Here is a 54,911-nt window from a genome sequence, read left to right on the forward strand (position 1 = left end):
CGAGCGCGACATCAGGATGCCGATGGGCAGCCCGACCGCGATGGCGAGCAGCGTCGAGGTCAGGATCATCGAGATGGTCTTCATCGTGTCATCCCACATCCCGAAGGCGCCGATCAGGCAAAGCGTCAGGATGCAGGCGACAACGATCCTGGCGCTGCGGCTGGCGCCCCAGGCGATGGCCGCGATGGCGATCAGGATAATCGGCCAGGGCGTGCTCGTCAGCAGGTTTTCCGACCAGACCAGAAAATGGCGCAGGGGCTCGAACAGGCTTTCGATGGCGTCGCCATAACTGCGGGTAAAGCTGCGGAAGCCGTCGTCGATGACCTTCTTCAGGTCACGAAGGAATCCGTCGTTCAGCTGCGGGAACTTGTCGAACCAAGTCATGGCGACCTCATGGAGCGGGTGGGCTACGACAGGCAGGGGGCGGGCCTTGGCCGGCCCCCCGGCGATCTTACAGGGCAGCCTTGATGGCCTCGGCCGCCTCGGGGCTGACCCATTGGGTCCAGATCTCGGGGTGGGTCTTCAAGAACTCGCGCGCGCCGTCCTCGCCCGTGGCCTGGTTCTCGGTCATCCAGGCCATCAGCGCGTTGACCGTGTCGTTCGACCAGCTGCGTTTTTTCAGATAGTCGATGACGGCCGGATCGGTCGTTTCGGCGAACTCCTTGGCCACCAGGGTCAGGACTTCGTCGGTGGGCCAGCTGTTCGGCTTGGGGTCGGCGCAATCGGCCACCGAGGTGCAGCGTTTCCATTCCGCCATGTCCAGCGGCACGCCGAAGTCCAGCTTGACCATCTCGTATTTGCCCAGAAGCGCGGTCGGGGCCCAGTAATACCCGACCCAGCCCTCGTGGCGTTCATAGGCCCGGGCGACCGCGCCGTCGTGCCCCGCGGCCGAGCCCGGGTCGACCAGGGTAAAGCCGTGATCCTCGGCCCCGAAGGCGTGGGCCAGCTGCGTGGTGATGACATTGCCGCCCCAGCCTTGCGGGCCGGTAAAGATCGCGCCCTTGGACGGGTCCTCGGGTGCGGGAAACAGTTCGGGATGCTTCAGCACGTCCGCGACGGTGCGGATCTCGGGGTGTTCGTCCTGGATGAACTTGGGCATGAACCAGCCCTGCACACCGCCGTCCGACAGCGCCTTGCCGACCGAGACGATCTTGCCCTCGGCCAGGCCCTTTTCGAACAGTTCGGGCATCAGCCCGACCCAGCCCTCGGGAACGATTTCGGGCGAGCCCTTTTCCACCAGCGAGGTGATGGCCGGGACGGTGTCGCCCACCGTGACCTCGGCGTCGCAGCCATAGCCTTCGTTCAGGATGAACTGGTCCAGGCTGGCCAGCACCTCGGCGCTTTGCCAGTTCATGCTGGCGATGGTCAGCGACCCGCATTCGGCCCGTGCCGCGGTCGAGAAGGCGAGCGCCGGCACGGCGGCTGCAAAGGCGAGGGCGAGTTTCTGCATCTTGTGTTTCCTGTGCGGCTGTTCCCTTGGCGCCGTACGAGCCGCCGCATGGCTTGCCGCGCCTGATTGTCCCCTTGGCCCGGTGCGGTGGAACCCGGTGTGCGCACGCAGCGGCCCGAATGGCCGCGCTGCCTCCTCCGTGGCAAATCCTCCGCCCCAAGGCGTCTCCCGTCATATTCGCTACAGAATGGTCGGCGTTCTTGCAACAAAATGTTCATGACTGTCGGATCAAAGTTCATAATAGAGCATTTGCTATGCAGGTAAGAACGTGATGGCGACCTTGTTGCACAGTTGTACGATTGCGGGACCCGTCCTTGACGAAGGCTGATTCGTCTTGCGGCGCGCCCAGGATGCTGCGGTTTCGTCCCGATAAATGTTCATTTTTGGGCGTTAACCGTTCACAGATGATTTTTTAATTGACATGAATGAACAGTTTCAGGATTGCTGAAGGGCAGAGTATCCACCCATCCAGGCAGAGCCATGTCGAACGATCCCCTTTTGCAGCCCTATCAGCTGAAGCACCTGACACTTCGCAACCGGATCATGATCACCAGCCACGAGCCTGCCTATCCTGAGGATGGCATGCCCAAGGACCGCTATCGTGCCTATCATGTCGAACGCGCCAAGGCGGGGGTGGCGCTGACCATGACGGCGGGCTCGGCCTCGGTGTCGCGCGACAGCCCGCCGGTCTTCAACAACATCCTGGCCTGGAAGGACGAGGTCGTCGGCTGGATGAAGAAGCTGACCGACGAATGCCACGACCACGGCTGCGCGGTGATGATCCAGCTGACCCACCTTGGCCGGCGCACGCGTTGGGACAAGGCGGACTGGCTGCCGGTCGTCTCGCCCAGCCACGAACGCGAGGCGGCGCACCGTTCGTTCCCCAAGAAGATGGAGGATTGGGACATCAGCCGCATCATCGGCGACTATGTCGATGCCGCCGAACGGATGAAGGCCGCGGGCCTGGACGGGCTGGAACTGCAGGCCTATGGCCACCTGATGGACCAGTTCTGGTCGCCCCTGACCAACGACCTGGACGGCCCCTATGGCGGCAGCCTGGACAACCGGCTGCGCTTTACCTTCGACATCCTCAAGGGCATCCGCGAACGCTGCGGCGAGGATTTCATCCTGGGCGTGCGCTATACCGGGGATGAGGATCTGCCCGGCGGCATCACCGCCGAGGACGGCATTGCCATTTCGCAAAAGCTCAAGGACAGCGGGCTGGTCGACTTCCTGAACGTGGTCAAGGGCCATATCGACACCGACGCCGGCCTGACGGACGTGATCCCGGTGCAGGGCATGCGCAACGCCCCGCACCTGGAATTCGCCGGGGCGATCCGCAAGGCCACCAATTTCCCGACCTTCCACGCCGCCAAGATCCCCGACGTGCCGACCGCGCGCCACGCCATCGCCGCCGGGCTGCTGGACATGGTCGGCATGACCCGCGCCCACATGGCCGACCCGCATCTGGTCCGCAAGGTGATCGAGGGGCGCGAGGACGACATCCGCCCCTGCGTCGGCGCGAACTATTGCCTGGACCGCATCTATCAGGGCGGGCTGGCCTTCTGCCTGCACAACGCCGCGACGGGGCGCGAGGAAACGATGCCCCACACCATCCCTGCCGCGCCCGCGAAAAAGCGCGTCACCATCGTCGGGGCAGGTCCCGCCGGGATGGAGGCCGCCCGCGTCGCGGCCGAGCGCGGCCATGCGGTCACGGTCTTCGAGGCCGCCGACCAGCCCGGCGGCCAGATCCGCCTGACCGCGCTGCAGGAACGGCGGCGCGAGATGATCTCGATCATCGCCTGGCGGCAGGCTATGTGCGACAAGCACGGCGTCACCTTCAACTTCAACACCTTCGCCGAGGCCGACGACGTGCTGGCGACCGACCCGGACGAGGTCATCGTCGCCACCGGCGGCCTGCCCCATACCGAGGTGCTGACGCAGGGCAACGATCTGGTGGTGTCCGCCTGGGACATTCTTTCCGGCGACGTGAAGCCGGGCCAGAACGTGCTGGTCTATGACGACGCGGGCGACCATGCCGCGCTGCAGGCCGCCGACCTGATCGCCGCGACCGGCGCCAAGGTGGAAATCGTGACGCCGGACCGCAGCTTCTCGCCCGAGGTGATGGCGATGAACCTGGTCCCCTACATGCGCAGCCTGCAAAAGCTGGACACGACCTTCACCGTGACCTGGCGGCTGATGCAGGTCGCGCGCGACGGCAACCAGCTGCGCGCGACACTGGGCAGCGATTACGGCGGCGTCACGCGCGAGCGGCTGGTCGATCAGGTGGTGGTCAACCACGGCACGCGCCCGCTGGACGAGTTGTATTTCGACCTGAAGCCCCTCTCTTCGAACTTGGGCGAGGTCGATTACGAGGCGCTGACCACCGGCGGGTTTCAGAATGTCCGCAAGAACCCCGAGGGCAAGTTCCGCCTGTTCCGCATCGGCGATGCGGTGGCCGCCCGCAACACCCATGCCGCGATCTACGACGCGCTGCGGCTGGTCAAGGATCTGTAATGCTTTGGCGCGCCGATGGGATCGGCGCGCCCTGATATCCAGGAGAGTCATGTCGCGAACCGAAGCCCTGCAGAATGCCTGCCTGACCGCCTCCGGGACGTGCGGCCCCGATCAGCGGGGCAGGGCGGCTATTGGTTTCGGCTGCGTCTTCTTGCCGCCTGCGCGGTCCGTGCCATGCGCCTGGATGAACCGCCGCTCGCCCTCCGGGGCGCGGCGCGTGTGACGGATGACACCAACGACAGGATTTGTGATGAAGATCCTCACCCCCATCAAGCGGGTTATTGACTACAACGTGAAGGCTCGGGTTCGGTCTAACGGGTCTGGGGTTGACCTTGCGAATGTGAAGATGTCGATGAACCCGTTCGACGAGATCGCGGTCGAGGAGGCGATCCGGCTGAAGGAAGCCGGCAAGGCCGAGGAAGTCATCGCCGTCAGCATCGGCGTGAAGCAGGCCCAGGAAACGCTGCGCACGGCGCTGGCGATGGGCGCGGACCGGGCGATCCTGGTGGTCGCGGCCGATGACGTGCACCAGGACATCGAGCCTTTGGCGGTGGCCAAGATCCTGGCCGCGGTGGCCAGGGCCGAGGGCGCCGGGCTGGTCATCGCGGGCAAGCAGGCCATCGACAACGACATGAACGCGACCGGGCAGATGCTGGCGGCGCTTCTGGGCTGGGGCCAGGCGACCTTCGCCTCGAAGCTCGAGCTCGAAGGGGCCAAGGCCAAGGTGACGCGCGAGGTCGACGGCGGCCTGCAGACCATCGAGGTCGGCCTGCCCGCGGTTGTCACCGCCGACCTGCGGCTGAACGAGCCGCGCTATGCGTCGCTGCCGAACATCATGAAGGCCAAGAAGAAGCCCCTGGAGGAGAAGACCCCGGCCGATTACGGGGTCGAGGTCGCGCCGCGGCTCGAGGTGGTCTCGGTGCGCGAGCCCGAGGGCCGCAAGGCCGGCATCAAGGTGGGATCGGTCGACGAACTGGTCGGCAAGCTGAAAGAAGCGGGGGTGATCTGATGGCTGTTCTGATCCTGGGGGAAGTCACCGACGGCGCGCTGAACCTGGACGCGACCGCGAAGGCGGTGGGCGCGGTCCGGGCTTTGGGCGAGGTGACGGTTCTGGTGGCGGGCGCGCAGGCCCGCGCCGCCGCCGCCGAGGCGGCCAAGATCGCCGGCGTGGCGAAGGTGCTGGTGGCCGAAAGCCCGCTTTACGGCCACCGCCTGGCCGAGCCGACGGCGGCGCTGATCGTGTCGCTGGCGGGCGACTACAGCCACATCGCGGCGCCGGCGACGACGGATGCCAAGAACGTGCTGCCGCGCGTCGCGGCGCTTCTGGACGTGATGGTCCTGTCGGAGGTCTCGAAGGTGATCGACGAGGGCACGTTCGAGCGCCCGATCTATGCCGGCAACGCGATCCAGACGGTGCGCTCGAAGGATGCGACCAAGGTCTTCACGCTGCGCACGGCAAGCTTCGAGGCGGCGCCCGGCGGCGGCTCGGCCGCGATCGCCGAGGCGGCGGCCGCGGCCGATCCGGGGCTGTCGTCCTGGGTCGCCGACGAGGTGGCCGAGAGCGACCGTCCCGAACTGACAAGCGCGAAACGCGTGGTCTCGGGCGGCCGGGCGCTGGGGTCGAAGGAGAGCTTCGCGATCATCGAGCAGCTCGCCGACAAGCTGGGCGCGGCGGTCGGCGCGTCGCGCGCGGCGGTCGACAGTGGCTATGCGCCGAACGACTGGCAGGTCGGGCAGACCGGCAAGGTGGTGGCGCCCGAGCTTTACCTGGCCGTGGGCATCTCGGGCGCGATCCAGCACCTGGCGGGGATGAAGGATTCGAAGGTGATCGTCGCCATCAACAAGGACGAGGAGGCCCCCATCTTCCAGGTCGCCGACTACGGCCTCGTCGGTGACCTCTTCACCGTGGTGCCGGAACTCACAGGAAAGCTCTGAGCGCTTCACCGTTTGCGCAAATACCCCGGGGGGCGCGTCCCCGAGGCCCCGTCGAGGGGCCACGGGGACGCGGGGGGCAGAGCCCCCCGGCCACCCCACGCAACGCGCCGGCCCAGCCCCGGACCGAAACCGCCCCCGCAAAAGGGGCGGTTTTGCATTGAATGATCCCCGGGCTTGCGCCATCGTCCCCTGCGAAGTTCAAAGGGGTGAAAACATGGCGATTCAATCGGTAGGCATCGTCGGCGCGGGCCAGATGGGCAATGGGATCGCGCATGTCTTTGCGCTGGCCGGCTATGACGTGCTGATGACCGATATCTCGCGCGAGGCGCTGGACAAGGCAGTTGCGCTGGTCGACCGGAACCTGTCGCGCCAGGCCAGCCGGGGCAAGATCTCGGACCAGGACAGGGACGCGGCGCTTGGCCGCATCAGGACCACGCTGCAACTCTCCGACCTCGGCCAGTGCGATCTGATCATCGAGGCCGCGACCGAACGCGAGACCGTCAAGCAGGCGATCTTCGAGGACCTGCTGCCGCATCTGAAACCCGAGACGATCCTGGCCTCGAACACCTCCTCGATCTCGATCACGCGGCTTGCCAGCCGCACCGACCGGCCGGAACGCTTCATCGGTGTGCACTTCATGAACCCGGTGCCGGTCATGCAACTGGTCGAGCTGATCCGCGGCATCGCCACCGACGAGGCGACCTACAAGCAGCTGCTGGAGGTGGTCGAGAGGATCGGCAAGACCGCCGCCAGCGCCGAGGATTTTCCCGCCTTCATCGTCAACCGCGTGCTGATCCCGATGATCAACGAGGCGGTCTATGTGCTGTACGAAGGCGTGGGCAGCGTCCGGTCCATCGACGAATCGATGAAGCTCGGGGCAAACCACCCGATGGGGCCGCTGGAACTGGCCGATTTCATCGGGCTGGACACCTGCCTTGCGATCATGAACGTGCTGCACGACGGGCTGGCCGACACCAAGTATCGCCCCTGCCCGCTGCTGGTCAAATATGTCGAGGCGGGCTGGCTGGGCCGCAAGACCGGCCGCGGCTTCTATGACTATTCGGGCGAGACGCCGGTTCCCACGCGCTAGACCAGGACGGGGGCGGCCGGGGCTCTGCCCCGGACCCCGGGGTATTTCGGAAACGGTGAATTCAGCCCTTGCGGCCGATGCGCGGCTCGGTCCCGGCCAGGATGCGGCCGATGTTGGCGTGATGGCGGATGAAGATCAGCACCGCCATGAAGCCTGTCACCACCGCCATGCGCGGACCGTCGAGCCACCAGGCAAAGGCCGGCGTCAGCGCCGCCGCCACCAGCGCCGACAGCGACGAGATGCGCCCCGCCGCCGCCGTCAGCAGCCACAGGCCGCAGGCAATCAGCCCCAGCCGCCAGTCGAGCGCGAGCACCGTCCCCAGGAAGGTCGCGACGCCCTTGCCGCCCTTGAAGCCCAGCCAGACCGGGAACAGGTGGCCCAGGAAGGCCGCCGCCCCCGCCACCAGCGCCGCGTCGGGGCCCGCCAGCCAGCGCGCCAGCAGCACCGCGATGGCGCCCTTGCCCGAATCCAGCAGCAGCGTCGCCAGGGCCGCGGGCTTGTTGCCGGTGCGCAGCACATTGGTCGCGCCGATATTGCCCGAGCCGATCTGGCGCAGGTCGCCCAGTCCCAGCGCCCGGGTGATGACGATGCCGAAGGGGATCGAGCCCAGCAGGTAGCCCAGCACGGCCCAGAGAATCAGGGTCATGCGGCATCTCCGTAGACAGGGTGGCCGGCCACCCAGGTTCCCAGCACCCGGCCCTGCATCCGCGCGCCGTCAAAGGGGGTGTTCTTGGATTTCGACAGAAGCGCGAAGCGGTCCAGCACGAAGGGCGCGTCGGGATCGAACAGGACCAGGTCGGCGGGCGCCCCCGGGACCAGCCGCCCGGCCTCCAGACCCAGCCGCCTGGCCGGGTTCAGCGCCAGCGCCCGCCACAGCTGCGGCAGGCTCAGCCCGCCCGCATGGTAAAGCCGCATCGCGGCCGGCAGCAGGGTCTGCAACCCGACCGCGCCGGGCGCCGCCTCGGCAAAGGGCAGGCGCTTGCTTTCCTCGTCCTGCGGGGTGTGGAAGCTGGCGATCACGTCGATGGTGCCGTCGGCCACCGCTTCGACCATGGCCTGACGGTCGTCCTCGGACCGCAGGGGGGGCGTGAAGCGGAAGAAGGTGCGATAGCCGCCGACATCCAACTCGTTCAGCGTCAGGTGGTGGATCGAGGTCCCCGCGGTCACGTCGAGCCCCGCCTGTCGCGCGCGGCGCAGCGCCGGCAGGCTGGCCGCGACGGTGATCTGGTCGGCATGATAGCGCGCGCCCGTCATCGCCACCAGCGACAGGTCGCGGTCCAGCCCCATCACCTCGGCCATCGGCGACACAGCCGGCAGGCCGTAAAGCGAGGCGAACTTTCCGCTTGTCGCCGCCGCCCCCCTGGACAGGCCCGGTTCCTGCGGGTGGCCGACGATCAGCGCGCCCAGCCCACGGGCATAGGTCATGCAGCGCGACAGCAGCCGGGTGTCCGACACGACCCGGACCCCATCGGTAAAGGCGACCGCGCCTGCATCCTGCAGGAACGACATCTCGACCATCTCGCGGCCCTCGCGCGCCTTGGTCAGGGCCGCCATGTGGCGGATGTTGACCAGGGCATCCGCGGCCCGCCGGGTCGCGAATTCCAGCGATTCCGGCGCGTCGATCGGCGGCTGCGTGTCGGGCCGCGCGACGATCGTGGTCACGCCCCCCGCCGCCGCCGCAAGGCCGGCGCTGCGAAAGCTTTCCTTGTGCCGCTCGCCCGGCTCGCCGATCTTGACGCCCCAGTCGACGATGCCGGGGGCAAGGCAGCGGTCGCCGCAATCGACCAGTTCGGCCCCCTCGGGGGCGTCGCCGCCCACCGCCTCGATGCGGCCGTCGCGGATGGTCAGGGTCGACGGCTCGACCGCCTGGGCCTCGGGGTCGACCAGGCGCGCGTTCTGGAAGTGCAGGATCATGCCATCATCTCCGAGGCCTTGGCGCCGCGTTCCGCGCGCAGGTTCCGCGCCAGCAGGTCCATCGCGGCCATGCGCACGGCGACGCCCATCTCGACCTGGTCCTGGATCACGGAACGGTTGATGTCGTCGGCGATGGTGCCGTCGATCTCGACGCCCCGGTTCATCGGGCCCGGGTGCATGACGATGGCGTCGGGCGCGGCCAGCGCCAGCTTCTCGGCATCCAGCCCCCAGCGGTGGTAATATTCCCGCTCGGACGGGATGAAGCCGCCGTCCATCCGTTCCTTTTGCAGCCGCAGCATCATCACCACATCGGCGCCCTTCAGCCCCTCGCGCATGTCCTCATAGACCTCGCAGCCCCAGTCGGCCGCGCCCGCGGGCATCAGCGTCGCGGGACCGACCAGGCGCAGCCGGTTCTCCATCTTGCCCAGCAGGAACAGGTTCGAGCGCGCGACCCGGCTATGCGCGATGTCGCCGCAGATGGCGATGGTCAGGCGGTGCAGCCGGCCCTTGGCCCGGCGGATGGTCAGCCCGTCCAGCAGCGCCTGGGTCGGATGTTCATGCCGCCCGTCGCCCGCGTTCAGCACGGCGCAGTTCACCTTTTGCGCCAGCAGGTCCACCGCGCCCGATTGCGGGTGGCGCACCACCAGCAGGTCGGGGTGCATCGCGTTCAGCGTCAGCGCGGTGTCGATCAGCGTCTCGCCCTTCTTCACGCTCGACTGGGCCACCGACATGTTCATCACATCCGCGCCCAGCCGCTTGCCGGCCAGCTCGAAACTGGCCTGGGTGCGGGTCGAGTTCTCGAAGAACATGTTGATCTGCGTCATGCCCTCCAGCGCATCGGAATGCTTCACCGTGCGGCGGTTCAGGTCGACATAGCTTTCGGCCAGGTCAAGAAGCGTTGTGATTTCAGCCGGGGCCAAAGGCTCGATCCCCAACAGATGGCGCGCTCGGAACATGGATACCCCCGGCTCTCGGTCGCGCCCTCTATCGCAAATGGGGACGGACCCGGCAAGCAGCCCCTTGCCATGAAACCGATTTTGCCGCATCGCGGAAAGATGACCGAACAAGGCCGCGTCAGCTTCGTCTCCTCCGGGCCGGGTGACCCCGAGCTTCTGACCCTGCGCGCATTGCGCCTGCTGCAGGGCTGCGACGTGGTGCTTTACGACGACCTCGCCTCGGGGCCGGTGCTGGACCAGGCGGGACCGCAGGCGGAACGCATCCCGGTGGGCAAGCGCGCCGGCCGTCCCTCGGCCAAGCAGGAGACGGTGAATGCCCTCCTGGTCGAGCACGCCAGCGCCGGCAAGCATGTGGTGCGGCTGAAATCGGGCGATTCCGGCGTCTTCGGCCGGCTCGAGGAGGAACTGGCCGCGCTGCGCGCCGCCGCCATTCCCTATGAGATCGTGCCCGGCGTTCCTTCGGCCATGGCGGCGGCGGCGGTCGCGGGCCTGCCGCTGACCCGGCGCCTGACGGCGCGGCGGCTGCAATTCGTGACCGGCGCCGACGTGACCGGGGGCCTGCCGCAGGACCAGAACTGGGCGGCGCTCGCCGATCCGCGCGCCACCACGGTCGTCTTCATGGGCCAGCGCACATTTCCCGGCATGGCCCGGTCGCTGATCGAAAACGGCCTGCCCGCCGACACCCCGGCCCTGCTGGCCGAGGCCGTGGGCCACCCCCACCAGCGGCTGGTCCGCACCACGGTATCGGGCCTTGCCGCGCTGCTCGCGGCCGAGGGGCCCAGCCCCCATCCCGCGCTGATCTTCTACGGACCTCTGGCCGACAGCCCCTGAAGGGCTTTCACCGTTTCCAAATACCCACGTTGCGCCCGCCGCCGCCGGGACTATTCTGGCCGCCTTGGGAAAGGAACCGCGATGCTTGGCTTTGTCACCATCCCCGACGCCGGCGGCGCCGACCGGCTGCTCGCCGAAACCGCCGCCCTGCTGGAACGCGAGGGGCTGCGGCTGGCCGGCGCGGTCCAGCAGAACCTGGACCGGGGCGAAGGGCAGGACTGCGACATGGACCTGCGCATCCTCGGCGACGGGACCGTCATCCGCATCTCGCAGAACCTCGGCACCTGCGCCGAAGGCTGCCGGCTGGACACGGGTGCGCTGGCCCAGGCCGTGGCGCGGGCCGAGGCGGCGCTGGCGCGCGGTGCCGACCTCGTCATCGTCAACAAGTTCGGCAAGCAGGAATGTTTCGGTCGCGGCTTTCGCGACGTCATCGCCCAGGCGCTGGCCCAGGGCGTGCCGGTCCTGCTGTCGGTCCCGGCCGAGCAACTGCCCGGCTTTCACGCCTTCGCGGGCGAGATGGCGCAGCCGGTCGCGCCCGGGGCCGCGCTCGACTGGTGCCGGGCGCGGGTCGCATTGGCATGAGCCTGCAGATCGACGCCCGCGGGCTTCTGTGTCCCCTGCCGGTCCTGCGCCTGCGCAAGCGCCTTCTGGGCCAGCCGCCCGGAACCCGCGTCACGCTGCTTGCGACCGACCGTGCGGCGCTGGTCGACGTGCCGCATTTCTGCGCCGAATCCGGCCATGTCCTGATCTCGGTCCGCGAGACCGCCCCGGGTCAGACCGAATACACCGTCGAACGCGGACCCGATGCTTGACATCTTTCTGCGCACGCTGCCCTTCTTCCTGATCATCGGCACCGGCTGGCTGGCCGGCCACACCCGGTTCTTTCCGCAGGAAGCGACCGCGTGGCTGACGAAATTCGTCTTCTACTTCGCACTGTCGGCGATGCTGTTCCGCTTTGCCGCCGGGCTCGACGTGCGGCGGCTGTTCGACGCGCCCTTCTTCATGGCCTATCTGACCGGCACGCTGGCGCTATGGCTGCTGGCGATGGCGGTCGCGCGCTGGCGCCGCCTGCCCCTGGCCGAGGCGGCGATGGAATCGCACAGCGCCGTCACCGGCAACACCGGCTTTCTGGGCGTGCCCATGCTGGTCGTGCTGCTGGGACAGGCGGCCATCGGCCCGGTGATGATGGTGCTGGCCATCGACCTGGTGATCTTTTCGGCGCTGCTGACGCTGCTGGTCACGGCCGCGCGGCACGGGCGGGGGCTGGCCTCGGCGCTGGTGCCGCTGGTCCGTGGCGTCGTCGCGAACCCGATGATCGTCTCCATGGTGGCCGGGCTCGGCTGGGCCTGGCTGCGGCTGCCGATGCCCCGCCCGGCGGACGAATTCCTGTCGCTACTGGGCGCCGCGGCGACACCCGGGGCGCTGTTCGCCATCGGCGCCAGCCTGGCAGGCCGCCGGGCCGAGCGGCTGGCCCCTGCGCTGTGGATCAGCCTGGCCAAGCTGGTGCTGCATCCCCTGGCGGTGGGCACCGCGGCGCTTGCCATCTTTGACGTGCAGCCCTTTGCTGCGGGCGTGATGATCGCCGCAGCCAGCCTGCCGGTCGCGGGCAACGTCTATATTCTTGCCCAGCACTTCGGCGTCGCGGCGCATCGGGTGTCGACCGCGATCCTGGTATCGACGGCGGCCAGCATCCTGACCCTGCCCTTCGTCATCCACTGGGTGGGCGGCTAGTCGACCGGCCGGATCAGCTTGCGCTCCAGCACGCGCAGCACCTGCCCCAGGTCGTGCCCGCGCTTGAGCACGCGCCCATCCATCCCGATCACCGCGTACTGTCCCTGCGCCGCACGCAGCCGGGGCCGCTTCTCGATGCGGTAAAGCGGGTTCTCGGCAGCCCGGCGAAAGACGGAAAACACCGCCACCTCGCGCAGGAACGACAGGCCATAGTCGCGCCATTCCCCCGCCGCGACCATCCGGCCGTAAAGCGACAGGATCACGCCAAGCTCGGCCCGGTCAAAGGCGACCCGCTCCTGATCCGCATTGAAGCCGAAGGGCATGTTCATGACCGGATCGTGACACCTGCCGGCCGCCGGATCAATCGAAAAGGCGGCCGGGGCCTTTCGCCCCACCTGAGGCGTCGCCCTTGCGGCGTCGCGGCGATCGGGTATTTGGAAAACGGTGAAGACCAGGCGCGGCGCCCCGGCTTTCACTGTTTTTCAGATACCCATGCGACATTTGCCGCAAGCGCCGCGCTGCCGTTTCAGGCGCGGCGCCGGCCAGCCATCCGCGCCAGCGTGCCATCGCGCCACATGCTTTCGTGCAGGCCCACCATGACGACATGGCCCGCGATCAGCGCCAGCATGATCCAGGCGAGTTCGCCATGCAGAGCATTGCCGATGCTCACGGCCCAGCCGATCTCGGGCATCTGGGCGGGAAAGACCTGAAACCCGAAGGGCGCAAAGACCCGCTCGGAGCCCCAGGCGCGCAGCAGGGCGGCAGTCGGCACGATCAGCATCGCCAGATACAGCGCCAGGTGCCCGGCGGTGGCCGCCCGCCCCAGCAATCCGGCGCCGTGATCGGGCCGGTTGCGCCGGTTCGAAAGCGCCCAGCCGATGCGCGCCAGGATCAGCAGGAACAGGACCGTGCCCACCTTCTGGTGCGATCCGACGAAGAAACTGACCACGGGCGTGCGGCCAAGGATCAGCCGCAGCCCCATGCCCAGGAACTGCCAGGCCATCAGCGCCGCGATGGACCAATGCAAAACCCTTGTGACGCGCCCATATACTGCTCGGGTGTCGCGAAGCGGGAGCGTGGCATCGGCAGAGGTCTTGGGCATCCTGGGTCCTGGATATACGGCCGGATCGGTCCGGGCGGTGGGGGATGAAAAGTTGACTATTTTTCATGCCAAGACTATGGCCCCAATCCTGACGGGGCAAGATAGGCCTGTCGCGGTAACAAGAATATGGCCGTCCGCCCATGACTCAGCAGTCCTCGCCGTCCTCTCCCCTTCACGGTGACGAGCCGATGCCCCTGTGCCCCGTCACGCCCGACTCGCCGCCCCTGACCGAGGCGCAGGAGGGATTGTGGTACGCCCAGGCGCTGGACCCGGCGAACCCGATCCTGAACACCGGGCAGTACCTCGAACTGCTGGGCCCCTTGGATCGCGACGCGATGGCGGCGGCGGTGGCACGCACCATCACCGAAAGCCCGGCCCTGTCGCTGCGCTTTGCCGATCCCGGGAACGGGCCGCGCCAGGCGGGCGGGCTGCCGCCGATGCTGGGCTTCGCCGACCTCACCGTCCAGCCCGAGCCAGAGGCGCAAGCCCTGGCCCAGATGCGCGCCGACAGCCGCCGCCCGCTGCAGCTGGACCGGGACCCGGCGGCGGCCTTCACGCTGTTCGTCATCGCGCCCGACCGACATTTCCTTTACGAACGCATCCACCACCTGGCCATCGACGGCTATGGCATGGTGCTGGTCACGAACCGCATCGCCGAACATTACGCCGCGCTGACCGGGCAAGGGCCGGCGCCCGCGCCCTTTGGCCCCCTGTCGCTTGCGGCCGAGGAAGACGCGGCCTATCGCCAGTCCCCTCGCCGCGCGGTGGATCGCGACTGGTGGCACCGCGCGCTTGCGGACCTGCCCGAGGCCGCGGGCCCGGCCCCCGGCCGCGCGGTCAGCGGCCACGATTTCCTGCGCGACAGCCGCACCCTGCCCCAGTCCCTGCTGGCCCGCCTGTCCGCCCAGGCCCAGGCTTGCGGCCTGGGCTGGCCGGACATGCTGAACGCGCTGGCCGGCGCCTATCTGGCACGCTGGACCGGGGGCGAGGCGGTGATCGGCCTGCCCTTCATGGCACGGATGGGGCGCAAGATCGCCCAAGTGCCCTGCATGGCGATGAACGTCCTGCCCTATCGCCTGCAGATCGACGAGGATGCCGCGCTGCCCGAATGGCTGGCCCATCAGTCGCGGCGCATGGCCCAAGGCCGGCGGCACGGGCTTTACCGCAGCGAGCTTTTGCGCCGCGAACTGGGTCTGGTCGGCGGGACGCGGCGGCTTTACGGGCCCATCGTGAACGTGCAGCCCTTTGACAGGGCACCGGAGTTTCCAGGACTGACGGTGCGGCTGCACATCCTGGGCGCGGGCGCGGTCGACGACCTGACCCTGACCTTCCGCGGCGATCCCCAGGGGATGGTCTTCGAGGTCGACGCCAATCCCGCCCTTTACACCCGGACCGAGGTCCAGGGCCATGGCGACCGGCTGGTGGCCTTCCTGACCGCCGCGCTGGAGGCTGAGTCCCTGGCCGAGGTCCCGACCGCCAGCCCCGCCGAGATCGCCGAGGCGCAGGCCCGCGCGCAGGCCACGCATCGGCCGCTGCCCGACACCACGCTGACCGCGCTGATCCGGGCGCAGCTTGCCGCCACCCCGAACGCGCCCGCCATCCGCTGCGGCGACCGGGTGCTGCGCTTTGCCGATCTGGACCGGCGCAGCGCCGCGCTGGCCGCGCGCCTGCAGGCGATGGGCGCCGGGCCCGACCGAATCGTCGCCGTCGCCATGGAGCGTTCGGCCGATCTGCCGATCGCGCTGCTGGCCTGCCTGCGGGCGGGGGCGGCCTATCTGCCGCTGGACCCGGCGCACCCGCCCCAGCGCATCGCCCGCATCCTGGACCAGGCCCGGCCGGTCGCCGTGCTGACGACCCCCGACCTGGCGCCGCTGTTCGCGCCGGATGCGCCCTTGCTGTGTCCCGCCCACTGGCCCCGGGACGGCGAGCCCAGGGGAGAGCCCGCGCCGGGTGATCTGGCCTATGTGATCTTCACCTCGGGCTCGACCGGGGAACCCAAGGGCGTCGCCATCGACCATCGCGCCATCGTCAACCGCGTGCTGTGGATGCAGGCGCATTACGGCATCGATGCCAGCGACCGCATCCTGCAAAAGACGCCGGCGACCTTCGACGTCTCGGTCTGGGAGTTCTTCCTGCCGATGATCGCCGGGGCCGAGCTGGTCATGGCGCCCCCCGGCGCGCATCGCGACCCTGCCGCCATCGCCCGGCTGATCCGCGACCATGCGATCACCACCTGCCATTTCGTGCCCTCGATGCTGTCGGCCTTTCTGGCCTCGCCCGCCTCCGAGGGGCTGGCGATGCGGCGCGTCTTCTGTTCGGGCGAGGAGCTGACGGCGGATCAGCGCGACCGCTTCCACGACCGCATCCGGGCCGAGCTGCACAACCTCTACGGCCCGACCGAGGCCGCCGTCGATGTCAGCTACTGGCCCGCCGACGCGCAGGACCTCAGCAACCCGGTCCCTATCGGCTGGCCGGTGTGGAACACCGCGCTTTCGGTGCTGGACGACCGGATGCGGCCGGTGCCGCCGGGGCTGGCGGGCAACCTGTACCTGGGCGGCGTGCAGCTGGCGCGCGGCTATCTGGGCCGGGACGACCTGACGGCCGAGCGTTTCGTCCAGGGTCCGGGGGGAAGGCTCTACGCCACCGGCGACCTGGCGCGGCTGCGGCCCGATGGGGCGGTGATCTACCTTGGCCGCTCGGACCACCAGGTCAAGATCCGGGGCCTGCGCATCGAGCTGGGCGAGATCGAGGCCGCGATCATGGCCACCGGCCTGGCGCGCGAGGCCGTGGTGATCGCGCGCGAGGATCACGCCGGCGACAAGCGGCTGGTGGCCTATGTCGTGCCCGCGGCGGGCGCGGCCTGGCGTCCCGGCCTGCTGGCCGAGCGGCTGGCGGCCAGCCTGCCCGCCTATATGCTGCCCGCGGCCGAGATCGCGCTGGAGGCGCTGCCCGTCACCGCAAACGGCAAGCTGGACCGCAAGGCCCTGCCCGCGCCCGAGTTCCAGGCCCTAGGCCGGGCCGCGCAAACCGCGACCGAACGGCTGCTGGCCGGGCTTTTCGCGCGCATCCTGCACCTGCCCGAACCCGCCCCGGCCGAGGCCGACTTCTTTGCCCTGGGCGGCGATTCCCTGTCCGCCGTCCGCCTCGCGCAAGAGATCGAGGCCGCGACCGGCCGCGACCCGGGCCTTGGCACCATCTTCGAACATCCCGTGCTGGCCCATCTGGCCATGGCGCTGGACGGGGGTCGGGCGGGGGACGACGGGCTCGGCCCCCTGATCCTGCTGGCCGATGGCGACACGACGCGCGCGCCCCTGTTCCTGATCCATCCGGCGGGCGGGCTTGCCTGGGGCTATCGCGGCCTGGCGCGCCGGATCGCGGCCGGCCGCCGGGTCTGGGGGTTGCAGCACCCGGGCCTTGACCCCGCGCGTCCGATGCCCGCCAGCCTGTCGGCGCTGGCGCAGGACTACGCCGCCCGCATCGCGGGCCAGGTTCCCGCCGGTCCGGTTCATCTGGCCGGCTGGTCGGTCGGCGGCATCCTGGCGCAGGAAATCGCCGCGATCCTGGCCGAGGGGGGGCGCCCGCCGGGCGTCGTCGCCCTGCTGGACAGCTATCCAGCCGAGGTCTGGCGCGACGAGCCCGAGCCCGACCCGGTGACGGCCCTGCGCGCGCTGCTGGCGATCGCGGGCCACGACCCCGACGCCCACCCCGAGCTGGACACGCGCGACGCCGTCATGGCCTTCCTGCGGGCCGGGGATACCGCGCTGGGGGCCTTGCCGCCGCCGGTGCTGGACGGGGTGGTGCGGTCGGTCATCGACACGAACCGGCTGATCCGGCAACATCGCCACCGCCCCTATCCCGGCACGGTCACGCATTACCGCGCCGCCCGCGACCATGCCGAACGCGGGCTGACCCCGACCTTGTGGCAGCCCCATGTCGCGGCGCTCGATGTGGTGGACCTGCCCTTCCTGCATGCCCAGATGACCTCGCCCGAGGCGGTGGCGCTGATCGCCCCCGACCTGATCCGCCGGCTGGAGCAGGGCTGACCCGCCCGGCCCCGGCCGCGGGGACGACAAGCGCTTGGAGAGGAACGGCCGCCCCAGGCGACCGCCTCGCCCCCTTTCGTCACGGCGGATCAGGGGTGGCACGTGCCCCTTGCGACCCGGTCAATCCGCCAGCGCGAAGGGCAGCGCCAGCGGGAATGACCCGGCCAGCGTCTGGATATGGACATGGCCCTTCAACACATGGACCTGCGCCTTGTGCCCGGGATGGGCGGCCAGATCGCGGATGAAATCCATCGTCGCGGGGGCCGGCCCGTCCGGCGGCGGCCCCTCGCTCCCCGAGCGTTTTTCCCGGTCCCCCAGCGCCACCAGCAGCGGCAGCGAGGCGGGGGCGGCGGCCTGCGCGATGCGGCGGATCAGCCCCTCGTCCCACCAGATCGAGGGGCTGATCGCGGCATAGCGGGCAAAGCTGCCCGGTCGGGCCAGCAGCGCGTAAAGCGTGAAAAGCCCACCGAAGCTGTGGCCCCACAGGGTCCGGCGCGCGGCGTCGACGGGCAGGCCCGCCTCGGCCGCCGCCCGGATCGGCCCGGTCAGGCGGTCGTGAAAGATCGCCGCCCCGCCGGCCGTGCGCCCCGGATGCACCGGGTCGGGGCGCAGCCCGTCGCCCGGCCCGTCGGGCGCGGTGAAATCCAGCGTGCGGCGTTCGCGCGCGAATTGCCGGTCGGTGTCATAGCCGACGCCGACCACCACCAGTTCCGGCGCCAGCGCCAGATGCTCGGGCGTCAGGAAATCGAAGGCCGCGTTGCCGTCCAGCATGTAAAGCACCGGCCAGCCCCGTGCGGGCGCGGGCCCGCGCGGCACGGCCAGGAACAGGCGATGGCCCGGCCCCTCGTCCGGCAGGGCGATCTGCGACAGCGCGTGACTGGGCGCGCCGGTCTGGAACAGGCGCAGCCCGGCTTCGGCCCGGGCGTGGTCGGGTCCGACGCGGCCATGCGCAGCGGAACTGGCTGAGGTCATTGCGATCCGTCCTTAGTTGACACACCCGGTCAGGAATATAGGTTGCACCCAGACCGAAGCCAGCCCCGATCCGCGCGCGCGCCGCGCGGCCCGAGGCAAGCGATCCACGCCCCGCCCCCGCCCCGTCCCGGACGCGCCGCAAGACGCGGGCAGGCCGGCCCGACCGATGAGTGACCGATGAGCCTTGCCCGCCTGTTCCTTGCCGCCCTGGCGCTGATCGCCGCCCTGGCACCCGCGCGCGCCGAGGTCAGCGCCACCGACATCCTGGGCCGCACCGTCACCCTGCCCGAACCCGCCCATCGCATCGTTTTGGGCGAGGGGCGGCACCTGTCGGTCCTGGGCCTGATCCACGACGACCCGGTCGCGCTGGTCGCGGGCTGGCGGCTGGACAAGCCCTTGGACCCGCCCACGATGGCTGCCTATCGCGCGAAATTCCCGGCGATCGACCGGATCGCCTCGGTCGGCGCGGGCAACCGCGACCTGTCGGTCGAGGCAATCATCGCGCTGGACCCCGACCTGGTGGTGCTGAGCCTGATGGACGAAAAGAACCAGGGCATGGCGGTCGCGCGCCAGCAGCTCGAGGCGGCCGGGATCGCGGTCGCCTATGTCGATTTCTTCTCGCATCCCCTGGAGAATTCGATGCCCAGCCTGCGATTTCTGGGCACCATGACCGGGGCCGAGGCGCGGGCCGAGGAATTCGCCACCTTCTACGAATCGCGGCTGAACCGTATCCGCGACCGGCTGGCCGACCCGGCCATCGCCCGGCCGCGCGTCTTCGTCCATGTCCATGCCGCGCCCACGGGCTGCTGCTCCACCGTGGGACCGGGGGTGTTTCACGACTTCGTGACCACGGCGGGCGGGCAGAACATCGGGGCCGAGACGGTCAAGGGCGTCCTGGGCACCGTCAGCCTGGAATACCTGATCGGCGCCGATCCCGACGTCTATGTCGCGACCGGGGGCACGCACATGGCCTCGCGCGGGGGGCTGGTGCTGGGCTCGGGCGTCGATGCCCAGACGGCGCAGGACTCGTTCGACAGCCTGATCGGCGCGCCCGGCTTTGCCTCGCTGCGCGCGGTGACGCAGGGGCGCGCGGCGGGGGTCTGGCACCTGTTCAACGATTCGCCCGCCCATATCGCGCTGATCGAATACCTGGCCCGGACCTTCCACCCGGACCTTTTCGCCGACATCGACCCCGCCGCAACCCTGGCCGAGATCGAGACGCGCTTTTCCCCGGTCCAAGTGCCGGGGACCTGGTGGGTGACGCCCGCGCCATGACCATGCAGGCCAATCACGCGGCGCTGGACCGCTATCACCGCCAGGGGCGGCGGCATGCGGTGCTGGTGGGGGCGCTGGCCCTGGCCGTGCTGGCCGCGCTGCTGCTGGACCTGGTGACGGGCCCGGCGGGGCTGGCGCTGTCGGACACGCTGCGCGCGCTGGCCGGGGCCGAGGTGTCGCGCGGCACGCAGGTCATCGTCTGGGACGTGCGCCTGCCGGTCGCGGTGATGGCGCTGCTGGTCGGCGCGGCCCTGGCTCTGGCCGGGGCCGAGATGCAGACCGTGCTGGAAAACCCGCTGGCCGAGCCCTTCACGCTGGGCGTTTCCTCGGCCGCCGCGCTCGGGGCGGCGGTGGCGATCATCCTGGGCCTGACCATCCCCGGCCTGCCCGGAGTCTGGAGCGTGTCGGCCAACGCCTTCCTGTTCGCCGTGGGGGCCTTGCTGCTGCTGCAGCTTCTGGGCCGCATCCGGGGCGGCGGGCCCGAGGTGCTGGTCCTGTTCGGCGTCGCGCTGAACTTTACCGCCGGCGCGCTGCTGTCGCTGGTCCAGTTCGTGGCCTCGGCCGACGCGCTGCAGCAACTGGTGTTCTGGTCGATGGGCAGCCTGGCCTCGGCCCAGTGGCCGGGCGTCGCCATGATCGGAGTGATCCTGCTGGCCGCCGCGCCGTTTTCCTTTGGCGCCGCCTGGAAGCTGACCGCATTGCGTCTGGGCGAGGATCAGGCCCGCAGCTTCGGCGTCGACGTGACCCGTCTGCGGCGCTGGACGCTTCTTCGGGTCAGCCTGCTGTCGGCGGCGGCGGTCTCGATGGTGGGCGTCATCGGCTTCGTCGGTCTGGCGGGCCCCCATATCGCGCGGATGCTGGTGGGCGAAAACCACCGCGTCTTTCTGCCCGCCAGCCTGCTGACCGGGGCGCTGGTCATGTCGCTGGCCTCGACGCTGTCGAAAACCGTGGTGCCGGGCGTCTTGCTGCCGGTCGGGCTTGTCACCTCGCTGATCGGCCTGCCGATCTTCTTTGCGCTGATCCTGCGCGGGCGGCGGCGCGGATGAGCCTGCTGGTCCGCGACATCTCGGTCCGCTTCGGCCCGCGCCGGGTCCTCGATGGCCTGACCCTGCCCGAGATGCGGGCGGGCGAACTGACCGTGCTGGCCGGTCCCAACGCCGCCGGGAAATCGACCCTGCTGCGCGCCATCGCCCAGTTGGTCCCGCATCGCGGCAGCACGATGCTGGACGGCCGGGACCTGGCGCGCCTGCCCGCCGTCGAACGCGCGCGGCTCTTGGGCTTCATGCCGCAAAGCCTGCCCTCGGGGTCGTCGCTGGTGGCGCTGGAAACGGTCATCGCCGCCTTGCGCGCGGGCAAGGCGCTGCCCGCCCGGCAGGCCGACCAGGCGGCAATGGCGGTGATGGAGAAACTGGGCATAGGCGCGCTGGCGCTGGAGCCCTTGGACGCGCTGTCGGGCGGGCAGCGCCAGATGGTCAGCCTGGCCCAGGCCATCGTGCGCGACCCGCGCGTGCTGCTGCTGGACGAGCCGACCAGCGCGCTGGACCTGGCCCGGCAGGTGCGCCTTCTGTCGGAACTGCGCCGGCTGGCGGCCGAGGGGCGGGTGGTGGTCGCGGTGCTGCACGACCTGGCCTTGGCCGCGCAATGGGCCGACCGGATCGTCCTGATCCACGGTGGCCACGTCCGCGCCCACGGCGCCCCTGCCGAGGTCCTGACCCCCGCCCTGCTGGCCGAGGTCTACGGCGTCGAGGCGCGGGTCGAGTTCTGTTCGCGCGGGCGGCTGATGGTGCTGATCGACGGCGAACACGCGCCCTGAAGGCGGGACGCCTAGTTCGCGCGCTCACGCGTGCGGAACGGCAGCGGCGCGACGGGGATGCCGTCCTCGATCAGCTTGCGGGCCTCCTCGGGCTTGGCCTCGCCGTGGATCGCGCGCTCGGGCGCCAGTCCCTCATGCATGGCGCGGGCCTCGGCGGCAAAGGACATGCCCACATAGTCCGAGTTCTCCTCGACATGGCGGCGCAGGCGCTCCAGCGCCGCCTCGCGCGGGTCGCGGGGCGTGCGCAGGTCGGGCTTTGGCCGGTCGTCCCGGGGCGCAGCCACCCGGGGCGCCATCAGGGCCTTGTCCACCGCGACCGATCCGCAATGCGTACAGGCGACCTGTCCCGCCTTCCGCAGGGTCTCGAAACCCTCGGAGTCCCGGAACCATCCATCGAAATCGTGGCCCTTGTCGCAGCGCAGGTCATAGCGGATCATCGTCGTTCCTTTCCTCCTCCAGATATCTGGATCGGAGGGGGCTTATACAAGGCCGGCCCTAGACAAGGCCAGTCCGCGCGAGGTCCAGGATCCGCGCGATCAGCGGCGCCGGATCCCCCGCGCGCGCCAGCAGCAACGCGCGGGCGGCCCGGCCCATGCGGCGCTGACGCTCGCCGTCCTGCGCCAGGTCGGCCAGCGCCGCGCCCAGGTCCTGCGCGGTCACGGCCAGCGCCCCCCCGGCGGCCGCCAGGTCGGCATAGTCGCGGGCGTGGTTCGCGACATGGGGGCCGTGCAGGACGGCGCAGCGCCAGGCGGCGGGCTCCCACGGCGTATGGCCGCCGTGATCGACCAGCGAGCCGCAGGTGACGCAGATCCCCGCCGCCCGGTACCAGTCCGCCATCTCACCCAGGCTGTCGGCCAGCAGGACCGGGGCATCAACGCCCCCGCCCTGGCTGCGCCGGGCAAAACCCAGGCCGCGCGCCGCGATCAGCGCGGCCACCGCGTCGCCCCGCCGGGGGTGGCGCGGCGCCAGGATCAGGCGCAGGTCGGGAACGGCGCGCCGGGCCTCGGCATAGGCATCCAGGACGATCTCGTCCTCGCCCTCATGGGTCGAGGCCGCCAGCACCACCCGCGCCCGGCCGGGCCCGTCCTCGGGCGGATGGACCTGGGCGGGGCCCAGCAGCTTCAGGTTCAGCCGCGTCCCCAGCGACAGCGCCGGCAGGCCCAGCCGCAGCAGCCGCGCCTCGCTGCCCTCGTCCTGGGCGGAAAGCAGGTCGATGCGCCGCAGCATGGGCCCGATCAGCTGCGGCAGCCGCGCCCATCGCTGGGCCGAGCGTTCCGAAATCCGCGCCCCCACCACGACCTGCGCCACGCCCAGGTCGCGCGCCATGGCCGAGCGGTTGGGCCAAAGCTCGTTCTCCACCGTCACCAGGACCGAGGGTTCGATCCGCGCCAGGAAGCGTTCGACCGCCTGCGGCACGTCCAGGGGCGCCAGCGCCGCCACATGGCCCAGCTTGCGCGCCAACGCCCGCCCGGTCAGGCTGTTGGTGGTGACGGTCAGCGGCAACTCGGCGCCCAGCGCCTCGGCCAGCACCCGGGCCGAGTTCAACTCGCCCACGCTGGCCGCATGCAGCCAGATCCCGCCGGGCACGACGTCCGGCCCGGTCAGCGCCAGCCGCTCGCGCCAGTCCGCGCCGGAAAAGGGCGCGGCCAGCCGCAGCGCCGTTCCCGCCAGCGCGGTCGTCGCATGCCAGATCATCGCCTTGTCCCGGTTGCCGCCAGCGCCCGTCCCTCCCCGAAGTCCGGGCCCAGCCTAGACGGCGCCCGGGACGGGATCAACGGCGGGTTGCAGCCTCGGCGGCCTCGCGGATGGCGCGGATGTTCTCGCCGTAAGGGGCGCTGTTCGACACCGAGCCGCCCTTGAACACGGCCGAGCCCGCGACCAGGACGTCGGCGCCCGCCTCGGCCACCAGCGGCGCGGTGGTCGGGTCGACGCCGCCGTCGATCTCGATGTGCACGGGACGGTCGCCGATCAGGGCGCGCAGGGCACGGACCTTCTCGACCTGGCTGCGGATGAACTTCTGCCCGCCGAAGCCGGGGTTCACCGTCATCACGCAGATCAGGTCCAGGTCGTCGATCAGCCCGCTTGCGGCCTCGGCGGGCGTGCCCGGGTTCAGCGCCAGCCCCGCCTTGGCCCCGGCGCCCCGGATCGCCTGCAGGGTGCGGTGGATATGGGGCCCCGCCTCAAGATGGGCGGTGATGACATCCGCCCCCGATTCCGCGAAGGCGTCGATATAGCGGTCCACCGGCGCGATCATCAGGTGCACGTCCATCACGCCGCGGATATGGGGCCGGATCGCCTTGCAGGTCTGTGGGCCGAAGGTGATGTTCGGCACGAAATGCCCGTCCATCACATCGACATGGACCCAGTCGGCGCCCTGATCCTCGACCGCCCGGATTTCCTGCCCGAAATTCGCGAAATCGGCGGACAGGATCGAGGGCGCGATCTTGATCTTGCGGTCGAACGTCATGGCTGATCCTTCCTGCGGCTGCCGTCGATGTCCAAGCCCCCCTGAAAGACGCGGCTGGCCCGGATGTCGGCCCCGGTTATCGTGGAAAGCGTTTTGGCGTCAACGGGGCCGTCGCCGGAAAACAGCCGGTTCGCCTGGCGCAGCCGCGCCCGGTCCAGCGCATTGCGGATGGACCGCGCATTGGCGAAATGCGGCTGCTCGCGGCGCAGGCGGATATACTCCTCCATCGCCACGCGTCCCTCGGCGTCGAAGGCGTAACCCTGCCCCTCCAGCATCGCGCCGGAAATCCGGCCCAGTTCGTCGTCGGAATAATCGGGAAACTCGATGTGATGGGCGATGCGCGACCGAAACCCCGGATTGGCCGAAAAGAACCGGTCCATGCGGTCGGCATAGCCCGCCATGATGACCACCAGGTCGTCGCGGTTGTTCTCCATCACCTGCAACAGGATCTCGATGGCCTCCTGGCCGTAGTCGCGCTCGTTGTCGGGCTTGTAAAGTTAATAGGCCTCGTCGATGAACAGGACGCCCCCCATCGCCTTCTTCAGCACCTCCTTGGTCTTGGGGGCGGTGTGGCCAATGTATTGCCCGACCAGATCGTCGCGCGTCACGCTGACCAGATGCCCCTTGCGCACATAGCCAAGGCGATGCAGCAGCCCCGCCATCTTCAGCGCCACGGTGGTCTTGCCGGTGCCGGGATTGCCGGTGAAGCTCATGTGCAGCGTCGGCACCTCATGGGCCAGCCCCAGTTGACGCCGCGCCCGGTCCACCAGCAGCAGCGCGGCGGTCTCGCGGATGCGCTCCTTGACCGGAGCCAGGCCGATCAGTTCGCGATCCAGCTCGTCCAGGATCTCGCGCACGCCCGAGGTCTCGTATTCGGCCTTCAGATCGACCGTCGCCAGCGTCTCACCAACATCGCCATCCATCGGGCTTTCTCCGTTTTCCAAATACCCCGCAGGGGGTCCGGGGGACGCGAAGTCCCCCGGCTTCCGCCGGGCGCCGGCCCGGCCATCAGGCGTCAGCCGACCATCTCGTGCGTATAGCGGATATGCCGGCCATCGGCCTCCATCCGCCAGGTCCTGAAGGACGGCTCGGACTTCGGACGGTTGACGATGAAGGACATCATCACCGTCTCCCATCCCCGTGTGCTGTCGAAGGCGTTGATGCGGATATAGGCGTCGCCATGCGCCTTGCGGCACTCGTCCAGCTCCATCATCACGCCCTTGGCGTCCTTCAGGTCGAACATCGGATTGCCCCACATCTCCCAATAGGTGTTGCGGGGGTGGGGCTCGTCGGTGAACTCGATGCCGACGGCCCAGTCCTTCGACAGGATGTATTCCACCTGGTCGCGGATCTGGTTGTCGTCCAGATCGGGCAGAAAGGAAAAGCAGCCCTGGGTGATACGCATGTTCTCTCTCCCTTAGTAGCTGACGGACTCGGTCGGAACGAAGTCCGAGGTGTCGGTCGAGGTGTAGTTGAAGGTGATGTTGCCCCAGGTATCCAGCGCGGCCTCCAGCGGCTTGCACCACTTGGCCGCGCGGCGCAGCACCTCGGGGCCTTCGGTCTTGATGTCCACGCCCTCGTTGCGGGCCAGCACCATGGCTTCCAGCGCCACGCGGTTGGCGGTCGCGCCGGCCTGGATGCCCATCGGATGGCCGATGGTGCCGCCGCCGAACTGCAGGACCACGTCGTCGCCGAACAGGTCGATCAGCTGGTGCATCTGCCCGGCATGGATGCCGCCCGAGGCGACCGGCATCACCTTCTTCAGGTTGCCCCAGTCCTGCTCGAAGAAGATGCCGCGCGGCAGGTCGACCTCGTTGTGAATCTCGCGGCAGACGTTGTAGAACCCCTGCACGGTCATCGGATCGCCCTCCAGCTTGCCGACGGCGGTGCCGCAGTGCAGGTGGTCGACCCCCGCCATGCGCAGCCACTTGGCGATCACGCGGAAACTGATGCCGTGGTTCTTTTGCCGGGTATACGTCCCATGACCGGCGCGGTGCATGTGCAGGATCATGTCGTTCTGCCGGCACCAGTTGGAAATCGACTGGATCGCGGTCCAGCCCACGATCAGGTCCACCATGACGATGACGGAACCCAGTTCCTTGGCCATCTCGGCGCGGCGATACATCTCCTCCATCGTGCCGGCGGTGATGTTCAGGTAATGGCCCTTGACCTCGCCGGTGGCAGCGGTCGCCTTGTTCACCGCCTCCATGCAGTAGAGGAACCGGTCGCGCCAGTGCATGAAGGGCTGCGAGTTGATGTTCTCGTCATCCTTCATGAAATCCAGGCCGCCCTTCAGCCCCTCATAGACCACGCGGCCATAGTTCTTGCCCGAAAGCCCCAGCTTGGGCTTGGTGGTGGCGCCCAGCAGCGGGCGGCCGAACTTGTCCAGGCGCTCGCGTTCGACGACGATGCCGGTCGGCGGGCCGGCGAAGGTCTTGAGATAGGCCACCGGAAAGCGCATGTCCTCGAGCCGCGCGGCCTTCAGCGGCTTGAAGCTGAAGACGTTCCCGATGATGGATGCGGTGACGTTGGCGATGGACCCTTCCTCGAACAGGATCAGGTCATAGGCGACGTAACAGAAATACTGCCCCGGCGTGCCCGGCACGGGTTCGACCTTGTAGGCCTTGGCGCGATACTGGTCGCAGGCCGTCAGCCGATCGGTCCAGACCACCGTCCAGGTCGCGGTCGAGCTTTCTCCGGCGACGGCAGCAGCGGCCTCGATGGGGTCCACGCCCTCCTGCGGCGTGATGCGAAACAGCGCCAGCACATCGGTGTCCTTGGGCTGGTAGTCGCCGTCCCAATAGCCCATCTGCGCGTATTTCAGCACGCCCGCCGCATAACGCTTCTTGGCGTCGGTGATCTGGGTCTTGCTCATCTCGTTCATCGGACTTCCTCCCTTAGGCGGCGCGGGCGCCGGTGATGGCCGGGTCAAGCGCCCCCGACGCGTAGCGTTTGGCCATCTCGTCCATCGCGATGACCCTGATCTTGCCGGCCTGCCCCGCGGTGCCGAAGCGTTCAAAGCGGTCGCGGCACAGCGCCGTCAGCTCCTTCATGGCGGGGATCATGAACTTGCGCGGATCGAATTCGTCGGGCCTCTCCTGCGCGACCTTGCGGAAATGCCCGGTCATCGCCATGCGGCAGTCGGTGTCGATGTTGACCTTGCGCACGCCCATGCGGATGCCGCGCTCGATCTCCTCCACCGGGACGCCATAGGTCTGGGGCATCTCGCCGCCCGAGGCGTTGATCAGGTCCTGCAGGTGCTGGGGCACGCTCGACGATCCGTGCATCACCAGATGCGTGCCCGGCAGGCGGTCGTGGATCGCCGCGATCACATGCATGGCCAGGATCTCGCCATCGGGCTTGCGGGTGAACTTGTAGGCCCCGTGCGAGGTGCCGCAGGCGATCGCCAGCGCGTCGCAGCGCGTGCGCATCACGAAATCCACCGCCTGGTCGGGGTCGGTCAGCAGCTGGGAATGGTCCAGCTTGCCCTCGGCGCCCGATCCGTCCTCGGCCGCGGCCTCGCCGGTTTCCAAGCTGCCCAGCACGCCGAGTTCCCCCTCGACGCTGGCGCCGACCGCGTGCGCCGCCTCGGCCACCTTGGCCGTCACCGCGACGTTGTAGTCGTAATCGGCGGGGGTCTTCATGTCCTCGTGCAGCGATCCGTCCATCATCACCGATGTGAAGCCGTGGCGGATCGCCGACATGCAGGTCGCCAGGTTGTTGCCGTGGTCCTGGTGCAGGCAGATCGGGACGGCGGGGTTCATCTCGGCCAAAGCCTCGACCATGCGGCGCAGCATGATGTCGCCGGCATAGGACCGCGCGCCGCGGCTGGCCTGCAGGATCACCGGCGCCTCGACCTCGGCCGCGGCCTTCAGGATCGCAAGCCCCTGCTCCATGTTGTTGATGTTGAAGGCGGGCACGCCATAGCCCTGCTCGGCTGCGTGGTCCAGAAGCTGTCTCAGCGTGATCAGTGCCATCATTTCCCTCCCTGGATAAGCTGGCCGGCCAGTTCGGCGGCGCGTTCCGCCGTGATGCCGAAATGGCGGTAAAGCGCGGGGGCCGGGGCGGATGCGCCGAACCCCGCCATGCCGACGAAACCGTCGCCGGGACGCAGCATCAGCCCGTCCCAGCCCTGCCGGATCAGCGCCTCGATGCCGATGCGGGGGGCGCGGCCCAGGACGCGCTCGCGCTCGGCCTCGGGCCTTGCGGCGAAAAGCTCGAAACAGGGGGCTGACACCACCGCCGCGCGCACCCCCTGGCCCGCCAGCAGGTCGGCGGCGGCCAGCGCGATCTCGACCTCGGACCCGGTGGCGATCAGCGTCACGTCGCGCGCGCCTTGCGGCTCGCGCAGCACATAGGCGCCCTGCCGGGTCAGGTTCGCGGCCACATCGTCCCTGACGGTCGGCAGGTTCTGCCGCGACAGGCATAGGACCGAGGGCGTGGCGCGTTCCGTCAGCGCGATTTCCCAGGCCTCGGCGGTTTCCACCGCGTCGGCGGGGCGGAACACCAGCAGGTTCGGGATCGCGCGCAGCGCCGCCACCTGCTCGACCGGCTGGTGGGTGGGGCCGTCCTCGCCCAGGCCGATGCTGTCATGGGTCATGACATGGACGACCGGCACCCCCATCAGCGCGCCCAGCCGGATCGCCGGGCGGGAATAGTCGGAAAACGCCAGGAAAGTCCCGCCATAGGGGATCAGCCCGCCATGCAGCGCGATGCCGTTCATGATCGCGGCCATGCCATGTTCGCGGATGCCGTAATGGACATAGCGCCCGCTGCGGTCGTCGGGCGTGACCGAGACCATGCCTTTTGTCCGCGTCAGGTTCGACCCGGTCAGGTCGGCGCTGCCGCCCACGGTGTTGGGCAGCACGTCGTTGACCACCTCCAGCGCCATTTCCGACGCCTTGCGGGTCGCGACCTTGGGGCGGGTTTCGGTAAGGCCCCGGCAATAGTCGCCGATCCTGGCGCGCAGCCGGGCTGCGTCGGGCGCGGCCAGCGTGGCGGCGAACCCGGCTTCGTGAGGGGAAGCGGCCAGCCGGTCCAGCCATGCCGACCGCGCCTTCGCTCCGCGCGCGGCCACCGCGCGCCAGGAGTCGATGATCTGCGGCGGAAGGACAAAGGGCTCATGCGCCCAGCCGAAACCCTTGCGGGCGGCGGCGATCTCGTCGGCGCCCAAGGGCGCGCCGTGGACATCGTGGCTGCCCTGCTTGCCGGGCGCGCCGAAACCGATCACGGTCTTGCAGGCGATCATCGACGGGCGGTCGTCGGCGCGCGCGGCCTCGATGGCCGTGGCGACGGCCTCGCGGTCGTGGCCGTCCACCGCCTGCACATGCCAGCCCGAGGCCGCGAACCGCGCCTTCTGGTCGGTGGCGGTCGCCAGGTCGGTGTGGCCGTCGATGGTGATGCCGTTGTCGTCCCACAGCACGATCAGCCGGCCCAGCCGCTGGTGGCCGGCAAAGTCGATGGCCTCGTGGCTGATGCCCTCCATCAGGCAGCCGTCGCCGCAGATCACATAGGTCCAGTGATCGACCAGGGCGTCGCCGAAGCGGGCGTTCATCATCCGCTCGGCCAGGGCCATGCCGACGGCGGTGGTGATGCCCTGGCCCAGCGGGCCGGTGGTGACCTCGATGCCCTTGGCGTGGCCGTATTCGGGGTGGCCCGCGGTGCGGGCGCCCAGCTGGCGGAAACGCTTCAGCTGGTCCATGTCCATGTCGTCGTAACCCAGCATGTGGTGGATGGCATAGACCAGCATCGAGCCATGCCCCGCCGACATCACGAAGCGGTCGCGGTCGGGCCATGCGGCATCGGCCGGGTCGATGGTCATGAAGCGGTTGAACAGCACCGCCGCCACATCGGCCATGCCCATCGGCGCGCCGGGATGGCCGGATTTCGCGGCTTCGACCGCGTCCATCGCCAGCACCCGGATGGCGGTGGCCATCGCGGCCTCGGCGTCGGTGTCGATACGCAGCATCTGGTTCATGGCGTCTCCTCCTCAGGCGCGCTTCGATTCGCTGACCAGACGCAGGATCATCGGCGTCAGGATCAGCTGCATGGCCAGGTCCATCCTGGGCCCCGGGATGACGATCGAGTTCGGCCGGCTCATCCACGAGCCCTGGATCATCGTGGTCAGATAGGGAAAATCGATGCCGCGCGGGTTCCTGAACCGGATCACCACCAGGCTTTCGTCCGGCGTCGGGATCCAGCGGGCGATGAACGGGTTCGAGGTGTCCACCACCGGCACGCGCTGAAAGTTGATGTCGGTCTGGGTGAACTGCGGGCAGATCACATGCACATAGGCGTGCATCCGGCGCAGGATCACGTCCGTCACCGCCTCGGTCGAATAGCCCCGGCTGGCCTTGTCGCGGTGGATCTTCTGGATCCATTCCAGGTTGATGACCGGCACGACGCCGATCTTCAGGTCGGCCTGGCCCGCGATGTCGATGCCCTCGGCCTTCACCGCGCCGTGCAGCCCCTCATAGAACAGCAGGTCCGAGCCGTCCTCGAACGGCGCCCAATCGGTGAAGGTGCCGGGGGCCGTGCCGTATTTCTCGGCCTCGCGCTCGTCGTGGACGTAATGGCGCGTCTCGCCCCGGCCGGTCTCGCCATAGGTGCGGAACACGGCTTCCAGCTTTTCCAGTTCATTCGCCTCGATGCTGAAATGGCTGAAGGTGTTGTCGCCGGCCTCGCCCCGGCGGGCCAGTTCCTGCTTCATCGCGGCACGGTCGTAACGGTGGAAGGCATCGCCCTCGATGCTGACGGACCGGATGCCCTCGCGGCGAAAGATCTGGTCGAAGGTGTTCTTGATCGTCGTGGTGCCCGCGCCCGACGAGCCGGTGACAGAGATGATGGGGTGCTTCTTGCTCATGGTCTTTCCTCAGGCGCGGAACAGGCCGCGATGGCCGAACAGGGCGGAAACCTCGGTTTCGGGCAGGTCGTGATAGGCGGCGACGCGGGCGACCTTCTCGGCCGAGCCGAAGACCAGCGGCGTGCGCTGGTGCAGCGCGGTCGCGGCCTGGTCCAGGATCGGCTCGCAGGCGTCGGTGGCGCGCCCGCCCGCCTGCTCGATCAGGAAGGCGATGGGGGCGCATTCGTAAAGCATCCGCAACCGGCCGCGCTCATAGCCCTTGCGGGCGTCCGACGGGTACAGGAAGATGCCGCCGCGCGTCAGGATGCGATGCGTCTCGGCCACCAGGCTGGCGATCCAGCGCATGTTGAAATTCGTCTCGCGCGGGCCCTCGATGCCGGCGACGCAATCGTCGATGTAGGCCCGGATCGGGCGCGACCAGTGCCGGTAGTTCGAGGCGTTGATCGCGAATTCGAACGAACAGTCGGGCATCGTCAGCCGCCCGTCGACCAGCCGGAAGGCGCCCGTGCCGGGGTCCAGCAGGTACTGCTGCACGCCGTCGCCGAAGCTGACCATCATCGCGCAGCGCGGGCCATAGATGACATAGCCCGCGCCGATCTGCTGGCGGGTCGGGCGCAGGAAGCTGGCCTCGGCCGTGTCCTCGGCCGGATAGATCGAAAAGATCGTCCCGATCGAGACATTGGTGTCGATGTTCGAGGACCCGTCCAGCGGGTCGATCGCCACGGCCAGGCTGCCCTGCGGGTCCAGCGCCAGCGCCTGCTCCTGCTCCTCGGACGCCAGCCAGCGCACGCCGGCGCCGCGCAGCGCGGTGCGAAACATCCCGTCCGCGATCACGTCCAGCGCCTTCTGCCCGTCGCCGTCCGCGTTGGTGCCGACCGCCGCGCCCAGATCGCCGCCGCGCCGGATCAGCACCGCCAGTTCCGCCGCGGCCCCGGCCAAGGCCGTCATCGCGGGCCGCAGCCCGGCGGGGATCCGTCCCGTCTCGATGGCCATGATCTTCTCCCCCGGTTTCTCCCTGGCCTTGGTGTTGACAGATAAGGACTTTCAGGAACATTTAAAAATCCAGAACTCGGTTTCAGGATTTCCGAATGACGCGCATCGACGCCGTGACGCTTCGCCAACTCCGCACGCTGCGCGCGGTGGTCGAGACGGGCTCGCTGACCGCCGCGGCGGGCGACCTTGGTCTGAGCCCGCCGGCCGTTCACGGCCAGCTTCGCGCGCTGGAAGACATGATGGCGGCGCCCCTGGTGATCCGGGGCGAACACGGCGCCTTCCTGCCCACCGACGAAGGCCGCGCCGTGCTGGAGGCCGAGGCCCAGATCGCCGTCGCGCTGGACGCCTGCGCCCGCCGCGTCGCCGCGCTGCAAAGCGGGCATGTCGGCGCGGTCTCGCTGGGGGTGGTCTCGACGGGCAAGTATTTCGCCCCGCGCCTGGTCGCCGAAGTGCGCCGCGCCCTGCCCGAGGTCGAGGTGACGCTGAGGATCGGCAACCGCGACGCGGTGATCGCCTGGCTGACCTCGCGCGCGCTGGACCTGGCCATCATGGGCCGCCCGCCGCGCGCCCCCGCCGTCACCGCCGAACCCATCGGCCCCCATCCCCATGTCGTGATCGCGCCCCCCGACCACCCGCTGGCCAGGGCCGACCCCGCCCTGCCCCAGGACCTGCTGGCCGAAACCTTCCTGGCGCGCGAACCCGGCTCGGGGACGCGCATCCTGATGACGCGCTTTCTGGACCGCATCGGCGACGGCACCCCCTGGCGCATGGTCGAGATGGGCACGAACGAAACCATCAAGCAGGCGGTGATCGCGGGCCTCGGGGTGGCGCTGATCTCGCAGCATACGGTGACCGAGGAATTGCGCTCGGGGCGGCTGGTCGCGCTGCGGGCGAACGGGCTGCCGATCCAGCGCAACTGGTTCCTGATCCGGCGCGAGGACATGGCGCTGTCGCCGGCGGGCCAGCGCGTGCACGACCATGTGCTGGCGCTGGGCGGCTCGTTCCTGCCCCGGCTTTAGCGCCGCCCCTTGGGGTTCGCGCGCCGCGGCCTATATAAGGGGGCAAAGCGCGCCCCCATTCCCCGCGTCGGGCGCGGCCCTATCATTCCGAAGGAATCACCATGGCTATGACAAAGGACCTTTCCTGGGACGACAGCGTGTTGCCCTTTCAGCTGGAACGCTCGGGCATGCGCGGCCGGACCGCCCGGGTGGGTCCGCTGCTCCAGCACATCCTGTCGCGCCACGACTATCCCCTCGCGGTCAGCGCGATGGTCGCCGAACTGGTCACGCTGACCGCGCTGATCGGCCCGACCATCAAGCTGCGCTGGAAACTGTCGCTGCAGGTGCGCGGCAACGGCGCCATCCGCACCATCGCGACCGATTATTACGCCCCCGCGACCGAAGGCGCGCCGGCCCGCATCCGCGCCTGGGCCAGCTTCGACCCCGACCGGCTGGCCGAGGGCGAACCCGCCTTCGACCAGATCGGCCAGGGCTATTTCGCCGTGCTGATCGACCAGGGCGAAGGCACGACCCCTTACCAAGGCATGACGCCGCTGGCGGGCGGCTCGCTCGCGGCCTGCGCGCAGACCTATTTCGAACAGTCCGAACAGCTGCCGACCCGGTTCGAACTGGCGGTGGGCCAGTCCCGCCTGTCCGGCCAGGCCAACCAGGACTGGCGCGCCGGCGGCATCATGGTCCAGACCCTGCCCGCCCAGCCCCGCGTCCCGACCGAACAGGGCGAGGAGCTGGAAACCGCCGACATCCTGCAAGGCGCGGAATCCGAGGACTGGAACCGCTCGACCATGCTGATGGCCACGGTCGAGGCGATGGAACTGGTCGATCCCGCCCTGCCGCTGCCGAACCTGGTGTTCCGCCTGTTCCACGAGGAAGAGCCCGCGGCCTTCGACCGCCAGGCGCTGGAATTCGGCTGCTCGTGCAGCGCCGACAAGGTGCGCGGCACGCTGTCGATCTATTCGCGCAAGGACATCGGCCACATGATCAACGACGACGGCGTGGTGACGGCCGATTGCCAGTTCTGCGGCGCGCATTACGAATTCGATCCCGAAAGCCTGGGGTTCGAGGCGACCGTGGACCAGGCCGGGCGGCCCCTGCCCTCGGCGCGGGCGGCGCATTGATGCAGGTCCTGCCGCAGGCCGGGCTGCGCGACCGCCTGATGGCGGCGCTGTCGGTTCCTGCGGCGGTGCCCTCGTCGGACTATGACCTCGACGCGCTGGTCCCGGACGGGGCGGCGCTGCGGCCGGCCGGGGTGCTGGTGGCCTTCGACGCGCGGGGCCGGCTTTTGCTGACCAAGCGCGCCTCGGGACTGCGCAACCATCCCGGCCAGATCGCGCTGCCCGGCGGCAAGGTCGACCCCGGCGACGCGGACGAAACCGCCGCCGCCCTGCGCGAGGCGCAGGAGGAGGTGGGGCTCGATCCCGCGCAGGTCGACGTGCTGGGCGTGCTGCCCGCGCATCGCACGGTCACGAACTATGCCATGACCCCGGTCCTGGGCCTGATCCGGGGCGATTTCACCCCCGTTCCCGAGGCCGGCGAGGTCGAGGAGGCGTTTCGCGTGCCCTTCGCCCATGTCGCCGATCCGACCCGCTACCGCATCGAGCGGCGGCGCTGGCGCGGCGGTTGGCGGTCCTATTACGTCGCGCCCTATGGGCCCTATTACATCTGGGGCGCCACCGCGCGCGTGCTTCATTCCCTTGCGCTGAGGCTTTCGGCATGACGGTTTCCCGCATCACCGCCCCCTTCCTGTCCGATCCCGACCTGGCGCGGGTGCTGGGCGCGCTGGAAGGCGCGGGCCATCAGGCGCTGGTCGTCGGCGGCGCGGTCCGGAACGCGCTGCTGGGCGTGCCGGTCTCGGACATCGACATCGCGACCTCGGCCCTGCCGCGGGACACCATGCGCATCGTGGCACGCGCCGGGCTGCGCGCGGTCCCCACCGGCATCGACCACGGCACCGTCACGGTGCTCTGCAAGGGCCGCGGCTTCGAGGTCACGACCTTTCGCCGCGACGTGCAGACGGACGGCCGCCATGCGGTGGTGGCCTTTTCCGACGACCTGGCCGAGGACGCCCGGCGCCGCGACTTCACCATGAACGCGCTTTACGCCACGCGCACGGGCGAGGTGCTGGACCCGGTCGGAGGGCTGCCCGATCTCGCCGCGCGCCGCCTGCGCTTTGTCGGCGATCCCGCCCAGCGCATTGCCGAGGATTACCTGCGCATCCTGCGCTTTTACCGCTTCCTCGCCTGCTACGGGCGCGAGGCGGATGCCCGCGCCCTGGCCGCCTGCCGCGAGTTGCGGGCGGGGCTGTCGGGAATTTCGCGCGAACGCATCGGGCACGAGATGCGCAAGCTTTTGTCCGCCGCCGATCCCGCCCCCGCCGTGGCCCTGATGGCCGAGGCGGGCGTGCTGCCCCTGATCCTGCCCGGCGCCGATCCGGGCGACCTGCCCGACCTCGTGCAGGTCGAACGCGAATACGGCACCGGCGCGCTGCCGGCCTTTCCCCGCCGGCTGGCGCTGCTCGGGCCCGCCGATCCGGTTCCCGCCCTGCGCCTGTCGCGGGACGAGGGCCGCGCGCTCGACCAGATCGCGCAGGCGCTCGCCCTGCCGCCGGCGCTGGCCGCGCATCGCTTCGGCCGCACCGTCGCCGCACAATCGGTGCTGATCCGCGCCGCGCGCGGCCAGGCCCCCGCCTTCGGCTGGTGCCACGACATCGCGCGGGGCGCGGCGGCCGTCTTTCCGCTCGCCGCCGCCGACCTGATGCCCGCGCTGCAGGGCGAGGCGCTGGGCGACGCCCTGCGCGCCGCCCGCCAGGCCTGGACCGACAGCGACTTCACGCTGGACCGCGACACGCTGCTTTGCATCGCGCGCGGGAACGAAAGCCAACCGGATGCATGACCGTTTCGCCCGCATGATCGACGCCTTCCGCCCCGCCGAAGGCCCGCCGCCGCGCAGCCTGCTGGCCTTTTTCCGCTGGTGCCTCTCGGGGGCTTGGGGCGGGCTGACCATCGCGGCCATCGCCTCGGCGCTCAGCGGGATCGCGGACATCGTCTCGGCGGTGATGCTGGGCTGGGTGATCGACGCCGTGGTGACGACCACGCCCGACCGGCTGCTGGCCGACAAGGGCGCGCTGATCGCGGGCTTCGTGCTGTTCTTCCTGGTGATCCGGCCGGCGATCTTCGGCTTTTCCACCGCCAGCTCCAGCGTCATCATCGGCCCGAACCTGTTCCCGCTGGTGCTGTCGCGGCTGCACCGCTGGACCATGGGCCATTCCGTCACCTTCTTCGACAACGACTTCGCCGGCCGCATCGCGCAGAAGCAGACCCAGACCGCCCGCGCCGTCACCGATGTCGCGACCGAGTTCGTGAACGTCGTGGCCTTCGCGCTGGCCTCGATCCTGGGCTCGGCGGCGTTCCTCGTGTCGGTGGACGGCTGGGGCGCGGTCGCGATGCTGGTCTGGCTGGCGGCCTACGCCGGGCTGATCCGCTTCTTCCTGCCGCGCATCCGCACCCGCTCGGCCAGCCGCGCCTCGGCCCGCGCCATGGTCACGGGCCAGGTCGTCGACACCATCACCAACATCAAGACCGTCAAGCTCTTCGCCCATGCCGAGCACGAGGACCGCGCCGCCCTCGGCGCCATGGCAGGTTTCCGCGAACGCGCGCTGGACTTCGGCCGCGTCTCGACCTGGTTCCGCTTTTCGCTGATGTTCGTCGCCGGCGCCCTGCCGGTGGTGCTGATCGGCGGCACGCTCCTTTTGTGGCGCGAGGGCGCGGCCACGGCCGGCGACATCGCGGCGGCCGGGGCGATCTCGATGCGGCTCGCGCAGATGACCGGCTGGGTCAGCATGGCGCTGATGGGCGTCTGGGGCTCCATCGGCGAGGTCGAGGACGGGATGCAGACCCTGTCCCCGCCCCACGCCCTGACCGACGCGCCCGACGCCCTGGCCCTGGGCCGGGTCCAGGGCCGGATCGACTTCGACCACGTCGATTTCGCCTATGGCCGGGACGACGGCGCGGGCATCCGCGACCTCGACCTGCACATCGCGGCGGGCGAAAAGCTGGGCATCGTCGGCGCCTCGGGCGCGGGCAAGTCCACCATGGTCGCCCTGCTGCTCAGGCTTTACGACGTCGAACGCGGCGCGGTCCGCATCGACGGCCACGACCTGCGCACGGTGACCCAGGAAAGCCTGCGCCGCAACATCGCCATGGTCACGCAGGAAACCGCGATGTTCAACCGCTCGGCCCGCGACAACATCCTTTATGGCCGCCCCGACGCGACCGAGGAGGACATCATCGCCGCCGCCCGCGCGGCCGAGGCGCATGACTTTATCCTGACCCTGCGCGACCACCAGGGCCGCAGCGGCTATGACGCGCACCTGGGCGAACGCGGGGTCAAGCTCTCGGGCGGGCAGCGCCAGCGCATCGCGCTGGCCCGCGCCCTGCTCAAGGACGCCCCGATCCTGGTCCTGGACGAGGCCACCAGCGCGCTCGACAGCGAGGTCGAGGCCCAGGTCCAGGACGCCCTGACCCGCGCCATGCAGGGCAAGACGGTGCTGGCCATCGCGCATCGGCTGTCCACCATCGCCCAGCTTGACCGCATCGTCGTCATGGAACAGGGCCGCATCGTCGAACAGGGCAGCCACGCCGACCTGCTGGCGCAGGGCGGCACCTATGCCCGCTACTGGAGCCGGCAGTCCGGCGGCTTCCTCGGCACCGACGACGACCCGGCGGAGGCCGCCGAGTGATCTGGACCCCTGCATGATCTGGCCCCCCGCATGATCTGGACAATCGAACGGCTCGGCCGCAAGGGCGACGGCGTGGCGCTGTCGGGCACCGACAAGGCGCTCGCCCCCCTGACCCTGCCCGGCGAGGTGATCGAGGGCGAGGCTGCGGACGGCCGCATCGCCGCCCCCCGCATCGTGAAGCCCTCGCCCGACCGCGTGCGCGCGCCCTGCCCGCATTACCGCGCCTGCGGCGGCTGTTCGCTGATGCACGGCTCGGAATCCTTCCTGCGCGACTGGAAGGTCGGCGTCGTGACGCAGGCGCTGCGCGCGCAGGGGCTCGCCGCGCCCGTCGCGGGGGTCCATGTCTCGCCGCCCCGGTCGCGCCGGCGGGCGGTGCTTTCGGGCCGGCGCACGAAAAAGGGCGCGCTGCTGGGCTTTCACGCCCGCGCCTCGGACGTGATCGTGGACATTGCCGATTGCATGGTGCTGCGCCCGGCAATCCTCGCCGCCCTGCCGCTGCTGCGCGAACTGGTGGTGGCCGGCGGCACGCGCGCGGGCGAGATGGCCCTGACGGTGACGGAAACCGGCGCGGGGCTCGACGTGGCGGTGACGGGCGGCAAGCCGATGGACGCGGCGCTGCTGCCCCGGCTGGCCGTGCTGGCCGAACGCGGCGACTGGGCGCGGCTGACCTGGGCGGGGCCGGATCAGGACGGCCAGTCGATCACCCGCCGCCCGCCCGTCCTGGGCTTCGGCCGCGCCCGCGTCGTCCCCCCGCCCGGCGGCTTCCTGCAGGCCACGCCAGAGGGGCAGGCCGCGCTGCTCGCCGCCGTGCGCGACATCACGCGGGGCGCGCGCGCTGTCCTGGACCTCTTTGCGGGCTGCGGCACCTTTTCCCTGCCGCTGGCCGAAACCGCCCGGGTCCATGCGGTCGAGGGGCTCTCCGCGCCGCTCGACGCGCTCGCCGCCGGGGCGCGCGCCGCCTCGCCGCCGCTGCACCGAATCACGACCGAGGTTCGCGACCTCGCGCGCCGCCCCCTGCTGCCGGACGAACTGACCCATGACGCGATCGTGATCGACCCGCCCCGCGCCGGGGCCGAGGCGCAGGCCCGCCAGATCGCGCTGTCGCCGGCTGAAACCTTGGCCTGGGTCAGTTGCGATCCGGTCACTTTCGCAAGGGATGCGCGGATCCTTGCCGATCAAGGTCTTTCGATTTCACGGATTTATGTCATCGACCAGTTCCGCTGGTCGCCCCATGTCGAAACCGTGGCGGAAATTCGCCGACGCTAGCGATTTCTTTACCTTCGTGCTATTACACCCTCAACGAGAAGTGCTTCAGCACACAGAGGGCAGTGGATGATACGGGCAATTCGCGCAGCAATCGCGGTGGTCGCGCTTGTGCTGGTGGCAAGCTGCGGTGGTGACAGCAGCCAGCCGGCACCCAGCAAGTTCAAAAGCTACAGCGGTCCTCCGGTGACGCAGATCGTCGTCAAGAAGGGTGATCGCAAGATGTACCTGCTCAGCGGCCGGACGGTGCTGCGCAGCTATGACGTGAACCTCGGCCCGCAGCCGGTCGGTCCCAAGGAATACGAAGGCGACGGCCGCACGCCCGAAGGGATGTATTTCATCGACCGCAAGAACCCGCGGTCCAGCTATCACCTTTCGGTCGGGATCTCCTATCCCTCGACCAAGGACATCGCCCATGCGGCGGCGCTGGGTCTGCGCCCGGGCGGCGACATCATGATCCACGGCCTGGGGCCCCTGGGCCGCAAGCTGAACCGCCCCGACTGGACCGCCGGCTGCATCGCCGTGACGGATGAGGAGATCGAGGAGATCTTCGCGATGATCAACCCCGGCGTGCCGGTGTTCATCTATCCCTGACGCACAGGCCCGGCGCGCGCGCGCGCGCGGCAGCCGCGCGCCACTGGCCGCGCGTGGATGGCCGGGGCGCCCGGCCCCCGCCTTTCCCCCCTTTGTCAGGCCCCCTCGCGGTCCCGCTCGTAATGCCGCGCCAGGTCAAAGGGCGGCAGCCAGGCCTCGCGCCGCAGGGTCCAGCTTTCGTATTCGGGCTGAAAGCGGTCGGGGGCGTCCAGCGCGCCCAGGTGCAGCTCGATCTCGTCGCCATAGCGCGCAAGGACGGACGATCCGCAGGCCGGGCAAAAGCACCGCCCCTTGTAGGCGCGCAACGCGCCCTTAACGGTGACGGCCGCGGCGGGAAAGATCGCCGCCGCATAGAACAGCGCGCCGTGATGCTTGCGGCAGTCCAGGCAATGGCACAGCGCCACCCGGTCCGGCCGGCCCCGCGCCTCGACCCGCACGGCGCCGCACAGGCACCCTCCGGTGACATTCTCCTCCATGCCGATCCCTCCTCCTCAGGGCCGCCCGCGCGCGCCCAAGGGGCCAGCCTTGGCCAAAAGGGCGCGCAAGGCAATGCGCCGGGGCCGAATCACCGCGTCTGGGAACCCTCGGCCGTCCGCCGCCCGGTGTACGGGCTGTGTACGCGCGGTGCACGCAGGTCACAGGGCGTTTTGCAGCACGATCAAGGGCATGCGTTGCGCTTCTTCAATCAGCGGCGGACGCCCGCCACGGCCATGGCAGAAAAAGGGGCGGTGCCGTACCGGCCCGCCCCGAATCACGCGCGAATCAGTCTCGAATGGCTCCGTTCGCGCGCGCCTACAGCGGCGCCGCCGTCACTGCCCCGGGCGTATAGCCGCCCGCCGCCATCGGCGTGCCCCCGGCGCCGCCGGTCAGCAGCACCCACCAGATCTTGCCCGAGGGCTCCTGATACCAGCCGATGCCGAAATCGGTTGCGCGCGGGTCCATGATGACGTCACGCGTGTCGCGGTTCTGCATCCAGGCGTTCAGCGTGGTGATGTCGTTCTCGTAGGTTTCCGAGATGTTCTCGCCGATCAGATGGCCGTAATAGCCTTGCCGGCGGATCCGGTCCAGCGGCGAGGAGCCGTCCGACCCGAAGTGCCAGGCCCGGTTTTGTGCCGACATGTCACGGGCATGGGCCTTGGCGGCCTGGTCCAGCATCGGGCTTTGCGCGACCGGCGGCGCGCCCACGTTGGCCCGCAGCCCGTTGATCTGGGCCATGACGCGCGGGGCGATCTGGGCCTCTTCCTTGGGGGTGATCTTGTAGGCGACGGGCAGCGGCTGGCCATCGGGGCCAAGCTGCTGCTGCGGGGCCGACTGGCAGCCCGCCAGCGCCAGCATGCAAACAAGCGCCAGGGTTGAAATTCTCAGCATGTCGTTCTGTCCCGGATGATCTTTTGCGCCAGCCTTACAAAAGCGCGCGCGGCCCTTCAAACCCAAGATTGCGTGAGCGCAACAGCCTGCGACTCTGTTGCGACAATGACGCTTGTTTGAATTGAAAGCCGCACGCGAGAGGCGTATCGCGCCAGTCACGACCCCATCGCAAATCGGGCAGAGAAGGCCGCGCCAGGCGGTCCGACGAACATTCAGGAGCGACAGAAGATGACGCCGAAAAATCCGGTCTCGCGTCGGAAATTCCTTTCCACCTCGATGGCGCTTGGCGCCGCGGGCCTGGCTGCGCCCGCCATCGCGCAGGGCATCGACCCCTATACGGGCCAGGCGCTGCAAAGCACCGGAGCGGCGGGCGCGACGCCGGACGCTGGCATGGTGCAATACGACTCCAATCAGGATTCGCGGCGCAATATCAGCAGCTTCCGCATGCAGGACTGGCAGCCCTACTTCAGCGACCTGACCAATGGCGCGATCCTGGTCGACCTGACCTCGCGCGCGCTGCACTACTGGTCCGAGGATCAGACGGTCTACAAGCTGTTCCCGACCTCGGTCCCGGTCAGCCCCGACCTGACCCGCACCGGCCGGACCGAGATCATCAAGAAGGTCAAGGGCCCGACCTGGTCCCCCACCCCCGAGATGAAGAAGCGCAACCCCGAATGGCCCGACTTCGTCCCCGCCGGTCCCGACAACCCCTTGGGAACGCATGCGCTTTGGCTAAGCTGGCAGTATTACCGCATCCACGGCACGCACGACACGCGCAAGATCGGGCGCAAGTCCTCGAACGGGTGCATCGGGCTTTACAACGAACACATCCAGCAGCTTTACGACCTGACGACCATCGGCACGCAGGTGCTGCTGATCTGACGCAGACCGCATGACGGAAGCCAGAAAGGGGGCCTGCCGGCCCCTTTTTTCATACCCGCGCAACGGCTGCGGGCGTACGCCATGCGTATACCGAAAAGCCTGCCCCGCCCGCCCGGACAGACGCAACGCCAGCCCTTCACCGTTTTTCAAATACCCATGCGGCCCTGCCGGCTCGGCCGCCCGCCGGCATGGCGCGCGCGCAAAGGGCAGGCCGGTCTAGACCCAGCCCGCCAGGTTTTCGCCGATCAGGGTGGTCAGCACCTTGATATGGGCGGGATCGTCGTTCAGGCAGGGGATATAGGTGAACTCCTCGCCCCCGGCCGCCTCGAAGGCGTGGCGGATCTCGCCCTGGATCTCCTCCAGCGTCTCGACGCAATCGGCCGAGAAGGCCGGAGACACCACCGCGATCCGGGTCACGCCCTGACGGGCCAACTCGGCGACATGCTCGACCGTATAGGGTTTCAGCCATTCCTCGCGGCCGAAGACCGACTGGAAGGTCGTGTCGATGACGCCCTCGGGCCAACCCAGCCGTTCGCGCAGCAGCCGCGAGGTCTTCTGGCACTGGCAATGATAGGGGTCTCCCTGCATCAGATAGCGCTTGGGCATGCCGTGATAGCTCGCGACCAGCCGCGCGGGCTGGCGGCCGCCCAGGGCGCGCTCGACCGAGGCGGCCAGCGCCTCGATATAGTCGGGCCGGTCGAAATAGGGCGCGACGGTGCGCGCGGCGGGCTGCCAGGTCTGCTTCATCAGCGCGCGAAAGAACTGGTCGTTCGCCGTGGCCGAGGTTGCGCCGGCGTATTGCGGGTAAAGCGGCAGGAACAGGATGCGGTCGCAGCCGGCCTTGACCATGCGGTCCACCACCGATTCGGTCGAGGGGTTGCCGTAGCGCATGCAGAAATCGACCATCACCCGGTCGCCCCACAGCGCTTGCGCCCGGTCACGCAGCGCCGCCACCTGCTGGCGCGTGATGGTCATCAGCGGGCTTTCGTTTGCCTCGGTGTTCCAGATCGAGCGATAGTTCGCGCCCGAGCTGAACGGGCGCTTGGTCAGGATGATGCCCTGCAGGATCGGCTGCCATTTCCAGCGCGGCAGGTCGATCACCCGCCTGTCGGACAGAAACTCGTTCAGATAGCGCCGCATCGACCAGTAGTCGGTGGCGTCCGGCGTGCCCAGATTGGCGACAAGCACCCCCACGCGGCGGGGCGGAATGGCCGGATGCCCGGCCGGGGCGTGGTCTGGGATCATTGCAGTTTCCTTGTGCTGGCCAGCGCCTCGGCCAGCGGCATCTTTGCCGAGCCAGGCCGAAGCGGCTTTTGCTGACTGGCATCGGGCGCCCAGCCGGTCAGGAAGACCAGTTCGTAGGTCGCGCGGATGCGCTGGGGATCGTCGGGATCGGGATGGCTTTCCGCGTAAAGCTGGGCCGCGCGCAGCAGCACGGCGCGGCGTGTGGGGCGGCGCAGGCGGGCGGCCAGCGCGTTCCCCTCGCCCATGGCCCGCAGGTCGTGGCCCAGGTGGATCAGGCTGCGATAGCTGGCGGGCTGCACGATCTGGTCGGCCACCGGCAGCGCCAGCCCGGCCCGGGCCAGCAGCGCGCCCAGGTCGCGGATTTCCCCCATCGGCAGGACGCGGGGCGAAAGACCGCCCGACACCTCGGCCTCGGCCCGGGCCAGCGCCTCGCGCAGTTCCGACAGCGTGCGCCCGCCCGGCAGGGCCGCGATGAACAGCCCGTCCGGGCGCAGCGCACGGGCGCATTGCACGATCTGGCCGACCGGGTCCTCGGCCCAGTGCAGCGCCATGGCGTGGATCACCAGGTCATGGGCGCCGGGGGCGAGCTCGAGGTCGGGCGCGTCGGGCACCACGCGGGCCTGCGGGAACAGCGGCTGCCAGAAACCGGGGGCCCCGGTCACGATGGCGATGTCCGTAAACCGTCTGTTAACCTCGGCGAGCCTAAGCTCGATCTCGTCGGCGACGATTCGATGCAGCACATCGACAAAGCCGATGCGGCCTGCCCGCTGCCGGTTGCGCATCAGCGCGGGGCGGTCGGTCAGGCGGGGGGTCGGACTTTGGCGGGCAGGTATCATGGGTGCGCACAATAGGGGGCTTCGCGGCCTGATGAAAGGCGCATTGCGGCTGATCTATCCGCCGCAATGCCTGGGCTGCGGCAATGCCGTGGCCGAGGACGGGGGCCTGTGCCCGGCCTGCTGGGCCGAGGCAGAATTCGTCGGCTCCTGCGCCTGTTCGCGCTGCGGCGCGCCCCTGCCCGACGACGGCACCGGCACCGAGGACGAGGCTGTGCTGATCTGCGACGACTGCCTGCGGCAGGCCCGGCCCTGGTCGCGGGGACGGGCGGCGCTGGTCTATCGCGGCACCGGGCGCAAGCTTGCGCTGATGCTGAAGCACGGCGACCGGCTGGACCTGGCGCCGGCGCTGGGGGACTGGGTGGCGCGGGCGGCGAGCCCCCTGATGCGCCCCGACATGGTGGTGGTGCCGGTGCCGGTGCATCTGCGCCGGCTGGCCAGGCGCAAGTACAACCAGGCCGCGCTGCTGTCGCACGCGGTCGCGCGCGCCCACGGCCTGACCCACCTGCCCCATGCCCTGCGGCGGCTGCGCCACACGCCGACGCAGGATCACGGCAGCGTGGAGGACCGATTCCGCAATGTCGCCGGCGCGATCGCGGTCGCGCCGCGCTTCGCGTCCCGGCTGCAGGGCCGGGCGGTGCTGCTGGTAGACGACGTGATGGCCTCGGGCGCGACCCTGGCCGAGGCGGCCGAGGCGCTGCGCCACGCGGGCGCCGGGCCGGTTTCGGTCGTGGTGCTGGCGCGCGCGGTCAAGGATACCTAGATAGGGGGAACGCGACACAGGAGACGACGATGGCCAAGGTCGAGATCTATACCACCCCCACCTGCCCCTATTGCATGGCGGCCAAGGCGCTGCTGGCGCGCAAGGGCGTTGCCTATCAGGAAACCGACGTCAGCCGCGACCCCGACCTGCGCGCGGCGATGGCGCGGCGCGCGGGGGGCCGGCGCTCGGTCCCGCAGATCTTCATCGACGGGCAGCCGGTGGGCGGGTCGGACGACATCCATGCGCTGGACGCGCAGGGCAAGCTGGACGGCCTGCTGGGCATCGGCGGATGAACCCGCCCCGGCTGCGTGCGGGGCTGGTGCAGCTGTGCGTCTCCGACGACCCCGAGCGGAACCTGCCGGAGACGCGCGCCCTGGTGCGCGAGGCGGCCGAGACCGGCGCCCAATGGGTGCTGACGCCCGAGGCGACGAACATCCTGAACGCCGACCGCGCCACGCAGGACCGGGTGCTGCGCACCGAGGACGCCGACCCGACGCTGGCCGCGCTGCAGGGCGATGCCCGGACGCTGGGGATCTGGCTGCTGATCGGCTCGCTCTCGCTCAAGACCGGAGAGGCGGGCGACGACCGCTTTGCCAACCGCAGCTTCCTGATCGCGCCGGATGGCGGCATCCGGGCGCGCTATGACAAGCTGCACATGTTCGACGTGCGCGTCTCGGACCGCGAATCCTATCGCGAATCGGCAGCCTTCCGGCCGGGCGACCGTGCGGTGGTGGGGATGGGTCCCTGGCCGATCGGGATGACGGTCTGCTACGACCTGCGCTTTCCCCATCTGTACCGCGACCTGGCGCAGGCCGGCGCGCAGGTGCTGACCGTGCCCGCCGCCTTCAACGACACCACCGGCGCGGCGCATTGGGAGGTGCTGCTGCGCGCCCGCGCCATCGAGACGGGCTGCTATGTGCTGGCGCCGGCGCAATGCGGGACGCATGCGAATGTCCTGTGCCCGGACCGCAAGGTGCGGCGCAGTCACGGCCATTCCCTGGCGGTCGATCCCTGGGGCACGGTGATCGGGGACGGCGGCGAAGAACGCGGCGTCACGCTGGTTGATCTTGACCCGGCGGGGGTTGTCGGGGCACGGTCCCGCATCCCATCGCTGACCCATGACCGGGCCTATCGCGGTCCCCGAGACGACCATGCCTGAAAAGCGCCTTGCCGACCTGCCCGCCAATGCCGAAGCGGCCGCCGATTCCCTGGCGGCCGGGCTGTTTTCCGAGGTCTTCATCGCCGACCAGCTGGCGCGCGACCTGATCGGCAAGTCGCTGCCCAAGGGCATGCAGATCTCGCATTTCTCGGTGCTGAACCTGCTGGCGCATCTGAATGTCGAGCGCACGCCCGCCGAACTGGCCGAGGCGTTCCACGTCACCCGCGGCGCGATGACGAACACGCTGTCGCGGCTGGAGTGGGCGGGCCACATCCACATCCGCCCCGACTGGGACGACGCGCGGCGCAAGTTCGTAGCGATCAGCCCGGCCGGACGCGCGGCACGGGACGCGGCGCTGGCGGCCTTCATGCCGCGCATCGCCGACGTGGTGCGCGACATCGGCGCCGAGCGCGTTCGCGCCGCCCTGCCCGTTCTGCGCGCTCTGCGCCGGCAGCTCGAGGAGACGCTGCACCCCACTCCGCACGAGACGCGCTGAGGCCGGTGCCGCGCGGGATCAGTCCTCGCGCAGTGCGGTCATGGCGTAGTTCACCGACAGGTCGCGGGGCGACAGCGACCAGCTCCACCCCAGGGGGTTGAAGACCATGCCGCAGCGGTCCACCACGCGCAGGCCGGCGGCCTCGGTCATGGCGGCCAGTTCGTCCGGGGTGATGAAGCGGCGCCAGTCGTGGGTGCCCTTGGGCAGCCAGCGCATGATCCATTCCGCGCCGATGATCGCCGCGCCGAAGCTTTTGGCCGTGCGGTTCAGCGTGGACTGGATCAGCATCCCGCCCGGCCGCAGCAGGTCGCGGCAGGTGGCGACGAAGGCGGCGGGATCGGCGACATGCTCGACGATTTCCAGCGCCATCACCACGTCATAGCGCAGGCCCTCGGCCGCCAGCGCCTCGGAGGTGGTGGCGCGGTAGTCGATCGGCAGGCCCTGGCCTTGGGCGTGCAGGCTGGCGACCGCGATATTGCCCGGCGCGGCGTCGGCGCCGGTGACGGTCGCGCCCAGCCGGGCCATCGGCTCGGCCATCAGCCCGCCGCCGCAGCCGATGTCGAGCACGGAAAGCCCGACAAAGGGCTGGTCCGCGTCGCGGTCGCGGCCGAACTGCGCGGCGACCTGCGCGGTTACATAGTCCAGCCGGGTCGGGTTCAGCATGTGCAGCGGTTTGAACTTGCCCTGCGGGTCCCACCATTCGGCGGCCATGGCCTGGAACTTGGCGACCTCGGCGGGGTCGATGCTGCTGGTGTGCTGTCTTTGGGTCATCAGGCCGTCCTTGATATGGCGGGCGCGCGCCGGGCGTTATATAGTGGGGGCATGGACAGATTGGCAGGGCAAATCGGCGGTGCATCGCCGCACGGCAGGCTGCATCCGATGGTCGAGCCCTTCGACCAGCGCCAGATCGACGTGGGCCAGGGCCATGTCATCCATGTCGAGCAGAGCGGCAACCCGGACGGCGTCCCGGTGATCGTGCTGCACGGCGGCCCGGGCGGCGGCTGCAGCCCCTACATGCGCCGCTTCTTCGACCCGAGCCATTACCGCGCCGTGCTGTTCGACCAGCGCGGCTGCGGCCGCTCGCGCCCCCATGCCGAGGTCGAGGGCAACACCACGCGGCACCTGATCGACGATATCGAGATGATCCGCCGCGACCTGGGGATCGACCGTGCCATCCTGTTCGGCGGCAGCTGGGGCGCCACCCTGGCCGTGGCCTATGCCGAGACCCATCCCGAGGCCGTGCTGGCGCTGGCGCTGCGCGGCGTGTTCCTAGGCCGGCGGTCCGAGCTCGACTGGTTCTATGGCGGCGGCGTCGCCCGGTTCTTTCCCGACCGCTGGGCCGAGTTCCAGGCCCCGATCCCGGAATCCGAGCGCCACGACATGATCGGCGCCTATCACCGCCGGCTGTTCGGCGGCGACCGCGGCCAGGAAATCCGCTATGCCCTGCCCTGGCTGATCTGGGAAAACGCCCTGGCGGGACTGGAGATCAGCGGCCCCGGCCATGCGCCGCCCGACTATGCCCGCGCCTTTGCCCGACTGGAGAACCATTATTTCGCGCATGACTGCTTCCTTGAGGAAGGCCAGCTGCTGCGCGACCGCCACCGCATCGAGCATCTGCCGGCGGTCATCGTGCAGGGCCGCTATGACATGGTCTGCCCGCCGCAGACCGCGTGGGAGCTGGCCGATGGCTGGGACCGGGCGGAACTGCGGCTGGTCCCGGCATCCGGCCACGCGCTGAGCGAGCCGCGAATCGCCGCGGAACTGGTCCGCGCGATGGACGGTTTCAGGGATGCGGCGCGCGACGGCCGCGCCTATTAGGGACTGCCATGACCTTCCTGATCCTGCTGATCGCCTGCGCCGCCGCCGGTGCCACGGGCATCCTGTTCCAGCCCGGCGCCTGGTACGACGGGCTTGCCAAGCCCTGGTTCAACCCGCCCCGCTGGGCCTTTCCGGTGGCCTGGACCACGCTTTACGTCCTGATCGCCTGGGCGGGCGCGCGGCTGGCGCATCTGCCGGGCGCGGGGCTGGTCATGGCGCTGTGGGCCGCGCAGATCGCGCTGAACACGCTGTGGACCCCGGTGTTCTTTGGCGCGCACCGGATGGGGATGGGGGTCGCGGTGATCGCGCTGCTGTGGCTGGTCGTCGCCGCCCTGACGGTGCTGGCGTTCCGGCTGGACCGGCTGGCGGGGGCGCTGCTGCTGCCCTATCTGGCCTGGCTGAGCCTTGCGGGGGCGCTGAACTATCGTCTGTGGCAGATGAATCCCGGCGCGGGGGCCTGAGCCCCGGCTTTCCCTTGCAATCGTTGCGGGCCTGGCCTATATGACGCTCAACAGCGGCGCAGGTCCAAGGTCCTGCCCACCGGTAAGACGCACGGGCCGCCCTGACGGCCCGTTTTTCATTTGGGATAGCGACATGTCCGACCTCATCGCCAAGACCGCCATCGACCGGCGCCTGGCCGAGATCATTTCCCCGGTGATCGAGGATCTGGGGTTCGAACTGGTGCGCATCCGTCTGCAGGGCGGCAAGACCGCGACGCTGCAGATCATGGCCGACCGGCCCGAGGGCGGGATCAACGTGGACGATTGCGGCGACATCTCGACGGCGGTCAGCGCCGTGCTGGATGTCGAGGACCCGCTGGAGGACGCCTATCATCTTGAGGTCAGCAGCCCCGGCATCGACCGCCCGCTGACCCGGCTGAAGGATTTCGCGACCTTCGAGGGCTACGAGGCGCGGCTGGAAACGAACCAGCCCATCGACGGGCGCAAGCGCTTCAAGGGCGTGCTGGCCGGCGTCGAGGGCGACGAGGTGCTGCTGAACATCGAGGAAGCGGGCGCGGTCCAGACCATCGGCCTGAACTTCGACTGGTTGTCGGACGCCAAGCTGGTCCTGACCGACGAACTGATCGCCGAGATGCTGCGGCAGAAGAAGGAAGCGGGCGTGCAGATCGAGAACCTCGACGAAAGCGCCTTTGACGAGATCGAAACGGAAGCCGGCGAGGATAACGCCGCTGCGAAGGAGTGAGGAATGGCCATCACCTCTGCCAACCAGCTTGAACTGCTGCAGACCGCCGAGGCCGTCGCACGCGAGAAGATGATCGACCCCGATCTGGTGATCGAGGCGATGGAGGACAGCCTGGCCCGCGCGGCCAAGTCCCGCTACGGCAGCGAGATGGACATCCGGGTCAAGATCGACCGCAAGACCGGCAACGCGACCTTCACCCGCGTGCGCACCGTGGTCGAGGACGACGCGGTCGAGAACTATCAGGCGCAGGTGACCATCGCGCAGGCCCGCCCCTATCTGGACGACCCCAAGGTGGGCGACGAGATCGTGGACGAGGTGCCCCCGGTCGAGTTGGGCCGCATCGCCGCGCAATCGGCCAAGCAGGTGATCCTGCAGCGCGTCCGCGAGGCCGAGCGCGACCGCCAGTACGAGGAATTCAAGGACCGCGCCGGCACCATCATCAACGGCGTCGTCAAGCGCGAGGAATACGGCAACATCATCGTGGACGTGGGCCGCGGCGAAGCGATCCTGCGCCGCAACGAGAAGATCGGCCGCGAAAGCTATCGCCCGAACGACCGCATCCGCGCCTATGTCAAGGACGTGCGCCGCGAGGCGCGGGGCCCACAGATCTTCCTGTCGCGCACCGATCCGCAGTTCATGGCGGAACTGTTCAAGATGGAAGTGCCCGAGATCTATGACGGCGTGATCGAGATCAAGGCCGTCGCCCGCGATCCCGGCTCGCGCGCCAAGATCGCGGTCATCAGCTATGACAACTCGATCGACCCGGTCGGCGCCTGCGTCGGCATGCGCGGCTCGCGCGTGCAGGCCGTGGTGGGCGAATTGCAGGGCGAAAAGATCGACATCATCCCGTGGTCGGGCGATCAGGCGACCTTCCTGGTCAACGCGCTGCAACCCGCCGAGGTGGCCAAGGTCGTCTTCGACGAGGACGCGAGCCGCATCGAGGTCGTGGTCCCCGACGAGCAGCTTTCGCTGGCCATTGGCCGGCGCGGCCAGAACGTGCGGCTGGCGAGCCAGCTGACCGGGCTCGACATCGACATCCTGACCGAAGAGGAGGAGTCGAAGCGCCGGCAGGCCGAGTTCAACGCCCGCACCAAGCTGTTCATGGATGCGCTGGACCTGGACGAGTTCTTCGCCCAGTTGCTGGTGGCCGAGGGCTTCACCAACCTGGAAGAGGTCGCCTATGTCGACCTGGACGAGCTGCTGTCCATCGAGGGCGTCGACGAATCGACCGCCGAGGAGCTGCAGACCCGCGCCCGCGAGAACCTGGAGGCCGCGAACAAGGCCGCCTTGGAAAGCGCCCGCGCGCTTGGCGCCGAGGACAGCCTGATCGAGTTCGAGGGCCTGACGCCCCAGATGGTCGAGGCCTTGGCCAAGGACGACGTCAAGACGCTCGAGGATTTCGCGACCCTGGCCGACTGGGAGATCGCCGGCGGCTGGACCACCGAGAACGGCCAGCGCAAGAAGGACGAAGGCATCCTGGAGCCCTTCGGCGTGTCGCTGGAGGATGCGCAGGCCATGGTGATGACCGCCCGCGTCATGCTGGGCTGGGTCGACCCGACCGAGCTTGAGGCCGAGACGCCCGAAGTCGAGGGCGAAGACGAACAGGAGGCCGGGGTGTAACGCCCCGGGAGCCTGATGACACGCGGGGGCCGGACCAAGGACCGCGAAACGCCCGAGCGCCGCTGCATCGTGACGGGCGAAACCCAGCCGAAGGCCGGGTTGATCCGCTTTGTCGCGGGGCCAGAGGGGCAGGTCGTGCCCGATCTGGCCGAAAAGCTGCCGGGCCGCGGCTTCTGGGTCGTGGCCGACCGCGCCGCTCTGGACCGGGCGGCAACGAAGGGATTGTTCTCGCGCGGGGCGAAGGCGCAGGTTTCCGCTCCGCCCGAGCTGCTTTCCATGATAGACTCGGGGCTGGCGAAACGGGTGACGGATGCCCTTTCCCTGGCCCGCAAGGCCGGCCTGGCGGTGGCCGGTTTCGAAAAGGTCAAGGACTGGCTGGCGGCGGGCAAGGCCCGCGTGCTTTTGCAGGCCAGCGACGGATCGGAGCGCGGCAAGGGCAAGCTGTGGACGCCGCCCGGCGGGCGCTGGTTCGGCTGCCTGACCGCATCAGAATTGGGTTTGTCCTTTGGGCGGGATCATGTCATACACAGCGCGCTTGCGCCGGGGGGCCTGACCGACAGACTGATCAGGGACGCGAGCAGACTGAACGGTCTGCGCGGGCATGACGGCGGCAATGCGGCCGCCGGGAAGGAATGAAATCGGAATGAGCGATACTGACGGAAAGAAACCCCTGGGTCTTGGTGGCGGCTCTGGTCGTTCGGGCCAGGTGAAGCAAAGCTTCAGCCACGGCCGGACCCATAATGTCGCGGTCGAGATCAAGCGCAAGCGCGTTGTCGTGCCGGGCAAGACCGGCGCGGCAGGCGGGTCGCGTTCGGGTTCGCCCTCGGCTGTCGGCGGCGATCCTTCCAAACGCCCGGCCGGCATCTCGGACGCCGAGATGGAGCGCCGCATGGCCGCGCTGCGCGCCGCCAAGGCCCGCGAAGTCGAGGAAGCCGCGCAACGCGAGGCCGATGAGAAGGCCCGCGAGGAAGAGCGCGAGCGCCGCCGCCTGGAAGCCGAGGCCAAGGAGCGCGAGGACCGCGAACGCGAGGAAGCCCTGCGCCTGAAGGCCGAGGAAGACGAGCGCCGCGCCCGCGAAGCCGAGCTGCGCGCCCAGAAGAAGGCCGAGGTCACCAAGCCCAAGGCCCCCGAGGCCCGTCCCGCCCCCGCCGACCGCGCCGCGGCCGAGGCGGCGGCGTCGCGCGCCGAGACCAAGGGCGTCAGCGCCGCCGCGCCGCGCAAGACCGAACGCGACCGCGCGCCCGCCGACGACCGCGACAGCCGCAAGAAGAACAGCGACGACAGCCGCCGCACCGGCAAGCTGTCGCTGTCCCAGGCGATGGACGGCGAAGGCGGCCGCCAGCGGTCGCTGGCCGCGATGAAGCGCAAGCAGGAAAAAGCCCGGCAAAAGGCCATGGGCGGCAGCCAGCGCCAGGAAAAGCAGGTGCGCGACGTGCAGCTGCCCGAGACCATCCTGGTGTCGGAACTGGCGAACCGCATGGCCGAGCGCACACCCGATGTCATCAAGTCCCTGATGCGCATGGGGTTGATGGTGACCGGAAACCAGGCCATCGACGCCGACACGGCCGAGCTGGTGATCGACGAATTCGGCCACCGCGCCGTCCGTGTCTCGGATGCGGATGTGGAGCAGGTCATCGACCAGGTCGAGGACAAGCCCGAGGACCTGAAGCCGCGCGCCCCGATCATCACGATCATGGGCCACGTCGACCACGGCAAGACCTCGCTTCTGGACGCGATCCGTCACGCCAATGTCGTGGCGGGCGAGGCCGGCGGCATCACCCAGCACATCGGTGCCTATCAGGTGAAGGCCTCGAACGGGGCGCTGCTGACCTTCCTCGACACGCCCGGCCACGCGGCGTTCACCTCGATGCGGGCCCGTGGCGCGCAGGTGACCGATATCGTGGTGCTGGTGGTCGCGGCCGATGACGCCGTGATGCCCCAGACGGTCGAGGCGATCAACCACGCCAAGGCCGCCAAGGTGCCGATGATCGTGGCGATCAACAAGGTCGACAAGCCGTCTGCCGACCCGCAAAAGGTCCGCACGGCCCTGCTGCAGCACGAGGTCGTCGTCGAGGCGATGTCGGGCGACGTGCAGGACGTCGAGGTTTCGGCCAAGACCGGCCAGGGCCTGGACCAGCTGCTGGAAGCCATTGCCCTGCAGGCCGAGATCCTGGAGCTGAAGGCCAACCCCGACCGCCCGGCACAGGGCGCGGTGATCGAGGCCAAGCTGGACGTGGGCCGCGGCCCGGTCGCGACCGTTCTGGTTCAGAACGGCACGCTGAAGCGCGGCGACATCTTTGTCGTGGGCGAGCAGTGGGGCAAGGTGCGCGCGCTGATCAACGACCAGGGCGAGCGCGTCGACCAGGCCGGACCTTCGGTCCCGGTCGAGGTGCTGGGCCTGAACGGCACGCCCGAAGCCGGCGACGTGCTGAACGTGGTCGAGACCGAGGCGCAGGCCCGCGAGATCGCCGATTACCGCGAGCAGGCCGCCAAGGACAAGCGCGCCGCCGCCGGTGCCGCGATCACGCTGGACCAGATGCTGGCCAAGGCCAAGGCCGACGAAAGCGTCGCCGAACTGCCCGTGGTGGTGAAGGCCGACGTGCAGGGTTCGGCGGAAGCCATCGTCCAGGCGCTGGAAAAGATCGGCAACGACGAGGTGCGCGTCCGCGTGCTGCATTACGGCGTCGGTGCGATCACCGAATCGGACATCGGCCTGGCCGAGGCGTCGCAGGCGCCGGTCATCGGCTTCAACGTCCGGGCCAACGCCCCGGCGCGGAACGCCGCCAACCAGAAGGGGGTCGAGATCCGCTATTACTCGATCATCTACGACCTGGTGGATGACATCAAGGCGGCGGCCTCGGGCCTGCTTTCCGCCGAGGTGCGCGAGAACTTCATCGGCTATGCCGAGATCCGCGAAGTCTTCCGCGTCACCGGCGTCGGCAATGTCGCGGGCTGCCTTGTGACCGAAGGCGTGGCGCGCCGCTCGGCGGGCGTGCGCCTGCTGCGCGACAACGTGGTGATCCACGAAGGCACGCTGAAGACGCTGAAGCGCTTCAAGGACGAGGTCAAGGAAGTGCAGTCCGGCCAGGAATGCGGCATGGCCTTTGAAAACTACGACGACATCCGCAAGGGCGATGTCATCGAAATCTTCGAGCGCGAGGAAGTGCAGCGCCAGCTGTAAGCCACGCGTCTGCGGAACAAGAGGGGCGGGTCTTCGGACCGGCCCCTTTTTTACACGCTCGGGTCTGATGTTTACATCCGGGCCCGGCCGCGAATCACCGCCCGCGACGAAAGAAAAGGCGGGGCCCCGTCGGGCCCCGCCAGTCTATGCGGCACTGTTTCCGACCTTGGTTCAGGCCATGACCACGGGTTTGCCTTCATAAGTCTTGCTGCCGACGCGAACGATGATGTTCCCGTTCGACGCCTGACGCTCGAACACACCCTGGACAGAAATGCAGCTGCCGATCGTAATCGTGCGAATCATGTCCGATCTCCTCCTCTACAGAGTTTCAGCATTGCCACAAAATCATTAAACATTAACTAAGAATGTGTAACAGGATGGCAGAGAGCGAAGTCTTTGTGGCCTTCCTGTGATAGATAAGCCTCATATCCACTCTCGCAGGGCGGGAATCAAGGGGATATCGGCCTGTGGCATGGGGTAATCGCACAAATGTTCGCCCCGCACCCAAGCCAGGGTCTGGCCTTCGCGCGGCATGGGGACGCCGCCCCAGCGCCGGCAGGCGAATAGCGGCATCAGCAGATGGAAGCTGTCATAGCTGTGGCTGGCGAAGGTCAGGGGCGCCAGGCACGAGGACCAGGTCTCGATTCCCAGCTCCTCGTGCAATTCGCGGATCAGCGCGGCCTCGGGCGTTTCGCCGGGCTCGACCTTGCCGCCGGGGAATTCCCACAGCCCCGCCATGGCCTTGCCAGGCGGACGCTGGGCCAGCAGCACGCGGCCGTCG

At 69.3% G+C, this 54,911-nt stretch carries 53 protein-coding genes and 2 pseudogenes (1 of these 55 running past the window's edge); 30 read left to right on the forward strand and 25 right to left on the reverse strand.

All coding sequences use genetic code 11. The features are described from left to right. Window positions 1-384: pseudogene (locus BU28_RS25910) on the reverse strand (proline/glycine betaine ABC transporter permease); the annotation flags it as partial. A 67-nt stretch (window positions 385-451) separates the two neighbouring features. After that, complete coding sequence (locus tag BU28_RS0121285; protein ID WP_028721231.1) at window positions 452-1,450, reverse strand: ABC transporter substrate-binding protein; 999 nt, start codon at window positions 1,448-1,450, stop codon at window positions 452-454. A 480-nt stretch (window positions 1,451-1,930) separates the two neighbouring features. On the opposite strand from BU28_RS0121285, the gene hpbA reads away from it, so the two are divergent. From hpbA to BU28_RS0121305, 4 genes are all read left to right on the forward strand, one after another. Beyond that, window positions 1,931-3,967: an N-methyl-L-proline N-demethylase HpbA gene (gene hpbA, locus BU28_RS0121290; RefSeq protein WP_028721232.1), complete on the forward strand. Its 2,037-nt coding sequence runs from the start codon at window positions 1,931-1,933 to the stop codon at window positions 3,965-3,967. A gap of 250 nt (window positions 3,968-4,217) precedes the next feature. Next, window positions 4,218-4,976 carry an electron transfer flavoprotein subunit beta/FixA family protein gene (locus tag BU28_RS0121295; RefSeq protein WP_028721233.1) on the forward strand — a complete coding sequence of 253 codons (759 nt, stop codon included), beginning with the start codon at window positions 4,218-4,220 and terminating at the stop codon, window positions 4,974-4,976. Beyond that, on the forward strand, window positions 4,976-5,902 hold the full coding sequence (locus tag BU28_RS0121300) for an electron transfer flavoprotein subunit alpha/FixB family protein (protein ID WP_028721234.1): 927 nt from the start codon (window positions 4,976-4,978) through the stop codon (window positions 5,900-5,902). Before BU28_RS0121295 ends, BU28_RS0121300 begins: the two co-directional genes overlap by 1 nt. 214 nt (window positions 5,903-6,116) lie before the next feature. Further along, window positions 6,117-6,992, forward strand: coding sequence for a 3-hydroxybutyryl-CoA dehydrogenase (locus BU28_RS0121305; protein WP_028721235.1), 876 nt, complete (start codon window positions 6,117-6,119; stop codon window positions 6,990-6,992). Window positions 6,993-7,053: 61 nt separating this feature from the next. On the opposite strand, the gene plsY is transcribed toward BU28_RS0121305, so the two are convergent. The 3 genes from plsY to BU28_RS0121320 are packed head-to-tail and all read right to left on the reverse strand — an operon-like array spanning window position 7,054 to window position 9,862. Beyond that, window positions 7,054-7,638 carry a glycerol-3-phosphate 1-O-acyltransferase PlsY gene (plsY, locus tag BU28_RS0121310; RefSeq protein ID WP_028721236.1) on the reverse strand — a complete coding sequence of 195 codons (585 nt, stop codon included), beginning with the start codon at window positions 7,636-7,638 and terminating at the stop codon, window positions 7,054-7,056. Continuing rightward, window positions 7,635-8,906 carry a dihydroorotase gene (gene pyrC / locus BU28_RS0121315; protein ID WP_028721237.1) on the reverse strand — a complete coding sequence of 424 codons (1,272 nt, stop codon included), beginning with the start codon at window positions 8,904-8,906 and terminating at the stop codon, window positions 7,635-7,637. Before pyrC ends, plsY begins: the two co-directional genes overlap by 4 nt. Then, entirely contained in the window at window positions 8,903-9,862 is a 960-nt protein-coding gene (locus BU28_RS0121320) for an aspartate carbamoyltransferase catalytic subunit (RefSeq protein ID WP_028721238.1), read from the reverse strand. The genes pyrC and BU28_RS0121320 overlap by 4 nt, the downstream gene beginning before the upstream one ends. Before the next feature lie 99 nt (window positions 9,863-9,961). Between BU28_RS0121320 and cobA the strand changes: the two genes are divergently transcribed. The 4 genes from cobA to BU28_RS0121340 all read left to right on the forward strand — a co-directional run bounded on the left by cobA (window position 9,962) and on the right by BU28_RS0121340 (window position 12,424). Next, window positions 9,962-10,693 carry a uroporphyrinogen-III C-methyltransferase gene (gene cobA, locus BU28_RS0121325; RefSeq protein ID WP_028721239.1) on the forward strand — a complete coding sequence of 244 codons (732 nt, stop codon included), beginning with the start codon at window positions 9,962-9,964 and terminating at the stop codon, window positions 10,691-10,693. Window positions 10,694-10,774: 81 nt separating this feature from the next. Next, window positions 10,775-11,275, forward strand: a complete 501-nt coding sequence (locus tag BU28_RS0121330; protein ID WP_028721240.1) for a DUF2478 domain-containing protein — start codon at window positions 10,775-10,777, stop codon at window positions 11,273-11,275. Next, window positions 11,272-11,505, forward strand: a complete 234-nt coding sequence (locus BU28_RS0121335; RefSeq protein WP_028721241.1) for a sulfurtransferase TusA family protein — start codon at window positions 11,272-11,274, stop codon at window positions 11,503-11,505. Before BU28_RS0121330 ends, BU28_RS0121335 begins: the two co-directional genes overlap by 4 nt. After that, the gene (locus BU28_RS0121340) at window positions 11,498-12,424 is read left to right on the forward strand and encodes an AEC family transporter (protein ID WP_028721242.1); all 927 of its coding nucleotides are present in this window, start codon (window positions 11,498-11,500) and stop codon (window positions 12,422-12,424) included. The genes BU28_RS0121335 and BU28_RS0121340 overlap by 8 nt, the downstream gene beginning before the upstream one ends. On the opposite strand, the gene BU28_RS0121345 is transcribed toward BU28_RS0121340, so the two are convergent. Continuing rightward, window positions 12,421-12,753 carry a DUF2794 domain-containing protein gene (locus tag BU28_RS0121345; RefSeq protein ID WP_051578369.1) on the reverse strand — a complete coding sequence of 111 codons (333 nt, stop codon included), beginning with the start codon at window positions 12,751-12,753 and terminating at the stop codon, window positions 12,421-12,423. The genes BU28_RS0121340 and BU28_RS0121345 overlap by 4 nt on opposite strands. 197 nt (window positions 12,754-12,950) lie before the next feature. After that, the gene (locus tag BU28_RS0121350) at window positions 12,951-13,526 is read right to left on the reverse strand and encodes a cytochrome b (protein ID WP_028721244.1); all 576 of its coding nucleotides are present in this window, start codon (window positions 13,524-13,526) and stop codon (window positions 12,951-12,953) included. A gap of 188 nt (window positions 13,527-13,714) precedes the next feature. Between BU28_RS0121350 and BU28_RS0121355 the strand changes: the two genes are divergently transcribed. Further along, window positions 13,715-17,569: a non-ribosomal peptide synthetase gene (locus tag BU28_RS0121355; protein ID WP_028721245.1), complete on the forward strand. Its 3,855-nt coding sequence runs from the start codon at window positions 13,715-13,717 to the stop codon at window positions 17,567-17,569. A gap of 120 nt (window positions 17,570-17,689) precedes the next feature. Here BU28_RS0121355 and BU28_RS0121360 read toward each other — a convergent pair whose 3' ends face one another. After that, a complete protein-coding gene (locus BU28_RS0121360; RefSeq protein ID WP_036763998.1) occupies window positions 17,690-18,541 on the reverse strand; it encodes an alpha/beta hydrolase in 852 nt (283 codons plus the stop codon). Window positions 18,542-18,718: 177 nt separating this feature from the next. Here BU28_RS0121360 and BU28_RS0121365 point away from each other — a divergent pair, with 177 nt between their 5' ends. From BU28_RS0121365 to BU28_RS0121375, 3 genes are read left to right on the forward strand one after another with little or no spacing between them, the layout of a single operon-like run. Then, window positions 18,719-19,816: an ABC transporter substrate-binding protein gene (locus BU28_RS0121365; protein ID WP_028721247.1), complete on the forward strand. Its 1,098-nt coding sequence runs from the start codon at window positions 18,719-18,721 to the stop codon at window positions 19,814-19,816. Beyond that, window positions 19,795-20,862, forward strand: coding sequence for a FecCD family ABC transporter permease (locus BU28_RS0121370; RefSeq protein ID WP_233145007.1), 1,068 nt, complete (start codon window positions 19,795-19,797; stop codon window positions 20,860-20,862). Before BU28_RS0121365 ends, BU28_RS0121370 begins: the two co-directional genes overlap by 22 nt. Continuing rightward, window positions 20,859-21,629 (forward strand): ABC transporter ATP-binding protein, encoded by a 771-nt coding sequence (locus tag BU28_RS0121375; RefSeq protein WP_028721249.1) that lies wholly within the window; start codon window positions 20,859-20,861, stop codon window positions 21,627-21,629. The genes BU28_RS0121370 and BU28_RS0121375 overlap by 4 nt, the downstream gene beginning before the upstream one ends. 11 nt (window positions 21,630-21,640) lie before the next feature. Here the strand turns inward: BU28_RS0121375 and BU28_RS0121380 are convergent, their stop codons facing one another. The 10 genes and pseudogenes from BU28_RS0121380 to BU28_RS0121425 form a co-directional block, all read right to left on the reverse strand. Then, entirely contained in the window at window positions 21,641-22,066 is a 426-nt protein-coding gene (locus tag BU28_RS0121380; protein WP_028721250.1) for a DUF1178 family protein, read from the reverse strand. Window positions 22,067-22,124: 58 nt separating this feature from the next. Next, the gene (locus BU28_RS0121385) at window positions 22,125-23,324 is read right to left on the reverse strand and encodes a 3-deoxy-D-manno-octulosonic acid transferase (RefSeq protein ID WP_028721251.1); all 1,200 of its coding nucleotides are present in this window, start codon (window positions 23,322-23,324) and stop codon (window positions 22,125-22,127) included. Between the two features lie 76 nt (window positions 23,325-23,400). Continuing rightward, complete coding sequence (gene rpe, locus BU28_RS0121390; RefSeq protein ID WP_028721252.1) at window positions 23,401-24,096, reverse strand: ribulose-phosphate 3-epimerase; 696 nt, start codon at window positions 24,094-24,096, stop codon at window positions 23,401-23,403. Beyond that, window positions 24,093-25,019, reverse strand: a pseudogene (gene cbbX, locus BU28_RS24050) (CbbX protein). The gene rpe and the pseudogene cbbX overlap by 4 nt, the downstream one beginning before the upstream one ends. A gap of 92 nt (window positions 25,020-25,111) precedes the next feature. Beyond that, entirely contained in the window at window positions 25,112-25,501 is a 390-nt protein-coding gene (locus BU28_RS0121400; RefSeq protein WP_028721253.1) for a ribulose bisphosphate carboxylase small subunit, read from the reverse strand. A gap of 12 nt (window positions 25,502-25,513) precedes the next feature. Continuing rightward, window positions 25,514-26,971, reverse strand: coding sequence for a form I ribulose bisphosphate carboxylase large subunit (locus BU28_RS0121405; protein ID WP_415839866.1), 1,458 nt, complete (start codon window positions 26,969-26,971; stop codon window positions 25,514-25,516). Between the two features lie 22 nt (window positions 26,972-26,993). After that, a complete protein-coding gene (gene fba / locus BU28_RS0121410) occupies window positions 26,994-28,073 on the reverse strand; it encodes a class II fructose-bisphosphate aldolase (protein WP_028721255.1) in 1,080 nt (359 codons plus the stop codon). Beyond that, window positions 28,073-30,073, reverse strand: a complete 2,001-nt coding sequence (tkt, locus tag BU28_RS0121415; protein ID WP_028721256.1) for a transketolase — start codon at window positions 30,071-30,073, stop codon at window positions 28,073-28,075. The genes fba and tkt overlap by 1 nt, the downstream gene beginning before the upstream one ends. Window positions 30,074-30,085: 12 nt before the next feature. After that, window positions 30,086-30,958, reverse strand: a complete 873-nt coding sequence (locus tag BU28_RS0121420; RefSeq protein WP_028721257.1) for a phosphoribulokinase — start codon at window positions 30,956-30,958, stop codon at window positions 30,086-30,088. Window positions 30,959-30,967: 9 nt separating this feature from the next. Continuing rightward, window positions 30,968-31,951, reverse strand: a complete 984-nt coding sequence (locus tag BU28_RS0121425; RefSeq protein WP_028721258.1) for a class 1 fructose-bisphosphatase — start codon at window positions 31,949-31,951, stop codon at window positions 30,968-30,970. Between the two features lie 95 nt (window positions 31,952-32,046). Here BU28_RS0121425 and cbbR point away from each other — a divergent pair, with 95 nt between their 5' ends. The 7 genes from cbbR to BU28_RS0121460 all read left to right on the forward strand — a co-directional run bounded on the left by cbbR (window position 32,047) and on the right by BU28_RS0121460 (window position 39,562). Further along, the gene (cbbR, locus tag BU28_RS0121430) at window positions 32,047-32,970 is read left to right on the forward strand and encodes a LysR family regulator CbbR (RefSeq protein WP_028721259.1); all 924 of its coding nucleotides are present in this window, start codon (window positions 32,047-32,049) and stop codon (window positions 32,968-32,970) included. A 101-nt stretch (window positions 32,971-33,071) separates the two neighbouring features. Beyond that, on the forward strand, window positions 33,072-34,085 hold the full coding sequence (hslO, locus tag BU28_RS0121435) for an Hsp33 family molecular chaperone HslO (protein WP_028721260.1): 1,014 nt from the start codon (window positions 33,072-33,074) through the stop codon (window positions 34,083-34,085). Beyond that, window positions 34,085-34,684: a CoA pyrophosphatase gene (locus BU28_RS0121440; protein WP_028721261.1), complete on the forward strand. Its 600-nt coding sequence runs from the start codon at window positions 34,085-34,087 to the stop codon at window positions 34,682-34,684. The genes hslO and BU28_RS0121440 overlap by 1 nt, the downstream gene beginning before the upstream one ends. Then, the gene (locus BU28_RS24055) at window positions 34,681-35,859 is read left to right on the forward strand and encodes a CCA tRNA nucleotidyltransferase (RefSeq protein ID WP_036764005.1); all 1,179 of its coding nucleotides are present in this window, start codon (window positions 34,681-34,683) and stop codon (window positions 35,857-35,859) included. Before BU28_RS0121440 ends, BU28_RS24055 begins: the two co-directional genes overlap by 4 nt. Continuing rightward, window positions 35,852-37,705 (forward strand): ABC transporter ATP-binding protein, encoded by a 1,854-nt coding sequence (locus BU28_RS0121450; protein WP_028721262.1) that lies wholly within the window; start codon window positions 35,852-35,854, stop codon window positions 37,703-37,705. The genes BU28_RS24055 and BU28_RS0121450 overlap by 8 nt, the downstream gene beginning before the upstream one ends. A gap of 30 nt (window positions 37,706-37,735) precedes the next feature. Next, the gene (locus tag BU28_RS0121455; RefSeq protein WP_028721263.1) at window positions 37,736-38,971 is read left to right on the forward strand and encodes a class I SAM-dependent RNA methyltransferase; all 1,236 of its coding nucleotides are present in this window, start codon (window positions 37,736-37,738) and stop codon (window positions 38,969-38,971) included. Between the two features lie 66 nt (window positions 38,972-39,037). Further along, on the forward strand, window positions 39,038-39,562 hold the full coding sequence (locus BU28_RS0121460; protein WP_081791501.1) for a L,D-transpeptidase family protein: 525 nt from the start codon (window positions 39,038-39,040) through the stop codon (window positions 39,560-39,562). A gap of 95 nt (window positions 39,563-39,657) precedes the next feature. Here the strand turns inward: BU28_RS0121460 and BU28_RS0121465 are convergent, their stop codons facing one another. Beyond that, complete coding sequence (locus tag BU28_RS0121465) at window positions 39,658-40,038, reverse strand: GFA family protein (RefSeq protein WP_028721265.1); 381 nt, start codon at window positions 40,036-40,038, stop codon at window positions 39,658-39,660. Between the two features lie 316 nt (window positions 40,039-40,354). After that, window positions 40,355-40,930 carry a divisome-associated lipoprotein DalA gene (dalA, locus tag BU28_RS0121470; protein ID WP_036764010.1) on the reverse strand — a complete coding sequence of 192 codons (576 nt, stop codon included), beginning with the start codon at window positions 40,928-40,930 and terminating at the stop codon, window positions 40,355-40,357. Window positions 40,931-41,158: 228 nt separating this feature from the next. On the opposite strand from dalA, the gene BU28_RS0121475 reads away from it, so the two are divergent. After that, window positions 41,159-41,812, forward strand: a complete 654-nt coding sequence (locus tag BU28_RS0121475) for a L,D-transpeptidase (protein ID WP_028721267.1) — start codon at window positions 41,159-41,161, stop codon at window positions 41,810-41,812. A 216-nt stretch (window positions 41,813-42,028) separates the two neighbouring features. Here the strand turns inward: BU28_RS0121475 and hemH are convergent, their stop codons facing one another. Further along, the gene (hemH, locus tag BU28_RS0121480) at window positions 42,029-43,057 is read right to left on the reverse strand and encodes a ferrochelatase (protein WP_028721268.1); all 1,029 of its coding nucleotides are present in this window, start codon (window positions 43,055-43,057) and stop codon (window positions 42,029-42,031) included. Next, window positions 43,054-43,893 carry a methyltransferase domain-containing protein gene (locus BU28_RS0121485; RefSeq protein WP_028721269.1) on the reverse strand — a complete coding sequence of 280 codons (840 nt, stop codon included), beginning with the start codon at window positions 43,891-43,893 and terminating at the stop codon, window positions 43,054-43,056. The genes hemH and BU28_RS0121485 overlap by 4 nt, the downstream gene beginning before the upstream one ends. 31 nt (window positions 43,894-43,924) lie before the next feature. On the opposite strand from BU28_RS0121485, the gene BU28_RS0121490 reads away from it, so the two are divergent. Genes BU28_RS0121490 through BU28_RS0121505 form a run of 4 tightly spaced genes read left to right on the forward strand, consistent with a single transcriptional unit; the run spans window position 43,925 to window position 46,308 of the window. Beyond that, on the forward strand, window positions 43,925-44,653 hold the full coding sequence (locus BU28_RS0121490) for a double zinc ribbon domain-containing protein (RefSeq protein WP_028721270.1): 729 nt from the start codon (window positions 43,925-43,927) through the stop codon (window positions 44,651-44,653). A 29-nt stretch (window positions 44,654-44,682) separates the two neighbouring features. Beyond that, complete coding sequence (gene grxC, locus BU28_RS0121495) at window positions 44,683-44,946, forward strand: glutaredoxin 3 (protein ID WP_028721271.1); 264 nt, start codon at window positions 44,683-44,685, stop codon at window positions 44,944-44,946. 11 nt (window positions 44,947-44,957) lie between these two features. Continuing rightward, complete coding sequence (locus BU28_RS0121500; protein WP_028721272.1) at window positions 44,958-45,812, forward strand: carbon-nitrogen hydrolase family protein; 855 nt, start codon at window positions 44,958-44,960, stop codon at window positions 45,810-45,812. Then, the gene (locus BU28_RS0121505) at window positions 45,805-46,308 is read left to right on the forward strand and encodes a MarR family winged helix-turn-helix transcriptional regulator (protein WP_051578371.1); all 504 of its coding nucleotides are present in this window, start codon (window positions 45,805-45,807) and stop codon (window positions 46,306-46,308) included. Before BU28_RS0121500 ends, BU28_RS0121505 begins: the two co-directional genes overlap by 8 nt. An 18-nt stretch (window positions 46,309-46,326) precedes the next feature. On the opposite strand, the gene ubiG is transcribed toward BU28_RS0121505, so the two are convergent. Further along, the gene (gene ubiG / locus BU28_RS0121510) at window positions 46,327-47,079 is read right to left on the reverse strand and encodes a bifunctional 2-polyprenyl-6-hydroxyphenol methylase/3-demethylubiquinol 3-O-methyltransferase UbiG (protein WP_028721274.1); all 753 of its coding nucleotides are present in this window, start codon (window positions 47,077-47,079) and stop codon (window positions 46,327-46,329) included. 51 nt (window positions 47,080-47,130) lie between these two features. Between ubiG and pip the strand changes: the two genes are divergently transcribed. From pip to infB, 6 genes are all read left to right on the forward strand, one after another. Continuing rightward, the gene (pip, locus tag BU28_RS0121515) at window positions 47,131-48,126 is read left to right on the forward strand and encodes a prolyl aminopeptidase (protein ID WP_028721275.1); all 996 of its coding nucleotides are present in this window, start codon (window positions 47,131-47,133) and stop codon (window positions 48,124-48,126) included. An 8-nt stretch (window positions 48,127-48,134) separates the two neighbouring features. Then, window positions 48,135-48,587 carry a tryptophan-rich sensory protein TspO gene (tspO, locus tag BU28_RS0121520; RefSeq protein WP_028721276.1) on the forward strand — a complete coding sequence of 151 codons (453 nt, stop codon included), beginning with the start codon at window positions 48,135-48,137 and terminating at the stop codon, window positions 48,585-48,587. A gap of 133 nt (window positions 48,588-48,720) precedes the next feature. After that, on the forward strand, window positions 48,721-49,329 hold the full coding sequence (gene rimP / locus BU28_RS0121525; RefSeq protein ID WP_028721277.1) for a ribosome maturation factor RimP: 609 nt from the start codon (window positions 48,721-48,723) through the stop codon (window positions 49,327-49,329). 3 nt (window positions 49,330-49,332) lie between these two features. After that, window positions 49,333-50,949 carry a transcription termination factor NusA gene (nusA, locus tag BU28_RS0121530; protein ID WP_028721278.1) on the forward strand — a complete coding sequence of 539 codons (1,617 nt, stop codon included), beginning with the start codon at window positions 49,333-49,335 and terminating at the stop codon, window positions 50,947-50,949. Between the two features lie 15 nt (window positions 50,950-50,964). Further along, window positions 50,965-51,585 carry an RNA-binding protein gene (locus tag BU28_RS0121535; RefSeq protein WP_028721279.1) on the forward strand — a complete coding sequence of 207 codons (621 nt, stop codon included), beginning with the start codon at window positions 50,965-50,967 and terminating at the stop codon, window positions 51,583-51,585. Between the two features lie 7 nt (window positions 51,586-51,592). Continuing rightward, complete coding sequence (gene infB / locus BU28_RS0121540; protein WP_028721280.1) at window positions 51,593-54,130, forward strand: translation initiation factor IF-2; 2,538 nt, start codon at window positions 51,593-51,595, stop codon at window positions 54,128-54,130. 171 nt (window positions 54,131-54,301) lie between these two features. Here infB and BU28_RS26700 read toward each other — a convergent pair whose 3' ends face one another. Both BU28_RS26700 and BU28_RS0121550 read right to left on the reverse strand, forming a co-directional pair. Further along, entirely contained in the window at window positions 54,302-54,433 is a 132-nt protein-coding gene (locus BU28_RS26700) for a hypothetical protein (RefSeq protein WP_028721281.1), read from the reverse strand. 120 nt (window positions 54,434-54,553) lie between these two features. Beyond that, window positions 54,554-54,911 carry the 3' portion of a (deoxy)nucleoside triphosphate pyrophosphohydrolase gene (locus BU28_RS0121550; RefSeq protein ID WP_028721282.1) on the reverse strand. 41 nt of this gene lie beyond the right edge of the window, so the window shows 358 of its 399 coding nt (coding positions 42-399); the start codon falls outside the window, past its right edge — the gene reads right to left on this strand; the stop codon is at window positions 54,554-54,556.

Origin of the sequence: Paracoccus yeei ATCC BAA-599 (genome assembly GCF_000622145.1) — a bacterium.
GTDB classification, from domain to species: Bacteria; Pseudomonadota; Alphaproteobacteria; order Rhodobacterales; family Rhodobacteraceae; genus Paracoccus; species Paracoccus yeei.

Excerpts from the sequence above, each read along its gene's own strand:
- BU28_RS0121285 (WP_028721231.1), bottom strand. The coding sequence starts at position 1,450 with ATGCAGAAACTCGCCCTCGCCTTTGCAGCCGCCGTGCCGGCGCTCGCC.
- hpbA (WP_028721232.1), top strand. The coding sequence starts at position 1,931 with ATGTCGAACGATCCCCTTTTGCAGCCCTATCAGCTGAAGCACCTGACA.
- BU28_RS0121295 (WP_028721233.1), top strand. The coding sequence starts at position 4,218 with ATGAAGATCCTCACCCCCATCAAGCGGGTTATTGACTACAACGTGAAG.
- BU28_RS0121300 (WP_028721234.1), top strand. The coding sequence starts at position 4,976 with ATGGCTGTTCTGATCCTGGGGGAAGTCACCGACGGCGCGCTGAACCTG.
- BU28_RS0121305 (WP_028721235.1), top strand. The coding sequence starts at position 6,117 with ATGGCGATTCAATCGGTAGGCATCGTCGGCGCGGGCCAGATGGGCAAT.
- plsY (WP_028721236.1), bottom strand. The coding sequence starts at position 7,638 with ATGACCCTGATTCTCTGGGCCGTGCTGGGCTACCTGCTGGGCTCGATC.
- pyrC (WP_028721237.1), bottom strand. The coding sequence starts at position 8,906 with ATGATCCTGCACTTCCAGAACGCGCGCCTGGTCGACCCCGAGGCCCAG.
- BU28_RS0121320 (WP_028721238.1), bottom strand. The coding sequence starts at position 9,862 with ATGTTCCGAGCGCGCCATCTGTTGGGGATCGAGCCTTTGGCCCCGGCT.
- cobA (WP_028721239.1), top strand. The coding sequence starts at position 9,962 with ATGACCGAACAAGGCCGCGTCAGCTTCGTCTCCTCCGGGCCGGGTGAC.
- BU28_RS0121330 (WP_028721240.1), top strand. The coding sequence starts at position 10,775 with ATGCTTGGCTTTGTCACCATCCCCGACGCCGGCGGCGCCGACCGGCTG.
- BU28_RS0121335 (WP_028721241.1), top strand. The coding sequence starts at position 11,272 with ATGAGCCTGCAGATCGACGCCCGCGGGCTTCTGTGTCCCCTGCCGGTC.
- BU28_RS0121340 (WP_028721242.1), top strand. The coding sequence starts at position 11,498 with ATGCTTGACATCTTTCTGCGCACGCTGCCCTTCTTCCTGATCATCGGC.
- BU28_RS0121345 (WP_051578369.1), bottom strand. The coding sequence starts at position 12,753 with ATGAACATGCCCTTCGGCTTCAATGCGGATCAGGAGCGGGTCGCCTTT.
- BU28_RS0121350 (WP_028721244.1), bottom strand. The coding sequence starts at position 13,526 with ATGCCCAAGACCTCTGCCGATGCCACGCTCCCGCTTCGCGACACCCGA.
- BU28_RS0121355 (WP_028721245.1), top strand. The coding sequence starts at position 13,715 with ATGCCCCTGTGCCCCGTCACGCCCGACTCGCCGCCCCTGACCGAGGCG.
- BU28_RS0121360 (WP_036763998.1), bottom strand. The coding sequence starts at position 18,541 with ATGACCTCAGCCAGTTCCGCTGCGCATGGCCGCGTCGGACCCGACCAC.
- BU28_RS0121365 (WP_028721247.1), top strand. The coding sequence starts at position 18,719 with ATGAGCCTTGCCCGCCTGTTCCTTGCCGCCCTGGCGCTGATCGCCGCC.
- BU28_RS0121375 (WP_028721249.1), top strand. The coding sequence starts at position 20,859 with ATGAGCCTGCTGGTCCGCGACATCTCGGTCCGCTTCGGCCCGCGCCGG.
- BU28_RS0121380 (WP_028721250.1), bottom strand. The coding sequence starts at position 22,066 with ATGATCCGCTATGACCTGCGCTGCGACAAGGGCCACGATTTCGATGGA.
- BU28_RS0121385 (WP_028721251.1), bottom strand. The coding sequence starts at position 23,324 with ATGATCTGGCATGCGACGACCGCGCTGGCGGGAACGGCGCTGCGGCTG.
- rpe (WP_028721252.1), bottom strand. The coding sequence starts at position 24,096 with ATGACGTTCGACCGCAAGATCAAGATCGCGCCCTCGATCCTGTCCGCC.
- BU28_RS0121400 (WP_028721253.1), bottom strand. The coding sequence starts at position 25,501 with ATGCGTATCACCCAGGGCTGCTTTTCCTTTCTGCCCGATCTGGACGAC.
- BU28_RS0121405 (WP_415839866.1), bottom strand. The coding sequence starts at position 26,971 with ATGAGCAAGACCCAGATCACCGACGCCAAGAAGCGTTATGCGGCGGGC.
- fba (WP_028721255.1), bottom strand. The coding sequence starts at position 28,073 with ATGGCACTGATCACGCTGAGACAGCTTCTGGACCACGCAGCCGAGCAG.
- tkt (WP_028721256.1), bottom strand. The coding sequence starts at position 30,073 with ATGAACCAGATGCTGCGTATCGACACCGACGCCGAGGCCGCGATGGCC.
- BU28_RS0121420 (WP_028721257.1), bottom strand. The coding sequence starts at position 30,958 with ATGAGCAAGAAGCACCCCATCATCTCTGTCACCGGCTCGTCGGGCGCG.
- BU28_RS0121425 (WP_028721258.1), bottom strand. The coding sequence starts at position 31,951 with ATGGCCATCGAGACGGGACGGATCCCCGCCGGGCTGCGGCCCGCGATG.
- cbbR (WP_028721259.1), top strand. The coding sequence starts at position 32,047 with ATGACGCGCATCGACGCCGTGACGCTTCGCCAACTCCGCACGCTGCGC.
- hslO (WP_028721260.1), top strand. The coding sequence starts at position 33,072 with ATGGCTATGACAAAGGACCTTTCCTGGGACGACAGCGTGTTGCCCTTT.
- BU28_RS0121440 (WP_028721261.1), top strand. The coding sequence starts at position 34,085 with ATGCAGGTCCTGCCGCAGGCCGGGCTGCGCGACCGCCTGATGGCGGCG.
- BU28_RS24055 (WP_036764005.1), top strand. The coding sequence starts at position 34,681 with ATGACGGTTTCCCGCATCACCGCCCCCTTCCTGTCCGATCCCGACCTG.
- BU28_RS0121450 (WP_028721262.1), top strand. The coding sequence starts at position 35,852 with ATGCATGACCGTTTCGCCCGCATGATCGACGCCTTCCGCCCCGCCGAA.
- BU28_RS0121455 (WP_028721263.1), top strand. The coding sequence starts at position 37,736 with ATGATCTGGACAATCGAACGGCTCGGCCGCAAGGGCGACGGCGTGGCG.
- BU28_RS0121460 (WP_081791501.1), top strand. The coding sequence starts at position 39,038 with ATGATACGGGCAATTCGCGCAGCAATCGCGGTGGTCGCGCTTGTGCTG.
- BU28_RS0121465 (WP_028721265.1), bottom strand. The coding sequence starts at position 40,038 with ATGGAGGAGAATGTCACCGGAGGGTGCCTGTGCGGCGCCGTGCGGGTC.
- dalA (WP_036764010.1), bottom strand. The coding sequence starts at position 40,930 with ATGCTGAGAATTTCAACCCTGGCGCTTGTTTGCATGCTGGCGCTGGCG.
- BU28_RS0121475 (WP_028721267.1), top strand. The coding sequence starts at position 41,159 with ATGACGCCGAAAAATCCGGTCTCGCGTCGGAAATTCCTTTCCACCTCG.
- hemH (WP_028721268.1), bottom strand. The coding sequence starts at position 43,057 with ATGATCCCAGACCACGCCCCGGCCGGGCATCCGGCCATTCCGCCCCGC.
- BU28_RS0121485 (WP_028721269.1), bottom strand. The coding sequence starts at position 43,893 with ATGATACCTGCCCGCCAAAGTCCGACCCCCCGCCTGACCGACCGCCCC.
- BU28_RS0121490 (WP_028721270.1), top strand. The coding sequence starts at position 43,925 with ATGAAAGGCGCATTGCGGCTGATCTATCCGCCGCAATGCCTGGGCTGC.
- grxC (WP_028721271.1), top strand. The coding sequence starts at position 44,683 with ATGGCCAAGGTCGAGATCTATACCACCCCCACCTGCCCCTATTGCATG.
- BU28_RS0121505 (WP_051578371.1), top strand. The coding sequence starts at position 45,805 with ATGCCTGAAAAGCGCCTTGCCGACCTGCCCGCCAATGCCGAAGCGGCC.
- ubiG (WP_028721274.1), bottom strand. The coding sequence starts at position 47,079 with ATGACCCAAAGACAGCACACCAGCAGCATCGACCCCGCCGAGGTCGCC.
- pip (WP_028721275.1), top strand. The coding sequence starts at position 47,131 with ATGGACAGATTGGCAGGGCAAATCGGCGGTGCATCGCCGCACGGCAGG.
- tspO (WP_028721276.1), top strand. The coding sequence starts at position 48,135 with ATGACCTTCCTGATCCTGCTGATCGCCTGCGCCGCCGCCGGTGCCACG.
- rimP (WP_028721277.1), top strand. The coding sequence starts at position 48,721 with ATGTCCGACCTCATCGCCAAGACCGCCATCGACCGGCGCCTGGCCGAG.
- nusA (WP_028721278.1), top strand. The coding sequence starts at position 49,333 with ATGGCCATCACCTCTGCCAACCAGCTTGAACTGCTGCAGACCGCCGAG.
- BU28_RS0121535 (WP_028721279.1), top strand. The coding sequence starts at position 50,965 with ATGACACGCGGGGGCCGGACCAAGGACCGCGAAACGCCCGAGCGCCGC.
- infB (WP_028721280.1), top strand. The coding sequence starts at position 51,593 with ATGAGCGATACTGACGGAAAGAAACCCCTGGGTCTTGGTGGCGGCTCT.
- BU28_RS26700 (WP_028721281.1), bottom strand. The coding sequence starts at position 54,433 with ATGATTCGCACGATTACGATCGGCAGCTGCATTTCTGTCCAGGGTGTG.